The organism is Larkinella knui, from assembly GCF_003858645.1.
In the GTDB taxonomy this organism is placed as follows: domain Bacteria; phylum Bacteroidota; class Bacteroidia; order Cytophagales; family Spirosomataceae; genus Larkinella; species Larkinella knui.
This window is the reverse complement of record NZ_RQJP01000001.1, coordinates 1,995,844-2,053,514: the sequence shown is the minus strand read 5'-3', so window position 1 is coordinate 2,053,514 and position 57,671 is coordinate 1,995,844. Positions and strand designations below refer to the sequence as shown.

The 57,671-nt window shown below is 51.1% G+C and carries 50 protein-coding genes (2 of these 50 only partly in view); 26 read left to right on the top strand and 24 right to left on the bottom strand.

Features of this window, described 5'->3' with window-relative positions:
* Nucleotides 1-311: the beginning of a S8 family serine peptidase gene (locus EHT87_RS08305; RefSeq protein ID WP_124905675.1), read on the bottom strand. The gene continues 862 nt to the left of window position 1, outside the view; the window shows 311 of its 1,173 coding nt (coding positions 1-311); its start codon is at nucleotides 309-311; the stop codon falls past the left edge of the window.
* Nucleotides 312-508: 197 nt separating this feature from the next.
* On the opposite strand from EHT87_RS08305, the gene EHT87_RS08300 reads away from it, so the two are divergent.
* Nucleotides 509-1,579, top strand: a complete 1,071-nt coding sequence (locus EHT87_RS08300) for a plastocyanin/azurin family copper-binding protein (RefSeq protein WP_124905673.1) — start codon at nucleotides 509-511, stop codon at nucleotides 1,577-1,579.
* On the top strand, nucleotides 1,576-3,141 hold the full coding sequence (locus tag EHT87_RS08295) for a DUF7133 domain-containing protein (protein WP_229320895.1): 1,566 nt from the start codon (nucleotides 1,576-1,578) through the stop codon (nucleotides 3,139-3,141). The genes EHT87_RS08300 and EHT87_RS08295 overlap by 4 nt, the downstream gene beginning before the upstream one ends.
* Nucleotide 3,142: 1 nt before the next feature.
* Here the strand turns inward: EHT87_RS08295 and EHT87_RS08290 are convergent, their stop codons facing one another.
* Nucleotides 3,143-5,011, bottom strand: a complete 1,869-nt coding sequence (locus EHT87_RS08290; RefSeq protein ID WP_124905671.1) for a hypothetical protein — start codon at nucleotides 5,009-5,011, stop codon at nucleotides 3,143-3,145.
* Between the two features lie 153 nt (nucleotides 5,012-5,164).
* Between EHT87_RS08290 and EHT87_RS08285 the strand changes: the two genes are divergently transcribed.
* Genes EHT87_RS08285 through EHT87_RS08270 form a run of 4 tightly spaced genes read left to right on the top strand, consistent with a single transcriptional unit; the run spans nucleotide 5,165 to nucleotide 10,630 of the window.
* Nucleotides 5,165-8,173 (top strand): leucine--tRNA ligase, encoded by a 3,009-nt coding sequence (locus tag EHT87_RS08285; RefSeq protein WP_124905669.1) that lies wholly within the window; start codon nucleotides 5,165-5,167, stop codon nucleotides 8,171-8,173.
* Between the two features lie 26 nt (nucleotides 8,174-8,199).
* Nucleotides 8,200-9,003 carry an exodeoxyribonuclease III gene (locus EHT87_RS08280; RefSeq protein ID WP_124905667.1) on the top strand — a complete coding sequence of 268 codons (804 nt, stop codon included), beginning with the start codon at nucleotides 8,200-8,202 and terminating at the stop codon, nucleotides 9,001-9,003.
* Entirely contained in the window at nucleotides 9,000-9,668 is a 669-nt protein-coding gene (pnuC, locus tag EHT87_RS08275) for a nicotinamide riboside transporter PnuC (RefSeq protein ID WP_124905665.1), read from the top strand. Before EHT87_RS08280 ends, pnuC begins: the two co-directional genes overlap by 4 nt.
* The gene (locus EHT87_RS08270; protein ID WP_124905663.1) at nucleotides 9,665-10,630 is read left to right on the top strand and encodes an AAA family ATPase; all 966 of its coding nucleotides are present in this window, start codon (nucleotides 9,665-9,667) and stop codon (nucleotides 10,628-10,630) included. Before pnuC ends, EHT87_RS08270 begins: the two co-directional genes overlap by 4 nt.
* Here the strand turns inward: EHT87_RS08270 and EHT87_RS08265 are convergent.
* From EHT87_RS08265 to EHT87_RS08255, 3 genes are read right to left on the bottom strand one after another with little or no spacing between them, the layout of a single operon-like run.
* Entirely contained in the window at nucleotides 10,619-11,236 is a 618-nt protein-coding gene (locus EHT87_RS08265) for a 3'-5' exonuclease (protein ID WP_124905661.1), read from the bottom strand. The genes EHT87_RS08270 and EHT87_RS08265 overlap by 12 nt on opposite strands.
* A gap of 6 nt (nucleotides 11,237-11,242) precedes the next feature.
* Nucleotides 11,243-11,692, bottom strand: coding sequence for an RES family NAD+ phosphorylase (locus tag EHT87_RS08260; RefSeq protein ID WP_124905659.1), 450 nt, complete (start codon nucleotides 11,690-11,692; stop codon nucleotides 11,243-11,245).
* 15 nt (nucleotides 11,693-11,707) lie between these two features.
* Nucleotides 11,708-12,148: an Xre family toxin-antitoxin system antitoxin gene (locus EHT87_RS08255; protein WP_124905657.1), complete on the bottom strand. Its 441-nt coding sequence runs from the start codon at nucleotides 12,146-12,148 to the stop codon at nucleotides 11,708-11,710.
* 158 nt (nucleotides 12,149-12,306) lie between these two features.
* On the opposite strand from EHT87_RS08255, the gene fumC reads away from it, so the two are divergent.
* Nucleotides 12,307-13,710, top strand: coding sequence for a class II fumarate hydratase (fumC, locus tag EHT87_RS08250; RefSeq protein WP_124905655.1), 1,404 nt, complete (start codon nucleotides 12,307-12,309; stop codon nucleotides 13,708-13,710).
* A gap of 151 nt (nucleotides 13,711-13,861) precedes the next feature.
* On the opposite strand, the gene EHT87_RS08245 is transcribed toward fumC, so the two are convergent.
* From EHT87_RS08245 to EHT87_RS08230, 4 genes are all read right to left on the bottom strand, one after another.
* Nucleotides 13,862-15,457 carry a bifunctional GNAT family N-acetyltransferase/carbon-nitrogen hydrolase family protein gene (locus EHT87_RS08245; protein WP_124905653.1) on the bottom strand — a complete coding sequence of 532 codons (1,596 nt, stop codon included), beginning with the start codon at nucleotides 15,455-15,457 and terminating at the stop codon, nucleotides 13,862-13,864.
* A 104-nt stretch (nucleotides 15,458-15,561) separates the two neighbouring features.
* Entirely contained in the window at nucleotides 15,562-16,593 is a 1,032-nt protein-coding gene (locus tag EHT87_RS08240; protein WP_124905651.1) for a threonine aldolase family protein, read from the bottom strand.
* Nucleotides 16,594-16,721: 128 nt separating this feature from the next.
* Nucleotides 16,722-17,264, bottom strand: a complete 543-nt coding sequence (locus tag EHT87_RS08235) for an outer membrane beta-barrel protein (protein WP_124905649.1) — start codon at nucleotides 17,262-17,264, stop codon at nucleotides 16,722-16,724.
* A gap of 448 nt (nucleotides 17,265-17,712) precedes the next feature.
* Nucleotides 17,713-18,021 carry a GNAT family N-acetyltransferase gene (locus EHT87_RS08230; RefSeq protein ID WP_124905647.1) on the bottom strand — a complete coding sequence of 103 codons (309 nt, stop codon included), beginning with the start codon at nucleotides 18,019-18,021 and terminating at the stop codon, nucleotides 17,713-17,715.
* Nucleotides 18,022-18,436: 415 nt separating this feature from the next.
* Between EHT87_RS08230 and EHT87_RS08225 the strand changes: the two genes are divergently transcribed.
* Both EHT87_RS08225 and EHT87_RS08220 read left to right on the top strand, forming a co-directional pair.
* The gene (locus EHT87_RS08225; RefSeq protein WP_124905645.1) at nucleotides 18,437-19,153 is read left to right on the top strand and encodes a membrane or secreted protein; all 717 of its coding nucleotides are present in this window, start codon (nucleotides 18,437-18,439) and stop codon (nucleotides 19,151-19,153) included.
* 55 nt (nucleotides 19,154-19,208) lie between these two features.
* Complete coding sequence (locus EHT87_RS08220) at nucleotides 19,209-20,297, top strand: dipeptidase (RefSeq protein ID WP_124905643.1); 1,089 nt, start codon at nucleotides 19,209-19,211, stop codon at nucleotides 20,295-20,297.
* A gap of 2 nt (nucleotides 20,298-20,299) precedes the next feature.
* Here EHT87_RS08220 and EHT87_RS08215 read toward each other — a convergent pair whose 3' ends face one another.
* Complete coding sequence (locus EHT87_RS08215; protein WP_124905641.1) at nucleotides 20,300-20,869, bottom strand: DUF4126 domain-containing protein; 570 nt, start codon at nucleotides 20,867-20,869, stop codon at nucleotides 20,300-20,302.
* A gap of 290 nt (nucleotides 20,870-21,159) precedes the next feature.
* On the opposite strand from EHT87_RS08215, the gene EHT87_RS08210 reads away from it, so the two are divergent.
* A complete protein-coding gene (locus tag EHT87_RS08210) occupies nucleotides 21,160-22,095 on the top strand; it encodes a sugar phosphate isomerase/epimerase family protein (RefSeq protein ID WP_124905639.1) in 936 nt (311 codons plus the stop codon).
* 109 nt (nucleotides 22,096-22,204) lie between these two features.
* Here EHT87_RS08210 and EHT87_RS08205 read toward each other — a convergent pair whose 3' ends face one another.
* The gene (locus tag EHT87_RS08205) at nucleotides 22,205-23,911 is read right to left on the bottom strand and encodes an IlvD/Edd family dehydratase (protein ID WP_124905637.1); all 1,707 of its coding nucleotides are present in this window, start codon (nucleotides 23,909-23,911) and stop codon (nucleotides 22,205-22,207) included.
* A 172-nt stretch (nucleotides 23,912-24,083) separates the two neighbouring features.
* Between EHT87_RS08205 and EHT87_RS08200 the strand changes: the two genes are divergently transcribed.
* Nucleotides 24,084-24,485 (top strand): response regulator, encoded by a 402-nt coding sequence (locus EHT87_RS08200; protein ID WP_124905635.1) that lies wholly within the window; start codon nucleotides 24,084-24,086, stop codon nucleotides 24,483-24,485.
* Between the two features lie 11 nt (nucleotides 24,486-24,496).
* Nucleotides 24,497-26,917 carry a PAS domain-containing sensor histidine kinase gene (locus EHT87_RS08195; protein ID WP_124905633.1) on the top strand — a complete coding sequence of 807 codons (2,421 nt, stop codon included), beginning with the start codon at nucleotides 24,497-24,499 and terminating at the stop codon, nucleotides 26,915-26,917.
* Between the two features lie 11 nt (nucleotides 26,918-26,928).
* Here the strand turns inward: EHT87_RS08195 and EHT87_RS08190 are convergent, their stop codons facing one another.
* Nucleotides 26,929-28,074: a TlpA disulfide reductase family protein gene (locus tag EHT87_RS08190; protein WP_124905631.1), complete on the bottom strand. Its 1,146-nt coding sequence runs from the start codon at nucleotides 28,072-28,074 to the stop codon at nucleotides 26,929-26,931.
* Nucleotides 28,075-28,597: 523 nt separating this feature from the next.
* Here EHT87_RS08190 and EHT87_RS08185 point away from each other — a divergent pair.
* Together EHT87_RS08185 and namA are read left to right on the top strand one after the other, a co-directional pair.
* Nucleotides 28,598-28,933, top strand: a complete 336-nt coding sequence (locus EHT87_RS08185; RefSeq protein ID WP_185716161.1) for a hypothetical protein — start codon at nucleotides 28,598-28,600, stop codon at nucleotides 28,931-28,933.
* An 87-nt stretch (nucleotides 28,934-29,020) separates the two neighbouring features.
* Nucleotides 29,021-30,085, top strand: coding sequence for an NADPH dehydrogenase NamA (gene namA / locus EHT87_RS08180; RefSeq protein ID WP_124905629.1), 1,065 nt, complete (start codon nucleotides 29,021-29,023; stop codon nucleotides 30,083-30,085).
* A gap of 136 nt (nucleotides 30,086-30,221) precedes the next feature.
* On the opposite strand, the gene EHT87_RS08175 is transcribed toward namA, so the two are convergent.
* Nucleotides 30,222-30,707: a VOC family protein gene (locus tag EHT87_RS08175; protein WP_124905627.1), complete on the bottom strand. Its 486-nt coding sequence runs from the start codon at nucleotides 30,705-30,707 to the stop codon at nucleotides 30,222-30,224.
* Nucleotides 30,708-30,754: 47 nt separating this feature from the next.
* Nucleotides 30,755-31,282, bottom strand: coding sequence for a DinB family protein (locus EHT87_RS08170; protein ID WP_124905625.1), 528 nt, complete (start codon nucleotides 31,280-31,282; stop codon nucleotides 30,755-30,757).
* A gap of 436 nt (nucleotides 31,283-31,718) precedes the next feature.
* Between EHT87_RS08170 and EHT87_RS08165 the strand changes: the two genes are divergently transcribed.
* The 6 genes from EHT87_RS08165 (at nucleotide 31,719) to EHT87_RS08140 (ending at nucleotide 39,601) form a co-directional block, all read left to right on the top strand.
* On the top strand, nucleotides 31,719-32,969 hold the full coding sequence (locus tag EHT87_RS08165; RefSeq protein ID WP_124905623.1) for a DEAD/DEAH box helicase: 1,251 nt from the start codon (nucleotides 31,719-31,721) through the stop codon (nucleotides 32,967-32,969).
* A gap of 276 nt (nucleotides 32,970-33,245) precedes the next feature.
* A complete protein-coding gene (gene araA, locus EHT87_RS08160) occupies nucleotides 33,246-34,745 on the top strand; it encodes an L-arabinose isomerase (protein WP_124905621.1) in 1,500 nt (499 codons plus the stop codon).
* A gap of 74 nt (nucleotides 34,746-34,819) precedes the next feature.
* Nucleotides 34,820-36,463: a ribulokinase gene (locus EHT87_RS08155; RefSeq protein WP_124905619.1), complete on the top strand. Its 1,644-nt coding sequence runs from the start codon at nucleotides 34,820-34,822 to the stop codon at nucleotides 36,461-36,463.
* A gap of 13 nt (nucleotides 36,464-36,476) precedes the next feature.
* Nucleotides 36,477-37,181: an L-ribulose-5-phosphate 4-epimerase gene (locus EHT87_RS08150; protein ID WP_124905617.1), complete on the top strand. Its 705-nt coding sequence runs from the start codon at nucleotides 36,477-36,479 to the stop codon at nucleotides 37,179-37,181.
* Nucleotides 37,182-37,218: 37 nt separating this feature from the next.
* On the top strand, nucleotides 37,219-38,874 hold the full coding sequence (locus EHT87_RS08145) for a sodium/sugar symporter (RefSeq protein WP_124905615.1): 1,656 nt from the start codon (nucleotides 37,219-37,221) through the stop codon (nucleotides 38,872-38,874).
* A gap of 34 nt (nucleotides 38,875-38,908) precedes the next feature.
* Nucleotides 38,909-39,601, top strand: a complete 693-nt coding sequence (locus EHT87_RS08140; RefSeq protein ID WP_124905613.1) for an NUDIX hydrolase — start codon at nucleotides 38,909-38,911, stop codon at nucleotides 39,599-39,601.
* A gap of 153 nt (nucleotides 39,602-39,754) precedes the next feature.
* Here the strand turns inward: EHT87_RS08140 and EHT87_RS08135 are convergent, their stop codons facing one another.
* From EHT87_RS08135 to EHT87_RS08120, 4 genes are all read right to left on the bottom strand, one after another.
* Nucleotides 39,755-41,458, bottom strand: coding sequence for a GMC oxidoreductase (locus EHT87_RS08135; protein ID WP_124905611.1), 1,704 nt, complete (start codon nucleotides 41,456-41,458; stop codon nucleotides 39,755-39,757).
* Nucleotides 41,459-41,490: 32 nt separating this feature from the next.
* Nucleotides 41,491-42,033 (bottom strand): gluconate 2-dehydrogenase subunit 3 family protein, encoded by a 543-nt coding sequence (locus EHT87_RS08130; RefSeq protein ID WP_229320893.1) that lies wholly within the window; start codon nucleotides 42,031-42,033, stop codon nucleotides 41,491-41,493.
* Nucleotides 42,034-42,235: 202 nt separating this feature from the next.
* On the bottom strand, nucleotides 42,236-43,306 hold the full coding sequence (locus tag EHT87_RS08125) for a sensor histidine kinase (protein ID WP_124905609.1): 1,071 nt from the start codon (nucleotides 43,304-43,306) through the stop codon (nucleotides 42,236-42,238).
* Nucleotides 43,307-43,422: 116 nt separating this feature from the next.
* On the bottom strand, nucleotides 43,423-44,502 hold the full coding sequence (locus tag EHT87_RS08120) for a sensor histidine kinase (protein WP_229320891.1): 1,080 nt from the start codon (nucleotides 44,500-44,502) through the stop codon (nucleotides 43,423-43,425).
* Between the two features lie 789 nt (nucleotides 44,503-45,291).
* Between EHT87_RS08120 and EHT87_RS08115 the strand changes: the two genes are divergently transcribed.
* The 3 genes from EHT87_RS08115 (at nucleotide 45,292) to EHT87_RS08105 (ending at nucleotide 50,500) form a co-directional block, all read left to right on the top strand.
* Nucleotides 45,292-47,787, top strand: a complete 2,496-nt coding sequence (locus tag EHT87_RS08115; RefSeq protein ID WP_124905607.1) for a YbcC family protein — start codon at nucleotides 45,292-45,294, stop codon at nucleotides 47,785-47,787.
* 8 nt (nucleotides 47,788-47,795) lie between these two features.
* Nucleotides 47,796-49,664 carry a proton-conducting transporter transmembrane domain-containing protein gene (locus tag EHT87_RS08110; RefSeq protein ID WP_124905605.1) on the top strand — a complete coding sequence of 623 codons (1,869 nt, stop codon included), beginning with the start codon at nucleotides 47,796-47,798 and terminating at the stop codon, nucleotides 49,662-49,664.
* Between the two features lie 77 nt (nucleotides 49,665-49,741).
* Nucleotides 49,742-50,500, top strand: a complete 759-nt coding sequence (locus EHT87_RS08105; RefSeq protein WP_124905603.1) for an SDR family NAD(P)-dependent oxidoreductase — start codon at nucleotides 49,742-49,744, stop codon at nucleotides 50,498-50,500.
* 10 nt (nucleotides 50,501-50,510) lie between these two features.
* Here the strand turns inward: EHT87_RS08105 and EHT87_RS08100 are convergent, their stop codons facing one another.
* The 5 genes from EHT87_RS08100 to EHT87_RS08080 all read right to left on the bottom strand — a co-directional run bounded on the left by EHT87_RS08100 (nucleotide 50,511) and on the right by EHT87_RS08080 (nucleotide 53,238).
* Nucleotides 50,511-51,425: an EamA family transporter gene (locus EHT87_RS08100; RefSeq protein WP_124905601.1), complete on the bottom strand. Its 915-nt coding sequence runs from the start codon at nucleotides 51,423-51,425 to the stop codon at nucleotides 50,511-50,513.
* Between the two features lie 123 nt (nucleotides 51,426-51,548).
* A complete protein-coding gene (locus EHT87_RS08095; protein WP_124905599.1) occupies nucleotides 51,549-51,734 on the bottom strand; it encodes a hypothetical protein in 186 nt (61 codons plus the stop codon).
* Nucleotides 51,735-51,772: 38 nt separating this feature from the next.
* Nucleotides 51,773-52,159 (bottom strand): hypothetical protein, encoded by a 387-nt coding sequence (locus EHT87_RS08090; protein ID WP_124905597.1) that lies wholly within the window; start codon nucleotides 52,157-52,159, stop codon nucleotides 51,773-51,775.
* Nucleotides 52,160-52,466: 307 nt separating this feature from the next.
* Complete coding sequence (locus tag EHT87_RS08085) at nucleotides 52,467-52,652, bottom strand: CsbD family protein (protein ID WP_124905595.1); 186 nt, start codon at nucleotides 52,650-52,652, stop codon at nucleotides 52,467-52,469.
* A gap of 136 nt (nucleotides 52,653-52,788) precedes the next feature.
* Entirely contained in the window at nucleotides 52,789-53,238 is a 450-nt protein-coding gene (locus tag EHT87_RS08080; RefSeq protein WP_124905593.1) for a DUF2147 domain-containing protein, read from the bottom strand.
* 196 nt (nucleotides 53,239-53,434) lie between these two features.
* Here EHT87_RS08080 and EHT87_RS08075 point away from each other — a divergent pair, with 196 nt between their 5' ends.
* Entirely contained in the window at nucleotides 53,435-53,968 is a 534-nt protein-coding gene (locus tag EHT87_RS08075; RefSeq protein ID WP_124905591.1) for an acyl-CoA thioesterase, read from the top strand.
* A gap of 45 nt (nucleotides 53,969-54,013) precedes the next feature.
* Here EHT87_RS08075 and EHT87_RS08070 read toward each other — a convergent pair whose 3' ends face one another.
* Nucleotides 54,014-55,477 (bottom strand): leucine-rich repeat domain-containing protein, encoded by a 1,464-nt coding sequence (locus EHT87_RS08070; protein WP_124905589.1) that lies wholly within the window; start codon nucleotides 55,475-55,477, stop codon nucleotides 54,014-54,016.
* A gap of 248 nt (nucleotides 55,478-55,725) precedes the next feature.
* Between EHT87_RS08070 and EHT87_RS08065 the strand changes: the two genes are divergently transcribed.
* Nucleotides 55,726-56,097, top strand: a complete 372-nt coding sequence (locus EHT87_RS08065) for a BlaI/MecI/CopY family transcriptional regulator (protein WP_124905587.1) — start codon at nucleotides 55,726-55,728, stop codon at nucleotides 56,095-56,097.
* A gap of 4 nt (nucleotides 56,098-56,101) precedes the next feature.
* Nucleotides 56,102-57,671: the 5' portion of a M56 family metallopeptidase gene (locus EHT87_RS08060; RefSeq protein WP_124905585.1), read on the top strand. It continues 494 nt past the right edge of the window; 1,570 of the gene's 2,064 nt are visible here — the first part of the coding sequence; the start codon lies at nucleotides 56,102-56,104; its stop codon lies beyond the right edge, outside the window.

Below are 57,671 nucleotides of genomic sequence, written 5' to 3'. Positions count from 1 at the left end.
CTGGCGTTGATGTGCGCCAGAAAGCCGGTTGATTCGCCGGAAAACAGCACCTGCGCATTTGGATCGGTCAAACCGTGACCCGTCAGAAGCTGCTGGACGGCCGCACCGACCCGCGCATTGGGCGCAACCGGCAAACCCTCCGTTGGCTTGTAGGTAACGATATAAGCACCCGCAATCGCCTGCCCGTTGTTGACCGACGATTTGACCAGACAGTCGCCCGCCGGACCAATGTCCTGGTCGGATTGACAGCCGATGAGCAGAGAAAAAAGAGCGACATTGAACGTCAAGGCCGCGAAGGATGACCACCGCATGAAAAGAAATGGTAAGAAAGCAGAAAATGAAAACGTAGCGGTAGGTCGATAGTAAAGTCAGTCAATTTGAACCTATACTAAAACGAATGCGAAAAACGAAAATTGTTCAGATTTTCTGACGACTTCGATTTTGTAAGAAATAACCCGGAATAGTAGAAAAAGCCGTTAATTTGCTTTTCAGCGTATAATTTGTCCTCATGAAAAATCGACTAGCCGTTGGGATTATTGTTGTCCTTTTCGGTCTGAACCTACCGGCATTTGCCCAGGATACAACCTTAACCGTTCGAGCCATCGAAGGCCTGAAATATGATGTCCCGCGCTTCGTGGTCAGGCCCGGAACCCGGGTCAATCTGACGCTGGATAATTACGATGATATGGCTCACAATCTGGTAGTTACGCTGCCAAACTCGCGGTTGCGGGTCGTCAATACCTCGTTGACACTGGGCGATCAGGCCGTGAAACTGAATTATGTTCCGCGCACCCCGGATGTGGTGGCCCATACGGTGGTTGTTGAACCCGGCAAGTCCGACAAAATCAGTTTTTTACTCACGCAGGAAGGGATTTATGCGTATGTCTGTACCCTTCCCGGCCACGGTTTTGTCATGTACGGGGCTATTTACGTGACTAAAAAACCGGCTTCCGTTCCGACGCTGGACAAAGATCCGAACGTGGCCGCCAACCGCAAAGATGATGCGGCCGGTCATGCGGGTCACCAGCCCGATCATCCGTATGTGTTGACCTACCCGGCCATTTACCGCACCTTCATGCCGGACTCCGGTCCCGCGTCCATCGCCGTCGGATTGACGCCCAGGCAGGCCTATTGCTGGGATGCGGGCGCGTGTCGGTTGCGGTATGCCTGGACGGGTGGCTTCATCGACCAAACCGATCACTGGGATGGCAACGGCAAGAAACCGACGCACGTCATCGGCGATGTTTATTTCCGGGATCAGGGCGGTTTTCCGATCCGGTTTGGTACCGCCGACCGCTTGCCCGAGGTTCATTTCAAAGGCTACAAACTGATCAATCGCTACCCGGAATTCCGGTATACGGTGAACGGCATCGAAGTTCGGGAGATGATCAAACCGCTGCCGACGGGCCGGGGCCTGATCCGGCAGTTTACGCTGGGTTCGGTGGCAGGACCGGTTTATTTCCGGTGCAAATCCGGCGATGGGGTGAAATACCGCCCGTCGGTGGGCAAAATGCAGGACGGCATGGTGCGCCTGCCGGTGGGAACCAGAACATTTACAATAACGATGACCGCGGAATGAAAACGATACCTACGATAGTGATGGGAACAGGGATACAACGGATTAAGCGGATTTTAACGGGATTTTTTTATCTGTTTTTATCCGTTCAATCCGCCCAAGCGAGCGTCGCCCCGGCCGCGTTCCCATCCAGAAGCTTCCCTGCCGATACGATCACGGATTATTACGAAGTGGAAACCATCCGGATGCCCAAAGGGCTGACGGCGGAAACCGATGGTCTGGCGATCATGCCCGACGGCCGGATTGTCGCCGGGTTTCACCGGGGGGAGATCATGCTGTACAATCCCAAAACGAAAACCTGGAAGCTTTTTGCCGAAGGAATTCATGATCCGTTGGGAATTCTGGCGATCAGCAACAGCGAGATTCTGGTCATGCAACGGCCCGAACTGACCCGCATCAAAGATACCAACGGCGATGGCGTGGCGGATGAATACCTGACGGTGACGGATGACTTTGGCCTGTCGGGCAATTACCACGAATTTGCTTTTGGTCCCATTAAAGATAAAAAAGGAAATCTTTACATCGCGCTGAATTGCGCGTCGAACGGGGCCGGTATTTTTCCGGAAGTTCGCGGCAAACTGGACACGCTTGGCCGACCGGGGCGCATGTATTCGGCGGTTCCGTACCGCGGCTGGATCATGAAATTGACGCCCGACGGCAAGCTGCACCCGTACGCCAGCGGTTTTCGGTCGCCCAACAGCATCGGTTTTGACGCCAATGGCAATATGTATGCCGCTGATAATCAGGGCGACTGGTTAGGGACGAGCAAGTTGTACCATGTTGAGGAAGGCAAGCACTATGGTCATCCGGCGAGTTTGTTGTGGAAAGACGGTTTTCCGCACGTAACGCCGTCAAAATTGCCGGTGAAAATGCTGGACAGCATCAGAACCGTCGAAAGTGTCGCGTTTCCCCACAGCCGGATTGCGGATTCTCCAACGCAGCCGGTGCTGGACAATACCGGTGGAAAATTCGGTCCGTTTGCGGGAAAAATGCTGGTCGGCGAGATGAACCATCCGTACCTGGTGCGGCTGATGCTCGAAACCGTCGATGGGCAGATTCAGGGGGCCTGTGCGCCGTTTCTGGTCGGAAGCGGTTTGCACAAAGGCAATAACCGGCTGGCTTTTGCGTCCGACGGAAGCCTGTGGATCGGTCAAACGGACCACGGCTGGGCGGGCGACCGCGGCATTCAGCACGTTCGCTGGAAGGGAAAAGTGCCGCTCGATCTGGCCGATATGAAACTGACGCCAACCGGTTTTGCGCTGACCTTTACGCAACCGCTCAGTGCGGATCAGGTGAAGCAACTCACTAATTTTCAGTTCAAACGGTATTATTACGAATACCACGAAGCGTATGGTTCGAAGCAGTTTGATGTGCAACCGGTGGCGGTTACAAACGCCGTTCTCTCGCCCGATGGCCGAACGGTGACGCTCAAACTGGCGGAATTGAAAGCCGGATACATCTACGAACTCGAACTGGGTAATCTGCGCTCCACGACCCAACAGCACCTGATGAACCACCTGGTTTGCTACACGCTCAACCGGCTGATCAAAGACCGGAAAATGTAGGTTATCGTTTCCGGGGAATGAACTGTACCCGACCCGCCTTTGGCACCTGTGTTTCGGCAATGGGCTGGCCAAAACGCGCATATACTTCCTGAACGCAGGCTGGCTCCAGAAGATCAGGATACAGGTTGATCCCGGCAAAGTCGTAGCGACGGTAAAGCTTGGTCAAGTACGCCCAATCGACGCTTTGACAGTTGCACAAACCGGTGCCGGCCGCGTTTTCACAGTTGCCGGGCAGAACCCGGGCCCAGTCAGCGACTAGAAAAGACTGTATCTGATCAATATGAAGCCTGCCGCCGTAATAATGCCCAACGGTTTTTTTGCCATGATAGCGTCGGTAGGTCGAAACGGATGCTGTTTTGGAATAATACGGGCATAATCCCTGGTTTTGCCCCGTGCCATTTCCGCCGACAATGCAAAAAGGCCAGTCGAGGACGGCCTCACCGGGTTGCTGCCTGACCAGATCCATGTAGTTATAAAAGGTATCGTCGACTTTAAAAGACAAAACCGTACTGTCCGATCGGATCCGGTAGGCGGTGAAGGCTTCCATACCGGCCAGGAGGGCTAGCACGGCCAGGAGGGAGGAATGAAGGCCCGAACGGAACGGCGACGGAATGTGCAGGGCCATCAGGCCGAAAATAACCGGGTAAATCATGGTTGAGCGTTCCCCGTTGCGGTGATAGATAAACCACGGAAACAGCTTCAGGGTTGGAATGTGAGTTGGATGGTAAAACAAACATAACGTAAACAAAACCAGCAACGGAACGAAAATTGTGTATTGCTTGCGGGCGTACCAGAACCCCGTTATTCCTGCCAGCAGAATAAACCAGCCCGGACTTCCCCCACTATACGTTTCATACAGGTTTCTAATCCAGGGCGAAAAGGGGAAATCAAACGTATTGAAACCGGGGAAGTGCGGAATCAGCAACCGCAGGGGATGCGACCAGATTTCCTGCTGAGGAGGCATGGTTTTGAAATTGTATTTTGTTGCCGTCAGAAAGATTTCGACCGACAGGGGGACGTATAGATAAGCGAAAAGCAGTAGTAGCCCCAGCAGTATCGCTACACTGCCGGGGGTGGCCCGGTAATTTGTTGAAAGCCAATCTGCTATCTTGTTTTTTAGCTGAGGATATTCTCCCCCATATCCCCGGTAAGCGGCAACCGATCCTACATACATGATCGACAAAAAAGCCGATGCCAGGGAATAACCGGTGGTGTAGGCGGGTTCTTGCCCCAGAGCCAGCATATGAATCAGCATCCAGAACAGCAGAAAGCGAAGGGAAAGGGGTTTGTAAAGCACAAACCGTTTAACCAGCAGAAAATCGACGATTAGCGATAGGGTCGTATACTGAACGGTGGCATACCCTAAATGAACCGGGTATTTGAAAATAGCGTAAAAATTAAAGAACGTAACCATGATGGCCCCTGCGAAGGAGCGCGACGGACTGTAGCTGCGATGCAGGAGTAAAAATGAGCCGACGGCGCTGATAATCAGGCTGATTACGTAGTAGATTTGAAGTAAGGGCGCATGGTCGAAAAAGCCGTGAAAAAGGGCGTAAAAATAATCCCGTTCCCACGACCAGGGAATAAAAGCGTGATCGGTGCCGTATGGATACAGAACGTCCGTGTTGTTCAGGTCGAGTTGCGGGAGCGGAGTAAAATGCAGATTGCGATAGAAAAAATCCCCGACAAATTCGTATTGATCAACGTCTTCGCCACCGATCATCGGCCCGGAAAAATTCTGGGCCAGATAAGTCCCCAAAATGGCCGCAAGCAGAAAAAGAAAGACCAGGTAAAACGTAAAACTCAACCGAAAACGAAAACTGGAAAAAAACAAAAAGGCACGGTGAGGCAAGGTAGAAGATTCATCCATAATTAAGTTCGGTAGGCACGTTTCGAAAAATAAAGGTTAAACGGATTCCAATGATTTCCAAACCCTGCGCGAAAATGCTAATTTCGTGCCGGTATTGGTATGCCGCGGATTTTCAGCCGTTACCGATCCTTTATGTGTTTAAATTACCATCCAATGTCTGAGTACAACCACAAGAAAATTGAAGAAAACTGGCGGGCGTTCTGGGAGAAAAACCAAACCTTTCGCACTGAAAACAACACGTCAAAACCCAAATACTATATTCTCGACATGTTTCCGTACCCGTCGGGGGCCGGTTTGCATGTCGGGCACCCCCTGGGCTACATTGCTTCCGATATCGTTACCCGCTACAAACGGCTGAAAGGCTTCAACGTGCTGCACCCGATGGGTTTCGACTCGTTCGGACTGCCCGCCGAGCAATACGCCATTCAAACCGGTCAGCACCCGGCCATTACGACCGAACAGAACATTGCCCGCTACATCGAGCAATTAAAAAATATTGGCTTCAGCTTCGACTGGAGCCGCGAAGTCCGCACGTCCGATCCTAAATTCTACAAATGGACGCAGTGGATTTTTATGGAACTCTTCCGCAGTTGGTATAACAAGGAAACCGACCAGGCGGAGCCCATCGAAACCCTGATCGCTAAATTTGAAACCAACGGAACAAGCGGTATTCAGGCGGTTTCCGACGAAGATACACCCCGTTTTACCGCCGACGAGTGGAAGGCGAAACCGGAACGCGAGCAATACGAAATTACGCTTAAATACCGCCTGACCTATGTCGCCGATGCGGTCGTTAACTGGTGTGCGGCCCTGGGGACGGTGTTGGCCAACGACGAAGTAAAAGACGGCGTTTCGGAGCGGGGCGGTTATCCGGTGGAGCAGAAATTGATGCGCCAGTGGATGATGCGCATTACCGCCTACGCCGATCGTTTGTTACGCGGTCTGGATACCGTCGACTGGTCGGAGTCGCTGAAGGAACAGCAACGCAACTGGATCGGAAAATCGACGGGGGCCGAGGTGAGTTTCCAGATCGAGCAACGCGTCGAACACATCAAAGTGTTCACGACCCGGCTGGATACGATCTTTGGCGTGTCGTTTATGGTGCTGGCACCGGAACACGAACTGGTTGCCGAACTGACCACGCTGGCGCAAAAACCGGATGTCGATGCCTACGTCACAGCCGCCAAAATGCGTTCCGAGCGCGACCGGATGGCCGATGCCAAAACCGTTTCCGGCGTGTTTACGGGCAGCTACTGCATTAATCCGTTCAATGGCGAACGCGTTCCGATCTTTCTGGCCGATTACGTGCTGGCGGGCTACGGAACCGGGGCCGTGATGGCTGTTCCCTCGGGCGACCAGCGCGACTGGGCCTTCGCCAAACACTTCGATTTGCCGATCATTCCCATTCTGGATGGTCAGAAAGATATTGATAAACAGGCGGATAACACCAAAGAGGGGCGGTATATCAACTCCGGAATCATCGACGGACTGACGTATCAGGAAGCCCTGCCGGTGCTGGTCCGGTTTCTGGAAGAGCAAGGCATCGGGAAAGCCAAGATCAATTACCGGATGCGCGACGCGGTTTTCAGTCGCCAGCGGTATTGGGGCGAACCCGTCCCGGTTTATTTCAAAGATGGTCTACCATACTTGCTGGATGAACAGGATTTGCCGCTGCAATTACCGCCGGTCGATAAATACCTGCCGACCGAAACCGGTGAGCCGCCGTTGGCGCGCGCCGAAGGCTGGAAATACAAAGGAGAATTTGAGTACGAATTAAGCACCATGCCCGGCTGGGCGGGGTCGAGCTGGTACTGGTACCGGTATATGGACCCGCAGAACGATCAGGAGTTTGCCGATCAAAAAGCCATTGCCTACTGGCGCGATGTGGATTTGTACGTGGGCGGTTCCGAACATGCAACGGGTCACTTGCTGTACAGCCGGTTCTGGAACAAGTTCATGAAAGACCGGGGCTTTGTGCCGGAAGAAGAGCCGTTTAAGAAACTGGTGAATCAGGGCATGATTCTGGGCCGGTCGAATTTTGTGTACCGGCTGAATTTGACGGTAGGTGGAACGGTAAAAGCTGATTCTGGCCTTCAACCTACTTCAAAAATTCCACCTGTAGTATTTGTGTCGAAAACAATTAAAGAAATCGTAGAAAAGTCAAGTGGACCCCAAAGCTTCACCGGTTCTGCTGATTCTGATCGGGTACAACAGTACTTAGACTTTTTTGAAAATCGATTAAGTGAAATTAAGCGTGATTTCGTGGAAAAGACTCCAGGTACGCTGAATAATCTTTATACTTCTAGCTCTGCTTTTACTTCTGCCATACACGTTGATGTTAATATTGTTGACAACGATGTGCTGGATATTCAAGCATTTAAAAAATCACGCTCTGACTTAGAGAATGTCGAATTTATAACAGAACCAGATGGCAGTTACATCTGCGGGGTTGAAATCGAGAAGATGTCGAAATCGAAATTCAACGTCGTTAACCCCGATACCATTGTAGAACGCTACGGCGCTGATACTTTGCGGCTTTATGAGATGTTCCTCGGCCCACTGACCGACGCCAAACCGTGGAATACGAACGGCATCGACGGCGTGTACCGGTTTTTGAAAAAGTTCTGGCGGTTGTTTTACGAAGAACCGACCGAAACCCGCCCCGGCCGCTGGCTGGTGACCGACGAAAAACCGACACCCGCCGAGTTGAAGGTGTTGCACAAAACCATTCGGAAAGTGGCGGAGGATATCGAGCACTTGTCGTTCAATACGTCGGTGAGTGCCTTTATGGTGTGTGTCAATGAGTTGTCGGCATTGAAGTGCAATAAAAAGGCGGTTTTGCAGGATCTGGTGGTCATTCTGGCTCCGTTTGCGCCCCACATCACGGAAGAACTCTGGGCGGCTTTGGGCAACGAACCCGGCACGCTGAGCTACGCCGAATTCCCGGTTTTCAATCCGGCTTATCTGGTGGAAGATACCATCGAATATCCGGTGCAAATCAACGGAAAGGTCCGCACGACGCTGGTGTTTTCGGTCGATACCGTCGCGTCCGATATTGAAAAAGAAGTCCTGGCGAATGAGGTGGTTTTGAAGTGGCTGGAAGGAAAAACGCCGAAGAAAATTGTGGTGGTGCCGAAGCGGATTGTGAACGTGGTGATTTAAGGGGTAAAAGCGAAAACGTTTCCGATATGACAACGCTCGACGCATCGACAGAAACCGGCGAAACCGTTAAAATTCTGACCTACAACCTCAACGGCATCCGGTCGGCCCTCAGCAAAGGGCTGATCGAATGGCTGTCGCAAAATCCGTTCGACATCCTGTGTTTTCAGGAAGTGAAAGCCACGCACGACGTGGTGGATTTGCTGCCGTTCGAGGCCCTGGGCTACCGGTATCACTGGCATGCCGCCGAGAAAAAAGGCTACAGCGGGGTGGCGACGTTTTCGAAACTACCACCGGATCAGGTCATTATGGGGTGCGGAATCCCTGCCTACGACTGCGAAGGCCGGATTCTCCGCACCGACTTCGGCGATCTGACGTTGCTGAATTGCTATTTTCCGTCGGGCACCACCGGCGAAATCCGGCAAACCGTCAAGATGCAGTTTCTGGATGATTTTTTCGCGTATGTTCAGGAACTTCGGAAAACCCGGCCGAATGTGATCGTCGTCGGCGACTACAACATCGCGCACACGGCCATCGATATTCACGATCCGGTTCGGAACAAAACCTCCTCGGGTTTTTTGCCCGAAGAACGGGCGTGGCTGACCAGGTGGTTCGACAGCGGTTTTATCGACTCGTATCGCTACAAAAATCCCGACAAAATCGAATACAGCTGGTGGAGTTACCGCGCCGGTGCCCGCACCAGTAACAAAGGCTGGCGGATCGACTACATTTCCGTCAGCGACTGCTGCCAGGACCGCATTGTGGCCGCCGGACACCTTCCCAACGCCGTCCATTCCGACCACGGACCGGTTTGGCTGGAATTTGCACGATGAAAGAAATCTTCGACATTAATTCGATTTTCTTTACGGTACTCGGGTATCCGATGAGTTACCTCGAGTTTTTCGGAACGGTTACCGGGGCGGTGGCAACGGTGCTGTCGGCCCGGGCGCACCTCTGGAGCTGGCCGGTGGGTATGGTGAGCGTAATCATCTTTCTCTTTCTTTTTTACCAGATTCAACTGTATCCCGACATGTTTTTGCAGGTGTTCTTTTTCATCACCAACGCAATCGGGTGGTGGGAGTGGACGCACCCCAAAACCGGAGAAGAAGATCGCCGGAATGAGCTGAGAATTACGCCCTTATCGTCCAAAAGTTTCGCCTTTTTACTCGGAGCCGGGGTGTTGGCGACGGCGGTTCTGGGCACCATTGCCCGGAATCTGCACGAATGGTTTCCGGTGATGTTCAGCCTGCCGAGTGCCTACCCGTACCTCGATTCGTTTACGACCGTCATGAGCATCGTGGCAACGTTTCTGTTAATCCGGAAGAAGCTGGAATGCTGGTACGTCTGGCTGCTGGTCGATCTGATCAGTACCTACATGTACTTCACAAAAGGCGTAAAAGTGCTGGGCATCGAATACGGTTTTTATTGCCTGATTGCGTTTGTCGGGGCCTGGCACTGGACCCGCGAGTACCGGAGCTATACGACCACCACCGCATGAAAAAAGGATTGATTTTCGGGAAATTCATGCCGGTTCACCGGGGCCACATCGCGCTGATCGAGTTTGCTGCGGGCCAGTGCGACCACCTGATTGTTTCCATGAACTGCACGCCCGCCGATCCGATTGCCCCCGCGCTTCGGATGGAATGGCTGCGGGCGTTATTTGGCCATCGGAAGACCATTGAACTGGTGGCGGTTGTGGATGATTTTTCGGACGACAGCCTGCCGTTGTGGGAAGCTACCCGCTTGTGGAGCGATTTTATCAGACAGCGGTTTCCGGACATCGACGGTTTTTTCTGTTCCGAACCGTATGGCGAGCCGTTATCGCAGCACCTCGGATTGCCCTGCATCTGGTTTGATCCGGAGCGGCAACGGGTTCCGGTTTCGGCTACGCAAATCCGGCAGCATCCGGCCCGGTATTGGCAGTATATTCCCGAGGTGGTCAGGCCGTATTTCGTAAAAAAGATTTGCCTGTACGGTTCCGAAAGTGTCGGGAAAACCACCCTGGCGAAGCAACTGGCCGCGCATTACGAGACGGTTTTTGTTCAGGAGGTGGCCCGCGATCTGATTACGTCCAATGACCTGACGCCCGACGATTACGTGACGATCGGACACGCCCAGACGCAGGCGGTTCTGGATGCGACCAAAGTAGCCAACAAACTACTGATTTGCGATACCGATCTGATTACGACTGAGTTGTACGCGGATCACTATTTACAGGAAGTGCCTCCGGTTTTGTACGAGCTCGAAAAACAGATTACCTACGACCGGTATTTTCTGTTGAACATCGACGTTCCCTGGGTGGCCGACGGGTTGCGCGATCTGGGCCATCGCCGGGAAGAGATGTATACCCGCTTCAAAACCGCCCTGGCACAGCGAAACATTGATTACGTCGATGTGTCGGGCGATTGGGCCACCCGCTGGGCGATCGTGACGGGGGAAATTGACCGGTTACTCGCCTAACTTCAACCGGTCCGCCAGCTTAAAAACTTCTTTCAAACACTTCGCCGTCAATACCGCATCTTCGAGGGCGTTGTGAATGTCGGATTCGCGTTCGAAGCCGAAATGCCCGGCAATGTCCTTCAGGCTCAGCCGCTGCGGAACCGGTTTGCTGTTCTTTTTCAGAATCCGGAAGGCGAAATAACTCAGCGTGTGCAAATCGATTAAAGTTCGCGAATACGGCCATTTGAGTTTTTCCAGCCGATAGGCTTCTTTCAGAAAATTGATGTCGTTGATGACGCTCTGACCGCAGATAATGACATCCCGCAAATACGGATTGTTGTCCGTTGTCTTCTGGGTTTTCTGGATGCCCAACTGCTTGATAATCCACTCTTCCAGCTCGGGAAGCACATCATAAATCATCGGCGCATCTTCCAGATCGGCCAGCGACAGGTTGTGGATTTTCTCGGACGAACTCGAAAACGCTTCTTCGTTTTCGGGGTAGACGTTGGTCAGATACTGGCCTTTCTCAATCCAGTTGTCGTCAAAAAGAACGGCACCCACCTGAATAATTTCGTTCCAATCCGGCTCCGGGCCGGTCATTTCAAGGTCAAGGACTAAAAAAGGCATATGGTTTTATTTTAATCGGGGGTCGAATTGAATGGGTTCTAGGCTGACAATGTACAGCTTCTTATGTTCCGGGTGAAGCGGGTTGATCAGGTAATTGGATTCGGTAGGAGCGTGGATTGACGGGACGCGCATGAGCCAATACTGCCGTTTTTTGATCCACTCCTCCGTAATTTCAGCCAGGCTGAATGGTGCGGGGGTTAAATTCCAGTCATTGGGTAGTGAGTTGCGTTCTACAGCAAAAACGGAGGCCGAATTGGGGATTTCAAGCGTCACCAGTGAAATATCTTCGGGGAGACTTGTCCAGTTGGCCAAGGTTTCCAGCATAGTTAAGGATACATGCTCTGACGTATAAATGATGCGGGTTCCCACGTTATGCCAGCGACCGGAACGGTAGAGTCCGCCGGTTCCAGTTAAATCATCAGCATAAACCGTCGGAGCGATTCGGTATAAAAGCATACAATCGAGCCTGCGTTAGGAATAAATCCCGTATTTCATGCGTCCCAGAATTTCCAGAATTTGTGCTCTCCCAAATGCTGAGTCCAGCAAGTCCATGGGTTTTTCACCACCTAATGCGTAATTTTTGCTTTCCAGCCAAAATCGGAAATCTTCCGGTTTTTTGAATAGTTCTTTGCCGGTTTCAAAAACTTCAGAAAGCGAAATCGCTTTTTCCGTTTCATCTTGCGACAGCTTAGTGCCCGAGCGAATCCGGCGTTGGTAAGTGCTTTCCGAAATGGCGAGAATATGGCTCATCGTTTTATTCGTAAAACCCATATTTTTCTGAAGATGAGCAATGGATTCCATGGGTAATCCTTCCCGGACCATCTCCAGCAAATCAAGTTCGTGCCGAATCGAACGCTTCATAAGCTGTTCTCCTCCCAAAGCCGTCACAATTTGTTTTACCGATACCTGCATGGTTATTTGATTATCCTGATCCTGTCATTTGACAACATCCTGACAAATATATAAATTCCATTCGTATCTATTGGCTTGTGTTCTACCTTTGCCACCGGAAGCGCCGGGCAAAACCCTCCGGCATCTTTAGTCTCAAGTCTAACGTCTATTGTCTCAAAATGGAATACCGGATTGAAAAAGACACGATGGGCCAGGTTCAGGTACCGGCCGATGTGTATTGGGGCGCACAAACCCAGCGTTCGATTGACAACTTTAAAATTGCTCAAGACATCAATAAAATGCCCCGCGAGATCATCCGGGCGTTTGCGTATCTGAAAAAAGCCGCAGCTCTCACCAACCTCGATGCGGGCGTATTGTCGCAGGAGAAATCGGACCTGATCGGGCGGGCCTGCGACGAAATTCTGGAAGGAAAACTGGACAGCCAGTTTCCGCTGGTGGTCTGGCAAACCGGCTCCGGCACGCAGTCGAATATGAACGTCAACGAGGTGGTGGCCTACCGCGCCCACGTGTTGCAGGGCGGCCAGCTAACCGACGAAAAGAAAGCGCTGCATCCGAACGACGACGTCAACAAGTCGCAATCGTCGAACGATACGTTTCCGACGGCGATGCACATTGCGGCCTACAAAATCCTGATCGAAGTCACGATTCCGGGCATTGAAAAACTGCGCGATACGCTGGATGCGAAGGCGAAAGAGTTCAAAAACGTCGTAAAAATCGGCCGCACGCACTTTATGGATGCCACGCCCTTGACGGTCGGACAGGAATTTTCGGGTTACGTTTCGCAATTGACCCACGGTTTACGGGCCATTAAAAACACGCTGGCGCACCTGAGCGAACTCGCCCTGGGCGGAACCGCCGTCGGTACGGGCATCAACACGCCCCCGAATTATTCCGAAAATGTCGCTAAACACATCGCGGCTCTGACCGGTTTGCCGTTCATCACGGCTGAGAATAAATTCGAAGCCCTGGCGGCCCACGACGCCATTGTGGAAGCCCACGGTGCGCTAAAAACCGTAGCGGCCAGTCTGATGAAAATCGGAAACGACATTCGGATGTTGTCTTCGGGACCGCGCGCGGGTATTGGCGAAATCTTCATTCCCGACAACGAACCCGGTTCGTCCATTATGCCGGGCAAAGTGAATCCGACGCAGTGTGAAGCCATGACGATGGTGGCGGCTCAGGTGTTTGGCAACGACGTCGCGATCAACATCGGCGGCTCGATGGGCCATTTTGAACTGAACGTTTTCAAACCGGTCATGATTTATAACTTCCTGCATTCGGCGCGGCTGATCGGCGATGTTTGTGTGTCATTCAACGACAAATGCGCCGTTGGCATCCGTCCGATTGAAGGAAATATCCGCAAACACGTCAACAACTCGCTGATGCTGGTGACGGCTTTGAACACCAAAATCGGCTATTACAAAGCCGCCGAAATTGCCCAAACGGCTCACCGTGAAGGAAGTACACTAAAAGAAACCGCCATCAAACTGGGCTACCTCACCGAAGACGAATTCAACGAGTGGGTGAAACCGGAAGATATGGTGGGTGACATAAACGTATAAGCAGTCAACACACCTGTCAGGTTTTAAAACCTGACAGGTATTTGCACACACTGTGTTCCGGCGGGCGGCTTAGGGGGAGTGCGATATTGACCTGACCCTATACAAACACCGTCTGAAGTTGCAGACGGTGTTTGTATAAAATGCTACGCGGTTATTCCACCACAATGACGGGTGGCAGGGTCCGCAATTCTTCTTCGTTTGATAGCTCCTTCTTCTTCTCCGTTTTAGCTCTCGGTTGCCGTTTCATCGTAATGTCGTATAAATCCGTCCGGCGGTCTTTCAGAATCTGAACCGAACCTTGCTCGTGAAGTTCGGTCAGCAACGATAAATCGACATCCGTAATGAGCACCATTTCGGTGTTCGGCGTCGACTCGGCCTTGATGGCGTTGTTGGGGAACTGGAAGTCGGAGGGTGTAAATACGGCCGACTGGGCATAATGAATATCCATATTGGCCACGCGGGGCAGGTTGCCAACGCAGCCCGAAATAGCCACGTAGCACTCGTTTTCAATGGCCCGCGCCATGGCACAATTCCGCACGCGGGTGTAACCGTTTTGCGTGTCGGTCAGGAACGGCACAAACAAAATCTGCATACCCTGATCGGCCAGAATTCGACTCAGTTCCGGGAATTCGACGTCGTAACAAATCAACAGGCCAATCTTTCCGCAGTCGGTATCGAACGTCCGGATTTCGTTGCCACCAATCATCCCGTAGTGACGTACTTCATTGGGCGTAATGTGAATTTTCCGATATTCCTCAAATGATCCATCCCGCCGGTACAGGTAAGCGACGTTGTATAACTTTCCTTCCTCAACGAGTGGCATACTCCCGCCAACAATGTTGACATTGTACGAAATAGCCAGTTCTGACAGCCTTTGCCGTACTTCGTGGGTGACATCGGCCAGCTTGCGAATGGCAACCGGTGTGGGCAGATCGTTGAAATCCGCCATCAGTGGTGTATTGAAGAATTCCGGGAGAACCAAAAAGTCTGCTTTATAGTCACTAACGGCATCCGCAAAATATTCTACCTGTTCGAGCAGGGCCTGCATGTTGGGAAAAAGCCGCATCTGCCACTGCACGACACCCAGCCGGATGATGGAATCCGTATGCGGTTTTTTCTTCTTTTCATCGACGTAATAGATGTTGTTCCACTCCAGCAAGGTCGCATATTCCAGCGATTCACTGTCGCCGGGTAAATAACCGCGCAGAACTTTCTTGACGTGGAAATCATTCGAAAGCTGAAACGTCAGGGTCGGATCGTAAATTTCCTTTTGTTTCACCTTGGCGATGTATTCCCGGGGTGACATTTCGCCGGCATATTTGACGTAATTCGGGATGCGCCCGCCCGCCATGATGCCTTTCAGGTTTAGCGATTCGCAAAGTTCCTTGCGGGCGTCGTACAACCGCCGACCCAGCCGCAAATCCCGGTATTCCGGATGGACGAACAATTCGATGCCATACAACCAGTTTCCTTTCGGATTGTGCGTATCGAACGTGTAATTACCGGTTATTTCTTCATACGTGTGATTGTCGCCAAAATCGCTGTATTTCACACGAATCGCCAGCGAACAAGCCACGACTTTGCCGTTGACCTCCACACAGAACTGCCCTTCCGGGAAAATTTTCAGCAATTTATCAATGAGATTTTTTTCCCAATAATCCCCGCCAATCCCGCTGTAGACCTCAATCATGGCCTCTTTCAGGTCGGCGTAATCGGATTTCTGTAATGTTCTGGTTTGAATATGCATAGCGAGGTTGTATTGTATAGGTGTTTCGCGGAGTTGAGCGGAGAAACGGAGAGTTGAGCGGATTTTTTTCTTACTTTTCTCTGCTAAACTCCCCATTTCTCCGCTCAACTCCGCGAAACAACCCCTTCTTTTAATTTGAGTTCAAGATTTTCTAAATGCTCGTCCGTAAAGTCCAGGTGCGTTACGAAGCGGACCAGATGCCGGCCGAATGGAACCGCCAGAATCCCTTTCCGGGCCAATTGGTCAACGTAATCAGCGGCTAAGATGTTCTGATTCAGTCGAAAAATAACAATATTGGTATCAATGGGATAAATTTCCTCGACTTCCGGTAAGTGCTCTAGCATCTGGCCGATCTTCCGGGCGCGGGCGTGGTCGAGTTTCAGGCGGTTGACGTGGTGATCGAGGGCATAGATGCCCGCAGCGGCCAAATAACCAGCCTGCCGCCACCCGCCACCCATCAGTTTGCGGTAGCGCCGGGCCTGCTTGATAAAATCCGCTTTTCCCAGCAGCAGCGACCCAACCGGACAGCCCAGCCCTTTGGACAGACAGATGCTGATGGAATCAAACAACGTTCCGTAGGCTTCCGGGCTTTCGCCGGTTTCGATCAGCGCATTGAACAGCCGCGCACCGTCCAGATGCAGCCTCAAACCGTGGTCGTCGCACACCTGCCGGATGGCGGCAATTTCCGGAATCGTGTAATAAGAGCCACCCCCTTTGTTGACGGTATTTTCCAGACACACCAGCCGCGAGATGGGCTTGTGCAGATCGTCGGGCTGAATATGGTCGAGGACGAGATCCGCCGTCAGTTTGCCGCGTTCGCCGTGCACCAGATTCACCGACGCCAGGGCGTTGACGGCAATTCCCCCACCTTCGTAGAGGTAAACGTGCGAAAGCTGATCGCAGATCACATCGTCGCCGGGACGGGTATGGGTCCGAATGGCCAGCTGGTTCGTCATGGTACCGGACGTACAGAACAGAGCCGCTTCCATGCCGAACAGGCGGGCGGCTTTTTCTTCCAGGGCCAGCACCGTGGGGTCGTCGCCTAAAACATCGTCGCCCACTTCGGCCGTAAACATGGCTTCCAGCATCGCCGGAGTGGGTTTCGTAACGGTATCGCTTCGTAAGTCAATTGACATAGCCAGTACTTCACGTTAGATTGACACAAAGGTCGCAAAGAAAACAAAAAAGCCGTCCCCTAAAAAGGAGACGGCTTTCCAAACAGTAACAACAAATACTACTCTACTCTCACTTATGGTTAATTACCTTAAAAGTTTTTCGAGATGCCAAACCCGGCACCACTACCGAAATTAAAATTGACATCCGTCGTACTTTTCGAGGCTCCTTTTACTTTTTGTGATGCAAAACTCAACCCGCCGAAGCTGAAGTTCAATGCAAATCCATTTTTCATATTAACACCAATTGCGGGGAATAAAGTGCCTCCGAACCCGCTCATTTTAAGGTCGCCCGCTTTCCCGGATAAATAATCCGCGTTAAATTGCCCATATACGGCAAAAATATCGGAAAGTGGCATGGCGTAACGAACGAATGGCCCAACACCAAATGTCGATGTTTTAACACCTGAAAAATCTTTCCCGGTTTTGGTTGCCAGTGTCAAACCCGTGGTCCAATGGTCATTGAATTGATACCCCACCGCGGGCGAGAAATTGAAAGTGGAAGTTTTTGTGCCGGATGAAAGCTTTTGCGATTCGGCATTGATTGATCCATAGACTAAAACGGTATTTTTCTGGGCATAAACGCTGGCCATGCTCAGGGCTGAAACCAGCAAACTCATCACTACTTTTTTCATTTTCTTGTGTCTGGTTGTAAAGTGATCTCCATTTTTTGGAGGGTTTACGTTGAGACGTAGAAAAATTTAAAAGTTACACCTTTTGCAGAAAAACGGGTCAGAAGGCTTGAAAACGATATATACGGATCGTTGCAAGGCTGAGTGTAAGTCTGTTTGCCGGGCCACTAAACCAGCCCGGGAGTTAGTTGCATGATTCTGGAAATTCTTCTAAATCATGGATGATACAAAGCGTAGTACAATAAAAAAGAATACCGTGCGCAGTCTGTCGATGGGAATCGGTAACGTCAGGGCTGGAGTAACGACGGTTCCCGCAAAACCACCCGACAATTGCGCGCGGAAGCTTCGGATTTCAAAACGCCAGGGAAAGATGATAAAATTTAGTAAAAAGAAGTAGAAAATGGGGTCATAATCGGTGGATGGAGAATGACTTTTTCGGTCGATGCTATTTTTAATATTTCTTGCGGTAGTCCGGGCTGACCAGGCGATTGTATTCGGGATGGCTTTTGATATAATTGGCTACGAATGAGCACGATGGAATCATTTTTAGATTATACTTCTCGATGTATTCAAACGTACCTTTTACCAACCGCGATCCAATTCCGTTGCCTTCCTGTTTCGTCGGAACTTCCGTGTGCGTCAACACCAGCGTCTGGTCATCTTTGGGCGTATAGGCAATGAACGAGAGCCTGCCATTGATTTCGAGTTCAAAGCGGTTTTCAGCCCGATTGATGGAAACCGCCATTTCCTTAGTTTTCATGATGAGGGTTGTTAGGTTTTGTACGTAGGTAACCATCGAAGAATAGATATGTTAAAATTCAACGGTATTTTATGAGAAAAATAATGCCATTTATCGAATTATGCCACCAGCACTTCCGAATCGCTTGTCAAAATCAACGGTTTTCCTGAAATTAACGCCCCTGAAGCCAGTTTCCGCTGGCTTCAGGGGCGTTAACAATCAACGAAAAAAGCAAACGATCGGTGCCGATCCGCAAATGCCATTACCTGGGGCCATTCGCAAGGTGACTGGTCTGAATGGCACCAAATGCGTAGGGGCATTGCCCAGGGTGGGGCTGGCACGGTTCATCCGGTGGCTTCTGGAAGCGGATACTTCTGCCGCATTCATTGTTTGAAAAAGTCGTTATACCTTAAGCAGTTTCAAAACGAGTTCGATTATGCGATTCAAAACCATACTTCCTCTGGTAGTTATTTTGTGGGTGGCAACAGCTTCCCGTCGAACGGTTCCTTCGCTGGCGGGGTCCTGGCGGCTGGTGGATAGTGGGGGTGCTTCGGTGGCGTTTGTGCTTTCGGATGGGTATATGATGGGTGCTTATCACGAAGACGGCCGGTTTCTTGGCGCGCAGGGTGGCCCTTACCAAACCGATGGGAAACAACTCAAAATCACCTACGAATTCAATACGGAAGACAGTACGCAGGTGGGAACAACCCAGACGCTGACCATTGAATCGTTCAGGGATAACCGCCTGGTTTTGAACACAGATGGCGAAACTGATACCTACGAGCGTACGGACACGCCCACGGCCCAAACGCCTTTAGCCGGTTTGTGGCGGATTACGGGCAATATCGATGAGAACGGGCAGGTGAAAACCCGGCAGCGAACCGCCCGGAAAACCCTGAAACTCCTGACCGGAAACCGCTTTCAGTGGGCCGCTATCAACCCGGAAACGAAGCAATTTTCGGGAACAGCCGGAGGAACGTATACCTTCGCTGATGGGAAATACACCGAAAAACTGGAATTCTTTTCCCGCGACAACAACCGCGTGGGTCGAACACTGCAATTTGACGGCGAACTGAAAGGAAACGACTGGTATCACCGCGGCCAAAGTTCGACGGGCGGGAAGGTGAGTGAAGTTTGGAGCCGGGAAAAATAAGCTTACCTTGGTCCGGAATGCCATTTCGTTCCGTATTTACTGAAAATTACCTGCTATGTTTTTGATTGATGCCCACCTGGATATTTCCCTGAATGCCATTGAATGGAACCGCGATTACCGGCTGCCGGCCCACGAAATTCGGGAACTGGAAGCCGGGATGACCGATAAAATCGACCGCGCAAAAGGCACGGTTTCGCTCCCTGACCTCCGGCGCGGTGCCATTGGCCTGGTGGTTGCCACGCAGATTGCCCGCTTTAATCAGAGCAACGGAAATCTGCCCGGTGCAGGCTGGAATTCGCCCCACCAGGCCTGGGCCATGACGCAGGCTCAACGCGCTTGGTATGAAGCCATGCAGGATGCGGGCGAGATGATCCAGATTCGCGATCTGGCCGGTTTGGACCAACACGTTGCGCTGTGGCTCGATGATTCGATTCCGAATGAACAAAAACCGGTCGGTTACATCCTGAGTCTGGAAGGAGCGGATTCGCTGGTGAATTTAACGTATCTGGAAAAAGCGTACGCGTATGGGCTGCGGGCCCTGGGACCGGCGCATTACAGTACGGGGCGGTATGCACCCGGAACCGGTTTGAGCGGCCCCTTGACGCCCCTGGGCCGGGAACTGGTGCTGGAAATGGATCGGCTGGGGATTATTCTGGACGCGACTCACCTGACCGATGAAGGGTTTTCGGAAGCGCTTGCGCTTTACAAAGGTCCGGTTTGGGCCAGTCACCACAATTGCCGGACGCTCGTGCCGCACCAGCGTCAGCTTTCCGACGATCAGATCCGGCAACTGGCCGAGCGCGGTGGCGTCATCGGCGGATGCTTCGACGCCTGGATGATGAAACCCGGTTTTACGCAACGAACCAGCAATCCGGCGGATTTTGACATCACCATCGAAACCATCATCGACCATTACGATCACATTTGCCAGCTAACGGGTAGCAGCGAGCACATCGCCATTGGGAGTGATCTGGATGGTACCTACGGAACCGAACAGTCACCCACCGACCTGGACACCATTGCCGATTTGCAGAAATTGACGGGTTTATTGGCCGCCAGAGGATATTCACCCGGCGACATCGAAAATATTTTCTATAAAAACTGGCTGCGGTTTCTGCGGAAAGCGTGGAGTCGCCCCCGGTAACATCAGGCTCCCTGCCGGGGTTGTCGCCCTCGGGTCACCATCAGCCGGATGAAGAATATGATGACCACCAAAACCAGAAAAGCGGCAATCAGCGGGAGAAATACGGCGACGAGCGACAGTCCGAATGATGCGACATTTTCGGCACTGGCAATAACCGGGTTGCCTAAACCGCCCGTGGTGGCCGTAGAGCCGATGCGCAGCAGGCTGGTTCCGGCCTGAATTAAACCGGCCGTGCCACCGCCCGCGATCAGGCCAAGTCCCCATTTTAACATGGGAACATCGATGTCGACAAAAGACGTCGTCAGAATGGTTCCGGCAACGAAAGCAATGGGCGTGGCTACGGTGTCCAGCGCATTGTCGAGCCACGGAATGTAATAAGCGCCAATCTCGATGATGGTGGCCGTTGCCAGTAAAAAAACGGCCGTCCAGCTACTCATCCATTCAAAACCGGGTGTTACGGCAATCCAACCCACCTTGATCGCTAAACTGGCTACCAGCAGGGGGACAAAAATTCGAAAGCCGCAGCAGGCACTCAAGGCAATTCCGAGACAAAGACTAAGTAACCATTCCATAAAGAAGCATAAATCAATTCGAGCATGAAAGATAGGTGACGAGCGACAATAGACAAGCCTAAACCGGAAAATCTATTTAAATCACCGTGAATCGAAACCGGGTAGTGATTGTAAACGGGTACGCAGATCAGACCGATTGCCTGAATTTATTCGGCTGAAGAATCCATTGTGATCGGTTCAAGCCGCTTCATGAAGGTTCCCGTCCCGTTGGAAAGTTTAAACCGCTTAAGCGTATAATCTCAGGAATTCCGTATTTTTCGAACGAAAATGTTCTTATTCCCAAACCTTTCATGAACCGTCGTCAGACCCTTGCTGCCATAGCCGCCACGACTGGTGGAGCCGCTATGTCGCCCTCAACGCTGTTAGCAACTACACCGGTAAGCCTGGTAAAAGATCCCCCACCATTTACATTCGCCCTGAATGTGAGCACCATACGCGGGCAGAACCTCGGTTTTGTAAAGGAATTGGAAGTGGCTTCCAAAGCCGGATTTCGTTCCGTCGAAATCTGGATGAACTCCTTTCAGGAATACCTGAAAACGCATACCGTTGCCGATGTTCGTAACTTGCTGGGTGATCTGGGCTTGAAAGTGGAGAATGCCATCGGGTTTGCGCAGTGGATTGTGGATGACGAAACCACCCGCACGAAGGGGGTCGAACAACTCCGGCAGGAAATGGAATTGCTGGCCCAAATTGGCTGTAAGCGCACCGCTGCCCCGCCGATGGGTGCCACTCAGCAACCCGGTCTGGATTTGAATAAAGCCGCCGAACGGTACCGCACCATCCTCGAACTGGGCGACAAAACCGGCGTTGTTCCGCAACTTGAATTGTGGGGCGGTTCTAAAAACCTGAACAAACTGAGCGAGGTGATGTACGTCGCCATTCAGAGCGGTCATCCGTCGGCGCGGGTTTTACTGGATATTTATCACCTCTACAAAGGAGGAACCAGCCCGGCCAGTCTACCGCTGGTGGGCAAACCCGGTATCGAGGTTTTTCACCTGAACGATTACCCGACCAATCCGCCCCGCGAAACCATCGTCGATGCCGACCGCATTTATCCCGGCGACGGAGTTGGGCCGGTTCACGAAACGCTCAGGCAGTTGAAAACACCCGGCAAAACCATTGTGTTGTCGCTGGAATTGTTCAACAAAACCTACTACGCGCAGGACGCACTGGCGGTGGCGAAAACCGGCCTGGAAAAAATGAAAAAAGTAGCCGAAGGAGTTTAAAAGTTGTTTCGCGGAGGTACGCGGAGAAAATGGAGTTGAGCGGAGACTTTCTTAAAAAACTCCGCTCAACTCCATTTTCTCCGCGTACCTCCGCGAAACAGCCCGTCCGTCAATGCGAGTCCCGTTTCACAACCGGTCCGGAGCTGCCTTGCAGGAAATCAAAATCGGCGCCTTCGTGGGCTTGTAAAACGTGGTGAATGTACATGCGCGTATACCCACGTTCGTACCCCAGGTCGATGGGTTGAAAATGCGTCAGCCGTTCGGCCAGTTCTTCTTTTTCAACGTGCAGATGCAGCAGGCGTTGTTCGACGTCGAGCGTAATCAGATCGCCATCGCGGACAAGCGCCAGATTACCGCCGATGGCGGCTTCCGGAGAAACGTGTAAGACCACCGTGCCGAAGCCGGTACCGCTCATGCGTCCGTCCGAAATCCGCACCATATCGTGAACGCCCAACGCCAGAATTTTGGCCGGAAGTTGCATATTGCCTACTTCGGGCATACCGGGATAGCCCTTTGGTCCGACGTTTTTCAGCACCAGCACACACGACGGATCAACGTCCAGGTCCGGGTCATCGATGCGCTTTTTGTAGTCGTCGATGTTCTCGAAAACCACCGCCCGACCGGTGTGCTGCATGAGTTCGGGGGAGGCTGCCGACGGTTTTAAAACCGCCCCGTTGGGGCACAGATTTCCCTTCAGAATGGCAACCCCCGACTCCGGTTTGAAGGGCTCGGCCACCGAGGCAATGACATCCCGGTTGTAACATTCGGCGTTTAAACTATTTTCGCCCAGCGTACGGCCATTGATGGTCATGGCATCATTGTGTAAAAATTGTTGCAGCTCTTTGATAATCGCGGGCAAGCCCCCGGCATAGAACAGGTCCTCCACAAAATGCTCACCCGACGGTTGCAAATTGGCTAATAACGGGATTTTCGCCGATAGGTTATCAAAGTCATCGATCGACAGCGGTACGCCCATCCGCCCCGCAATGGCCGTCAGGTGAATGATGAAGTTAGTCGAACCTCCCAATGCGGCATTGACCATGATGGCATTTTCGAACGCCTGACGCGTCAGAATCTTCGAGGGCCGGATGTCCTGCCTCACCAGTTCGACGGCCTGCATGCCTGCCATGTGGGCCAGCACTTTCCGGCGCGAATCGGCGGCCGGAATCGTGGCATTATCGGGTAAGGCCAGCCCCAGCGACTCGACCATGGCGGCCATCGTGGAAGCCGTTCCCATTACGGCGCAGTGGCCCTGGCTACGGGCCATACAGGCTTCGGCGGCTACAAATTCTTCCTGCGACATTTCTCCCTTTTTGTTCGCTTCGGCAAACCGCCAGAGGTCGGATGTGCCAATGTTGCGGCCCTTGTATTTTCCGGCCAGCATGGGCCCGCCCGATACGACGAGCGTTGGTATATCGACACTACAGGCACCCATAACGAGCGAAGGGGTGGTTTTATCGCAGCCGCACAGCAGCACGACGGCATCCATTGAGTTGCCCCGAATCGATTCTTCCACGTCCATGCTGGCGAGGTTTCGGAACAGCATGGTGGTTGGCTTCATCTGGCATTCCCCGAGCGACATCACCGGGAATTCGAGCGGAAAACCGCCCGCTTCCCACACGCCCCGCTTGACGGCTTCGGCCAGGTCGCGGAAGTGCGCATTGCAGGGCGTTAGTTCCGAAAAGGTATTGCAAATGCCAATAACCGGCTTACTTTCAAACAAATGGTGTGGAAAACCCTGGTTTTTCATCCAGGCACGGTAGATAAAACCGTCTTTGCCCGTGCGGCCAAACCATTCTTGAGAACGAAGATACATGTTGAGATTCGTAGTTAGTGAGTAAAGGAATTTGTGGCTTTTGGGAATTAAATATAGGGTCGTTTGCCCGTTTTGGGCAGTAAGTTAGAAAGTTTTTGGTAAATGAATGCCTCCGCTCATTTCATCGATAATGTTTAATATCTTCGCAAAGCAGACTCAATCGTTTTATGGCATGAACTCACCCGTCACTTGCTTTCTGATCGACGACGACGAAGACGATCAGGAATTGTTTACACTGGCATTGAAAAAAGTAGATCCGAGATTGACCTGTGTGGTGGCCGATGACTGCGGTGAGGCCCTGCAAAAGCTTCGACAGGAGGATGCTTTTATGCCCGAATATATTTTTCTGGATTTGAATATGCCCCGGATGCACGGGAAACAGTGCCTGATGGAGTTGAAAAAAATAGCCCGTATCGAGCACATTCCCATTATTATTTATTCGACCTCCTCAGAACAGAAGGATATTCTGGAAACCAAAGCGTTGGGTGCCACTGATTTTTTGACCAAACCCCCGCTTATTTCAACCCTTACCAACCGACTTGCCAAACTGATTCTCGACAGACCGATGGCCTGAGTGTAACTTTCATGGAAACCATACCCCTTCAAAAAACGTATCAATTCCTCGCGGGTGCGGGCGAAATGGGACAGTTGATCCGCTCGCGTGACTGGTCGAAAAGTCGGTTGGGGTCTATCGAAAACTGGCCGCAAAGCCTGCGGACCACCCTGAGCATCCTGTTGCACTCCAAATTCCCCATGTTTCTGTTTTGGGGACCGGACCTGATTAGTTTTTATAACGACGCCTACCGCCCCAGCCTGGGCGTCGACGGCAAACATCCCGACGCGTTGGGCGAAAAAGGAGAAACGATCTGGCCCGAAATCTGGTCCGACATAAAACCGCTCATCGATCAGGTGATGGCGGGTGGTGAGGCCTCCTGGAGTGAGGATCAACTGCTTCCGATCTACCGCAATGGCAAGATTGAAGATGTGTACTGGACGTTCAGTTACAGTCCGGTGCACGATGAGTCGGGACATGTGGGTGGCGTGTTCGTTACCTGTTCCGAAACGACCGGAAAAGTAGTTAACCTGCGGAAAATCGAGGAAAGTAAAGACCAGTTGCAGTTTGCCATCGATGCGGCTGATTTAGGAACCTGGGATCTGGATCCGGCCACAAACCGCTTTACCGGCAACGACCGGCTAAAAACCTGGTTCGGGTTGTCTCTTCTGGGCGAAATTGATTTAACGATGGCGATCAACGCCCTTGTCGAAAAAGACCGGCAACGCGTAACGGAAGCAATTCAAACCGCGCTGCAGATTGAGTCCGGGGGGAATTATGACATCGAATTTACCATCGATCAACGGCCGGATCAGCGGGAAAGGGTTGTTCATGCGAAGGGGAAGGCGTTTTTTAATGAAACCGGAAAGGCTTACCGCTTCAATGGTACTTTGCAGGACATAACCGATGAAGTTCGCGCCCGCGAAGAACAGCAAAAATTGCTGACACTGGTTGAAAACAGCGTCGATCTGATGTCTATTCTGCGGTTAGACGGTAAAAATTCGTACATCAACAAAGCCGGTAAAGAATTGCTCGGCATCGAAGAGGAGCAGGAAGTTTCGCTGATTCCGATCTCGGAGTTGCACACGCCGGAGCAGTTTGAATTTGTGCGTACCGAAATTATTCCATCGGTTATGGAAAAAGGCCGGTGGTCAGGCTCGTTTGCCGCCCGGAACATAAAGACCGGCGAAACCATTCCGCTCTACAACAACTGCCTCCGGATCGACGACCAGAGCACGGGTTTGCCCATGGCGATCGGGGCTGTCATGCGGGATTTGCGGCCCGAAATGGCGGTGCAGAAAGCCCTGGAAGAAAGCAAGGAGCGGTTTCGGTTGCTGGCCGATTTCATGCCCCAGTTTGTGTGGGCCTCCGACCCTTCCGGAACGCTGAATTATTTTAACCGGGCGGTTTATGACTATGCGGGCTTGTCGACTGAGGAGGTTGAGAATAATGACTGGATCAAAATTGTGCATCCGGACGACCGCCTGGCGAATGTCGACGCCTGGCTGAAAAGCGTGGAAACAGGCGTGGATTTTGTTTTTCAGCACCGGTTTCGCCGGCACGATGGGGTATACCGCTGGCAACTCAGTCGCGCCGTACCGATGAAAGACAGCGAGGGCACCATTCAATGGTGGATTGGTACGAGTACGGATATCGACGACCAGAAAAAAATGTCGGATGAACTGGAACGCATGGTGCAGCAACGAACCCGGGAACTGCACAACAGCAATCAGGAATTGATCAAAACCAACCACGAACTCGAACAATTTGCCTACATCGCCAGCCACGACCTTCAGGAACCTCTGCGCAAAATTCAGTCTTTTTCGGAGCTGCTGCAACTCAGTTTGAACGATGAAGCCGTGGCCGGTCAGTATCTGGAAAAAATCAGTACATCGGCGCAGCGAATGGCAGATTTGATCAAATCGGTGCTCAATTATTCGCGGTTATCCAATACCGCCGACCGGTTTGTGGAGACAGATCTCAATCAAATTCTGGAGAATGTTGAATCTGATTTTGAACTGTTGATTGAACAGAAACAGGCAACCATCCGGCGCAGCCCATTGCCGGTTATCGAAGGTATCCCGATGCATTTAAGCCAGCTTTTTTCGAATTTAATCGGAAATGCACTCAAATTTTCGGTAAAAAATCCAATCGTCGACATTTCTTCGCAGCTTCTTTTGCCCGAAGAAGTTGCTCCGTTACGCGTCCTGAATCCGGATTTTACGTACGTTTATATTCAATTTAAAGACAATGGTATTGGCTTCGAGCCGGAATATTCCGAGCGGGTATTTACCATCTTTCAGCGATTGAACCACCGGAAATCCTACAGCGGAACCGGTATCGGACTGGCGCTCTGCCGTAAAATTGTGGAGAGCCACGGCGGTATGATCCGAGCCGAAAGCGAACTAAATAAAGGAGCCACATTCCATATTTATTTACCGGTAAAGCGGTAATTAAATAACGGCTATTGAATCAGTTCCTTGATTTTAGCCGTCAGATCTTCCCCGCGTAAATTCCGGGCAACAATTTTTCCGTTGGGATCAATCAATAAATTGGCGGGCACGCTGTTGATGCCATATTGCTGCGCCACTTCGTTTTTCCAGCCTTTCAAATCACTCACGTGCGACCAGGTTAATTGATCTTTCCGGATGGCATTGAGCCAGTTCTGGCGGTTGTTATCGAGCGAAACGGAAAATATGGTGAAGTTTTTATCTTTAAACGTTTTGAAGGTTTCGACCAGATTCGGATTTTCTTCCCGGCAGGGACCGCACCAACTGGCCCAGAAGTCCACCAGAACGTATTTTCCTTTAAATGACGAGAGTTTTACCAGGTGTCCCAGCGTATCGGTCTGGGCAAATTCCGGTGCCGTTTTTCCAATATTCAGGCGGCTCATCGCGTCGATCTGCTGCCGGAAGTAGGTAGCCTGTAAGGTCTTTCCGATGTCGGTCTTCTCCATGAGCGTCAACAGACTATCGGCTCCCGCAACATCGCCCAGGCTAATGAGCACGCTTAAAACATTGACACCAACGGCGGAAGCAGCATACGTTGCGATGATTTTCTTTACCCGCAAGCGTTCCTGCGCTATTGCTAGTTCCCGGTCTTTAATGGCGGCCTGCATCGCTTTCCCATCGTTGATCGCACGCGCATTCGTATAATTTAGTTCGGCCCTTTTATAGCGATTGGCAATGGACGTATCCATCATCATTTGCTGGATTTTCTGCCGGATCGTTTCTTCTTTCGAACCGGTTATTTTAACGGCCCAAAGCGAATCAGCGTTGCCCGTAATGGTAATTGGGGAGTTCTCCAAAAAGAAATAGTGCGGACTGGTTTTACCCGCTACCCGAAGGCTGAAAAAAGTAGCTTCATCTAGTTTTCCTCTGAAATTAAATTGCCCTTTGGCGTTGGCCGTCGTGGTATCCGATTGCTGCCGGGATTTGTAAAAAGAGTTTTCCGTTAAAATAATTTTCCGGTTGGCGGCATTTTTTAAATAACCGGAAATTGTATATCCCCCCGGAACCGCTTGCGGTGTTGTTTTCTTGGCGGGTTTTGATTGCGAAAAACCGGTCAAAACCAGGAAGAATAGACTAAAACTCGCGAACAGGAATTTCATAATCTGTAGATTTTAGTGAGATCCGGTCGTTCGACATCAGGTGATGAAATCCAGCCGATAAACCTGGATTCGTCACCTCCGGGATCAATTGCTGACATAAAGATAGCTGATTCTGGCAGTAGTTCATCCACTTTTCACATTCCCGTCCAGCGGGTCAAATCAAAACCGCTTCAAGTTTTACGCCCAGGCAGGAGCCGGAATCGATAGAATGACGCACTAAAAAATAGCGGAAAAGTTATAGTAAGGCTAGTGAAATTTTTAGCCTTATTACTATGAATTTTCCAAGAAGTGCTTGTTTGTCTGCTGTTTAGTTGATAGATTTACAATACGAACTACACCGGCACCGAGGCTGCCATATTCTATTTATCCAAAAATTGCCTCCCGTCAGTATCGCCGAAGAAATAGCGGCTGACCCCAAAATCCAAAAACAAACAAATTCATTTCAGCAGTTGGTCGGGGCGTCATTCGCCTTGTCCGGCATTCGGGTTTGGCCGACGCTGCAACACCTTTTAAATCTCTTGCCATGCATCGCTTTTCCGTTATATATCAATTCAAAAAACAGTACTACCACATTTTTTGTGAAACTCATTCGGAAGCCGATACGGTTTTGCGCAAACTATTCACGAAGAAAAAGAAAATTCCCGTTGGTATTTACGACGCCAAAACGGAGCTGTTTTTTTGGGAGCCCATCCGGCAGCAAAAGTTCGACCGATTGACGCTCGAAGAACAGGGGCGGGTTGGCAACGAAATCATCACCATTGCGCAGACCTTGCGCAGCAACGACGACCATTGGAAACCCACTGAAGCGGAGCTTTTGCCCGACATTCTTCAACGGCCCGTTTTTATGATGCATGATTGATGGGCCGCAGGTCTGGCTCGAAAAGTCGATCTGATTTCGAACTCCTTTGGGGGTCCGTTGGTTAAAAATCACAAAACCCAAGTTGTCATGCAAAATCTGTTTAGCCCACTAACCATCCGCAGTGTCCAGTTTAAGAATCGGATTGCCGTTTCGCCCATGTGTCAGTATTCGAGTGAAGACGGTTTTGCCAACGACTGGCATCTGGTTCATTTGGGCAGCCGCGCCGTTGGCGGAGCCGGTTTGGTCATAACGGAAGCAACGGCGGTTTCGCCGGAAGGCCGGATTTCGCCCGACGATCTGGGCATCTGGAAAGATGAGCATCTGGTTAATCTGAAGCGCATTGCCGCCTTTATTGAAGCACACGGTGCCGTTCCCGGTATGCAACTGGCACATGCCGGTCGGAAGGCGAGCCACAACCGGCCGTGGGATGGCGGCAAGTTTATTGCGCCGGATGCCGAGCGCGGCTGGCAAACCGTGGCTCCCAGCCCGGTTCCGTTTATCCCTGCCGAGCCCGTTCCGCGGGAGTTGACAGCCGAAGAAATCGAAAAAGTGATTGGCGATTTTGTTGCGGCAAGCCGCCGGGCGGCCGAAGCCGGGTTTAAAGTGATTGAACTTCATGCGGCCCACGGGTATCTGATCCACGAATTTCTGTCGCCACTGAGTAATCGGCGGACCGATCACTACGGCGGTTCTTTCGAAAACCGCATCCGGTTTTTGCTCGAAATCCTTGAACGTGTACAGACCGTCTGGCCCGCAGACTATCCACTATTGGTTCGTATTTCGGCCACCGACTGGAGCGAGGGCGGCTGGACAGCGGACGATGCCGTGGCGCTTTCGGCCATCTTAAAAGATAAAGGCGTTGACCTGATCGACTGTTCGACGGGTGGCAATGTGGCTGGTGCCCGCATTCCGCTCGGACCCGGTTATCAGGTGCAGTTTGCCGAAAAAGTTAAGAAAGAAACCGGGATTTTGACCGGAGCCGTTGGTTTGATCACCACGCCGGAACAGGCCAACGAAATCATCGTCAGTGGGCAGGCGGATCTGGTGTTGCTGGCCCGCGAATTTTTGCGCGATCCGTATTTTCCGTTTCATGCCGCCCAAAAACTGGGGGCTGAAGTTGAATGGCCGGCTCAGTATGTCCGGGCGAAGTAAGGAAGATTTAGGGTAAAAAAATACCGCCTGTCCGTTGAAGAATCGGGAAATACGTTTCCAATCAGCCAACGACAGGCAGTATTTTTTTGTCTATTAAGCGTTGACGACCGTTTAACTGCTGACAGGTCAACGGTTGTTACAGCGATTCCCGCAACAGAGCCTCCAGATCCAGCGGTCGCGTATACATTTCCAGTGAACCGTCGGGTTTCTGCGGCCATGCCTGACGCGGCCGGTCCCAGTACAGTTCGACGCCGTTCTGGTCGGGGTCATTCAGGTAAATAGCTTCCGAAACCCCGTGATCGGAAGCGCCCGTAATGGCATATTTTGCCTCGACCAAACGCCGGAAAGCGACGGACAAATCCCGGCGAGTCGGATACAGAATGGCGGTATGAAACAACCCGGCACTGCGAACGGGTGCCGGTGGCGCATCTTTGCTATACCAGGTGTTGAGGCCAATGTGGTGGTGATAGCCGCCCGCGGAAATGAAAGCCGCGTCTTTGCCGTAGGTGGTGATGAGCGTAAAACCCAACAAATCGCAGTAAAAACCCAGCGCCCGCTCGAGGTTGGCTACTTTCAAATGTATGTGCCCGATGCGGGTGTTGTCAGGGATTGTGTAGGCCATAGACGTACGTGGTTGGAATACGAAAGAAATGAGTGGGCCGTAACCGTCTATTGACTGGGTTGCGGATACGTGAGTAACACCTGAACGGTTACAAAAAGTTGGCCTACATGCCGCTGGGTATGTTCGGCCGCGTGAAAAAGGAGCCCGAGCACCGTCGATGGCAGTTGCGCGCGGCCCACACCCCGAAAATCAGTCAGGGTTTGTTCATCGGTCGTAGCCAATTGATCGAGGGCCTGATCCACCTGGTTGTCAAACCGGTTCAGCAACGTCTGAACAGCATTTTCTGTATCAAACGATTTGCCTTCGGCCGCCAGCCAGTCGCGCTGGTTTTGCGACAACGCTTCCCCTTTGGCGTAGGTAAACAAACGATCCAGCACGCCCGTCAGGTGCTGTAAGTGAAAGCCAACGGAAGCCACGCCCGCCGGTTTTTGCCAGAGGTAGCGGCTTGGAAAATTAGTCATCAACGCATTAACTTCTTCGCGGGCCTGTAACAGCGCATGGGCGACGGGTTGCAGCAGGGGAGGAATACCGGCAACGGGTCCGCGCTGCCACACTTCAGGTTTAGAATTTGACATACTTCAGGAGTTGTTGAGTGGATCGTGGTAAGCAATTGGATTCGTTTATAGCGGCCAAAATCCCGCCCAATGCTGGTTCCAATCGGAACCACCGGCATTTAGAAATGAAAACAATTCTTGAGAATTTCGGCAATTTAAGCGAATCAGCGGAAAAGAAGAAGGGCCATGAAAAAGGAAATTGCCCGGTTTTCAGGTAAAATCTGACGGACCGGTTGCTGTTTTTCATCGGCGGTATTGCACGATCTGACGCCTTGTTTTCCCGGACGAAAACCGGCTGACGATCCTGAATCTTCACCAACGTGACGTTGCCCCCGGGCCCGCTGCTTTTTCGTATCCCTGATGCGCCGACAACGATCTTCCTCTATAGAATTTGCTTTAATGCCTACAAAAGTGTTATATTGACCAAAATCTTCTACTTAACCTACCGTTTTTTAGCTTGAAATTCTCAGACTTTGGCTTCGATGATCGCTTGATGGAAGGCATCGATGCCATGAATTACGATACACCAACTCTTGTACAGGAACAAGTCATTCCACTTATACTGGCTGGTAAAGACCTGATCGTTTCGGCACAAACCGGTACCGGAAAAACGGCATCGTACCTGCTGCCCATTCTTCACAAGATCACCTCTGCCGGTTCCGACGATAACATCAAGGCACTGGTGATTGTACCTACCCGTGAACTGGCGATTCAGATTGCCCAGAACCTCGAAGGCTTTTCCTATTTTACCTCCGTCAGCTCCATTGCGGTGTATGGCGGGGGCGATGGCGCTTCATACAGCACCGAACGGCAGGCGCTGTCGGGCGGAGCCGACATTGTGATCTGCACGCCCGGTCGGATGATCAGTCACCTGAACATGGGGTATGCCAAAATCGATAAGCTCCAGTACCTGATTCTGGATGAAGCCGACCGCATGCTGGACATGGGTTTTTACGGCGACATTGTAAAAATTATTTCGTATCTGCCCGCCAAACGGCAGAGTTTACTGCTGTCGGCCACCATGCCGCCCAAGATTCGGGAACTGGCGCGCAAGATTCTGCACGACCCGGAAGAAATTACACTGGCGTTGTCGAAACCACCGGCCAAAATTGTTCAGGAAGCATTTGTGGTTTACCAGAAACAAAAAATCGCGCTGGTCAAGTACTTGCTGAAGGAGCACAATTTCCCGTCCGTATTGATTTTCTGTTCCCGGAAAGAAAACGTCAAGCAACTTGCCCGGGAACTGAAACAGGCCGGTTTTGCCGCGGAAGCGATTCACTCCGACCTGGAGCAGAATGAACGCGAGCAGGTTTTATTGGCTTTCAGAAGTCGCAAATTAAAGATTCTGGTAGCCACCGATATTCTTTCGCGCGGTATTGACATCGACAACATCGATCTGGTGATCAATTACGATGTTCCTCACGATGGTGAAGATTACGTCCACCGGATTGGCCGGACGGCCCGTGCCGAAACCACCGGTATTGCCTACACGTTTATCAGCGAAACCGAGCAGCGGAAATTTGCCGCGATCGAGCGGCTGTTGGGCACGCCGGTAACTAAAGTTCCGCTTCCGGCCCATCTGGGTGAAACGATGGAATACAACCCGGCGAAAAGTGCCGCTTTCCCGCAGCGCAAAAGACGCCCCGGCCCCCGGAAAGGACCGTCGAACCGCCCAAAAGGCAGCGGAAGAGCCGATCGACCAGCCTGACGTCGTACGCACGGACTTTAGTCCGTGTTCTCAGAACATTGAACTTGTTACAGGAAACACGGGCTAAAGTCCGTGGGAACTTACGGAAACAGGAAGGTATTCCTGTTTTTTTATGCCCGTAAAAAATGGAAACCCGTTGCCCTTTCATTCAGTACTGGATTATTTCCAGTAAAAATTTTATCTTTTCATAAACGTAGAAAATACATTTATTATCTATATTTGCCCACCAAAGCCTGCTCGTTCGTAGAAAGGCTCATCCATCACAAGCATTCTCAAATGATTTCTTTTGACCACTTGGAAGTCTGGTTTGTCACCGGCAGTCAGCATTTATACGGCGAGGAAACCCTTAAACAAGTCGCGGAGCATTCCCGGACCATCGTCAACGCGCTTAATCAATCGACCGCAATACCGGTAAAGATCGTTTTCAAAACCGTCCTGACGGGTCCCCATGAAATCTATTCGCTGTGTCTGGAAGCGAATAGCGCACCCAACTGCATCGGTTTGGTGACCTGGATGCATACCTTTTCGCCCGCCAAAATGTGGATCAACGGCTTGAAGATTTTGCATAAACCGCTCCTTCACCTGCATACCCAATTCAACCGCGACATTCCCTGGGAAGACATCGACATGGACTTCATGAACCTCAACCAATCGGCGCACGGCGACCGGGAGTTTGGGTTCATCAACGCCCGGATGCGGCTGGAACGGAAGGTTGTTGTCGGACATTGGGAAGATCCCGAAGTACACGAACGAATCAACGTCTGGGCGCGGGTGGCTGCGGGTTGGCAGGATTTGCAGGGAGCCCGGTTTGCCCGGTTTGGTGACAACATGCGGGAGGTGGCCGTCACGGAAGGCGATAAAGTGGAGGCCCAGATCAAGTTCGGCTATTCGGTTCACGGATACGGTGTTGGGGATCTGGTGGCGTATATCAATCAGGTTACGGATCAGGAAATCAATGCGTTAGTGACGGAGTATGCCCAACGTTATCAGGTTGTAGCCGATTTGCAAAAAGCCGGATTGCGCCACGAATCCTTGCGGGATGCGGCAAAAATCGAAATTGGCTTACGGGGTTTTCTGGACGATCATAAAATCAAAGGATTCACCGATACATTCGAAGATCTGCACGGCCTGAATCAATTGCCCGGAATTGCCGTACAGAGACTGATGGCCGATGGCTACAGTTTCGGGGGCGAAGGTGACTGGAAAACGGCGGCTTTGGGCCGGGCCATCAAAGTGATGGGAGCGGGGCTTCCGGGCGGCAGTTCGTTCATGGAAGATTACACCTACCACCTGTCGCCGAACGGCCAGCGGGTTTTAGGGGCGCACATGTTGGAAATCGACGAGTCAATTGCCGATGGAAAACCGTCCTGCGAAATTCATCCGCTGTCGATTGGCGGCAAATCCGATCCCGTCCGGCTGGTCTTCAACGTAGCCCCCGGAGCCGCCATCAACGCGTCGGTGGTGGACATGGGGAATCGGTTCCGCCTGTTGGTCAATAATGTAGAGGTGGTTCCGACGGAACAGCCGTTGCCCAGGCTCCCCGTAGCCCGCGTATTATGGGATGCCAAACCGAATCTGAAAACGGCGGCAGCTGCCTGGATTCTGGCTGGCGGTGCCCACCACACCGTTTTTAGCAAGGCCATCACGTCCGAATACATGGAAGATTTCGCCGAAATCGCCGGTATCGAATACGTTCTAATCAACGAAGAAACCAAAATCCACGCCTTCAAACAGGAGCTGCGCTGGAACGAAGTATACTACCACCTGAAGAGTTAAGAGTGATAAGTTAAGAGTGTATGCGTCAGCCAACTCTTAACTTATCACTCTTAAACCTTAATTCTTAACTCCTTATGGCTTTTGTGATTGGAGTAGATTTTGGCACCGACTCGGTTCGGGCGGTGCTGGTCGATGCCCAAACCGGTGACGAACTGGCTTCCGGCGTTCATGAATACGCCCGCTGGAAAACCGGTGCTTTTTGTGACCCCGCCCGCTCGCAATTCCGGCAACATCCGCTCGACTACCTCGAAGGGCTGGAGCAGTCGGTCCAAAGCGCGCTCCATTCCGTTTCGGCGGAAGTGATTTCGGGCATCAAAGGAATTTCGGTCGATACGACGGGTTCGACGCCCGGCCCGGTTGATCGAAACGGGACCCCTTTGGCCTTGCTGCCTGAGTTTGCCGATAACCCGAATGGGATGTTCATTCTCTGGAAAGATCACACGGCCAATCAGGAAGCGGAAGAAATCAATCAGCTGGCGCATCGCTGGGACACGGATTTTACCAAATACGTCGGCGGTATTTATTCGTCCGAGTGGTTTTGGGCTAAAATTCTGCGGACCCTGCGGGTGGATGAATCCATTCGCCCGGCGGCTTTTTCGTGGATCGAGCATTGCGACTGGATTTCGGCGGTTCTGACCGGAAATACCAATCCGCTGACCTTGAAACGCAGCCGGACGGCAGCCGGCCACAAGGCGCTCTGGCACGAAGAATTTCAAGGGCTGCCTTCGGAAGAATTTCTGACGACGCTCGATCCGCTATTGGCGGGTTTGCGGGATCGGCTTTTCCGGCATACGTACACGTCTGACGAACCAATGGGTACGATTTCGGCGGAATGGGCACAAAAACTGGGCGTTCCGAACGATGTCGTCATTGGCGTGGGCGGTTTTGATGCGCACATGGGAGCCGTCGGGGCCAATATTGAATCGTATGCGCTGGTGAAAGTGATCGGCACATCCACCTGTGACATGCTCATGGCACCCTCCGAAGACGTCGGCCATCTGCTGATTCGCGGGATTTGCGGTCAGGTCGACGGCTCCATCGTGCCGGGCATGCTGGGCATGGAAGCCGGACAATCGGCCTTTGGGGACCTCTACGCCTGGTTCGCCCGGCTGATTCTGGAACCGGTCGCCGGATTGTTGACCCAACAGGGACAGGCGAATCTGGTTCCGTCGTTGCAATCCGCGCTGATTCCGTATTTGGCCGAACAGGCCAGCCAATTGCCCGTCAATGAAACCGATCTTGTATCCATCGACTGGCTCAATGGCCGCCGGACGCCCGATGCCAACCACACCCTGAAAGGCGCTATTTCCGGTTTGAATCTGGGCAGCAGTGCCCCCCACGTTTTCAAATCGCTGGTTGAAGCAACGGCGTATGGTGCCCGCCGGATTGCCGAACGGTTTGTGGAAGAAGGCGTTCCGATTCATCAGGTCATCGCCATCGGCGGGGTGGCCCGGAAGTCGGCTTTTGTGATGCAAACGCTGGCGGATGTCATGAACGTACCAATCAAAGTGGCCGAATCCGACCAGTGCTGCGCCCGGGGAGCCGCCGTTTGTGCCGCCGTAGCAGCGGGTATTTACCCGACATTTGCCGAAGCGCAAAAAGCGATGGCGTCGGCTTTCGACGCCGTGTATACGCCCCGCCCCGAACGGGCTGCCACGTATGATGTGCTCTATCAGCGGTATTTGAGTTTGGGCGGTTTTATCGAGAAGAAAAGCTAATCGTCAGTTTCTTATGAATAATTATCAGTCACTGAAAGAAGAGGTTTACGAGGCTAACCTGGAAATTCCCCGGCAAAAACTGGCGATTTATACCTTCGGAAATGTCAGCGGCATCGACCGTCAGAAGGGCGTCGTCGGAATTAAACCGAGCGGTATTCCGTACGATGAATTGACGCCCGGCGATATCGTCATCGTGGACCTGGACAATCAACTGGTTGAAGGGAAAATGCGCCCGTCGTCCGATACCAAAACGCACACCTTGCTTTATCGCCATTTTGAAACCATTGGCGGTATTTGCCACACCCATTCGACGTATGCCGTTGCGTGGGCGCAGGCCATGCGCGAGATTCCGAACCTGGGTACGACCCACGCCGATCATCTGGTGGCTTCCATCCCGGTAACGGAGGTAATGTCGGACGCCATGATTCAGGGTGATTATGAACACGAAACCGGCAACCAGATCCTGAATGTTTTTCGGGACCAGAACCTTTCGGCCAGTGAAGTCGAAATGGTGCTGGTGGCCTGCCACGGTCCATTTGCCTGGGGGAAAAGCCCGGCTAAGGCGGTGTACAATGCGACTGTTCTGGAGGAACTGGCCAAAATGGCGTACCTCACGCTGACGATCAATCCCACGACTCCGCGCATCAAACAGAGCCTGATCGACAAGCATTACTTCCGGAAACACGGCAAAGACGCGTATTACGGACAGGATTATTGAACCGTATTCATCCATTTCAATCCCCTTCCCAAAAACCATGACGCTCGGACTCGAATCAGTTGACTATTTCATCTTTCTCATCTACTTCGTCATCGTCGCCGTTTACGGGTACTGGGTATACACGCACAAAGGCAAGCAAACCGCCGACTCGAAAGACTTTTTCCTGGCCGAAGGCTCGCTGACGTGGTGGGCCATCGGAGCGTCGATTATTGCCTCCAATATTTCGGCAGAGCAGTTTATTGGCATGAGCGGGCAGGCGTTTCAGCTGGGGCTGGCCATTTCGGTGTATGAATTGGTGGGCGGTTTTTCGCTCATCATCATCGCGGTTTATTTCCTGCCGATGTACATTAAAAACAAGATTTACACCATGCCCCAGTTTCTGCAAAACCGCTACGACGGGCGGCTGGCGACGATCATGGCGGTTTTCTGGCTGTTTCTGTACATCCTCGTCAACCTGACGTCCATCATTTACCTGGGCGCGTTGAGTCTGGAAAAAATGACCGGTTTTGACTTCATGGCCTGCGCCGTTTTCCTGACGGTTTTTGCGGTTTTTATTACGCTGGGCGGTATGAAAGTCATTGGCTACACGGACGTTATTCAGGTGGTCTGTCTGGTGGTGGGCGGATTGGCCACTACGTATTTAGCCCTCGATCTGCTTTCCGACCGGGTCGGGACAGGCGCGGGTGTTTTTGAAGGATTGAGCCTGATTCGCGAAAAAGCCGACAGCCATCTGCACATGATTTTTAGCAAGGGACAATACCAGGTTCACGACGGAAAAGGCGGTTTTACGGATGCCTACAGCCAGCTGCCCGGTTTGATGATGTTCGTCGTGGGCGGCCAGTGGATTGTCAATTTTAACTATTTCGGGTGCAACCAGTACATCACCCAACGTGCGCTGGGGGCCGACCTGACTACGGCCCGAAACGGCCTGCTGTTTGCGTCGTTCCTCAAAATTCTGATGCCATTCATTGTGGTGTTGCCGGGCCTGGCGGCTTACGTGATCTTTCAGGAGAATGCCGAACCGGCTATTGTTCAGGGGATTACGGAAGGCGGTATTGTGAAACCCGATAATTCGTACCCGGTTTTGCTCAATCTGCTGCCGGTTGGCCTGAAAGGACTGGCATTTGCCGCGCTGACGGCCGCCATTGTGGCCTCGCTGGCGGGGAAAGCCAATAGCATCGCGACGATTTACATGCTCGACATTCACCAGAAGTTTTTCAATAAAAACCTGACCGAAAAGCAAACCGTGTGGCGGGGGCGGGTGGCCATTGTCGTTTCCTTCGTTGTGGCCCTGGTGATCAGCCCGTTTCTGAAGAATCTGGGGCAGGGGTTTGAATACATTCAGGAATACACCGGTTTTATTTCACCCGGTATTCTGGCGATTTTTCTGCTTGGTTTTTTCTGGAAAAAAGCGACTTCCAACGGCGCGCTGGCGGCTGCTTTGCTGAGCATTCCGTTGTCGGCCTACCTGAAATTTAATGCGCCGGGTATTCCGTTTTTGAACCGGATGGGGCTGGTTTTCTGGGCGTGTGTCGCGGTGCAGGTGGTGATCAGTCTGGCGGAATCAAAAGGGAAAGATTCGCCGAAAGCCTTCGCCGTGGAAGCCAGTTGGTTCAAGGTTTCAAAACCGTTCCTGATTGGTGCCGCCGTTATTACCGGACTGGTTCTGGTGGTATTTGCGGTGTTTTATTAACGTACCCACGGTCGGGCGGCCGCAGTTACATTCAATGGAAATCGTATATAATCAGCACGAAAAACACTTCGTAGCTTTAGACTGCATTATTTTCGGATTTGATCAGCAGGGACTCCAGCTGTTGCTGATCAAACGCGGATTTGAACCCGAAAAAGGCAAATGGTCGCTCATGGGCGGTTTTTTGCGAAGCGACGAAAGTGTGGATGAAGGGGCCGAGCGGATTCTGGAGACGCTGACGGGCCTGACCGGCGTGTATATGGAGCAATTATATGCCTACGGGGACGTCCGGCGCGACCCGGTGGCCCGCACCCTGTCGATTGCCTATTACGCCCTGATTCGTACCGATCAATACGACAAAAAACTGGCGGATTCCCACAATGCCCAATGGTTTCCGGTATCCCGAAAGCCGGATTTGATTTTCGACCACAATGCGATGGTCGAAAAAGCACTGGCCCGACTTCGGCGTCGGGCGCGTACGCAACCCATTGGTTTTGAGCTTTTACCCGAAAAATTTACCATTCCCCAGCTCCGAAGTCTCTACGAAGCCATCAATAACCAGCCGCTCGATCACCGTAACTTTAGCAAACGTCTCAATTCGATGGAATGGCTGGTGAAGCTGAACGAAAAAGACAAGGCTTCGTCCCGCAAAGGTGCTTTTTACTACCAGTTTGACCCGAATTTATACCAGAAACTAGTGCAGGAAGGCAGCAGTTTTGACCTGAAGTGAGGCTGTCCCGCCGAACATTAGTCTTTGCTATACGGCTGTAAAACACGGACTAAAGTCCGGGGACGGAACGGCAAACCAGATTGTATCTTTCCTTCTTGACCCTAATGCAAACGATACCGGTCAGGGATGTCAAACCTGACCGGTATTGCTTGTTCAAATCCGCAAAGCTTTCAATTCCCGCACCGCAAAATCGGCTGCGCGGGCAGACAGGGCCATATACGTCAGCGACGGGTTGACGCAAGCCGATGAGGTCATGCAGGCTCCGTCGGTAACAAATACGTTTTTGACCGCATGAATCTGGTTGTTGCCGTTGAGCACCGACGTTTTGGGGTCGCGTCCCATGCGGGCGGTTCCCATTTCGTGTATGGCCTGGCCCACAACCGAGCCCTGGTCGTAGGTTTTGACGTTGATTAACCCCGCCATTTCGAGCATTTCCTGGGCGTCGTTGATCATGTCAACCCGCATTTTTCGCTCGTTTTCGCCGATTTCGGCGTCGAAGACCACCGTGGGCATACCCCATTTATCCAACTGGTTTTTATCCAGATACATCCGGTTTTTGTATTCGGGAAGTTGTTCGCCAAACCCGATCAGGCCCATCGTCCACAGCCCCGGTTTGGTCAGTTCCTCTTTCAGTGACGCTCCAAAGGCCAGTTCAGCCACCTGATGCTGCCAGCCCTGCCGACCACCGCCCCCCTGGTAACCGAAACCGCGCAGGTAGTCGCGCTTATCCGATCCGATGTTTCGATACCGGGGAATGTAAATACCGTTGGCCCTCCGACCGAAATAATACCGATCCTGCCCGCCTTCCCACTGCCCATTGGCGCCAATCCGAAAGTGGTGATCCATCAGATTATGGCCCAACTGGCCCGAATCATTGCCTAGGCCGTTCGGAAAGCGATCGGATACCGAGTTCATGAGCAGCGCCGTAGAAGCCATCGCGCTGGCACAGACAAAGATAATTTTTGCAACGTATTCCTGACTTTCGAGGGTCAGCGCGTCGGTCACCCGAACGCCCGACGCCCGTTGTTTCTGGGCGTCGTAAAGCACCTCCGTTACCACCGAATTGGGGCGGAGGGTGAGCCGCCCCGTTTTGACCGCGGGCGGGAGCGTGCAGGATTGGGTACTGAAATACGCGCCGTACGGACAACCCCGAACGCATTGGTTGCGGTATTGGCAGGGCGACCGGCCGTTGTCGACCTGTACTTTTTGTGCTTCCGACAGGTTGGCGGTTCGGCCAATGGTCATGATGCGGCCCGGAAAGTTTTTCTCAATACTTTTCCTGACCTCTTTTTCGACCAGATACATGTCCATCGGAGGCAGAAATTCACTGTCGGGAAGTTGGGGCAATCCCAGCTTTTCACCCGAAATACCCGCAAATTTCTCCACGTAGGAATACCAGGGAGCCAGGTCTTTGTAGCGGATGGGCCAGTCAATCCCGATGCCTTCTTTGGCATTGGCTTCGAAATCAATATCGCTGAACCGGTACGACTGGCGGCCCCACAAAATGGATTTTCCGCCCACGATGTTCGGCCGCAGCCACCGGAACGGTTTCTCCTGGCGGTAGGAGGTGTCGCCACCGGGCATCAGATACGTCGGGACGGTTTTTGCCGGATCCGGCAATGCCTGCGGGTATTTCAGAGCCAGTTCACCCAGTCGGGTCGTTTCCGGCATTTCCCAGGGCGCTTTCAGGGCTTCGGTGTAACCCGTTACGTGTTCCAGCGGTCGTCCCCGCTCCAGCATCAGCACCCGCAACCCTTTCTCCGTCAGTTCTTTGGCGGCCCACCCGCCACTCACGCCCGACCCGATTACAATGGCGTCGTAGGTCAGGGCCTTTACCGCATCGATGTTGAGATTCATAGTTTTCTACTGTTCAGGAAGCGAGAATTCGTTTAAATGGCCCACACCTTTTGACCCGGTTTTAACGGAATGTCGCCCTGAAACCGACCGGGAACGGGAAGGTACGCCAGCGTTTGGGTGGCCCCGGCTTCCGACGTAAAGTAGCCGACGATGGTTAGCTCGCGGAGGGTTAGAAAAAAGGCCTTTTCGCGTTGGGTAAGCTGACGGACCACCTCGGCCCGTTGCGGGTTGTCGAGATCCGAAAAGGGCTTTCCAAAGGCGGTTTTACTGAGAGCATCCGTTTGCTGCAATCCTTTCTGAAACGTTTCCTGCTGGGCGGGTGCCGTGCAGTTTCCAATAACATGCCCGATAAACCGGGGAACCCCCGCATCTTTCGCACCGGGCGTATCGGTGGCCGGAATGATCACTTCCGCGAGGTCTGCGATGAGTTTTTGCTGGGGTGCCGTGAAAATCAGCGGAACCTCGGCCGTGGTTTCACCCCGGAGAGCCGCCTGCACGGGCAGCGATAGGGTAGCACCTACCAGTAGGGCCAGCCGTTGTAAAGCCTCCCGGCGAGGAATCAGATGAATTGCCATTGATTGGATCGGTTTTAGAAACAATAGGCGAAAATCAAGATAAAGAATCTGACTGGTTAAAGCACCTGAAGCCGCTTGTTTACTCATTAGCCAGTAGCCAACCCTACGGAAAGGGTTGTCAATAAGCCAGTTCAGGGTAAATAAAGGGGTGATAAATTTCGTATCTAACCGACCCAAAGCAGGCTGGAGGATAAGAACACGTTTATACCGGATTGGGCGCCATGAGCGGCAGAGCAACCGTAAAAAAGGAGTTGTCGGCGGTAACGATGGGGTCATTTTGAGCCAGCAGGCGGTATTTAGCCATAATATTGGACAAACCAACCTGATTGGAAATTACCTTCCCGGTTTTGCGCTGGAGGTTGTTGCGAACGATCAACCGACCAACCTGGCTCGTTTTGATCTCAATCAGCAGCGGTTTATTGGCGTGAATGACGTTGTGTTTTACGGCATTTTCAACCAGCATTTGCAAGGTCAACGGCGGTAATTGGTACGTTCGGAAGGGTTCTGCAATCACCACTTCCAGCTGAATACCAGCCCCATACCGGGTTTTGAGTAAGTGGAAATACGACTGGATGAACCTCAGTTCGGCTTCCAGCGTGGTCAGTTCGCCTTCGTTGGTCTGGAGCAAATACCGGTATACTTTTGACATTTCATCGACAAACTCCTCCGCCCGGTGGGGTTCGTCGGCAATCAGTGACGAGAGGGAATTGAGGCTGTTGAACAGAAAATGGGGATTGACCTGGCTCTTCAAACTTTCGTACTGACTCTGAAGATTAATTTTCTTCAACTGTTCTTTTTCCAGCGTATTCTCGCGCCAGCGGTTGAGGGAGTAGACGCTTTCGTCGATCCCGACCGATACCAGATTGGCCGCCAGATTGAGTAGCAGAATCTGCCCGGTCGAAGATGGATTGTGTTGATAGCCAAATAGATGAAAATAGTCGTACACGGCTATGCCGCCCAGAATGAAGAAAGGGGTGACGAGCAGAAACACCAGCAGGAGCCGCCAGACCCGTTGCCAGGTCTGGCCCAGATTCGGATACCGACGGACAACCCACTGGGTCAACTGATCGAGGGTAAATAAACAGACACTGGCGATGACCAGATTCAGGAGTGTAGCCGACAGAAAAGTTCCGACATGGGAGAGGTAGCGGTCGCCAACCACCCAGTAGGAGATGAGCGGAATGAACCACGGAAAGAGCAGCAAAAAGTGCCACTGGCTCTGTTTGCGAAGGCGCGGTAAACGACGCAATAGGCTGAGAATAACTGACTTCATAAATCAATCGCATTCGCTTAATTTACCGATAGAGAAGGCTTGGAACACGAACTTAGTACATTAAATGCGGGAATTACCGCCTGAATTGTACAATAAGCGACCTGAATTGGGATCGTTTAGCTGGGTTTGCCGGGAGCGGTGGTGCTGTTGAGCAAAGGCAATGACACTTCAAAATGCGTCTCCGTCTCCCGCACCTGCCCTTCATCACCGCTTAGCAACCGGTATTTCGCCAGCAGATTCGCCAGTTTGGCCTGCGAAACCTTCATCAAAACCGTTTTGCGCTGTAGCGTATTCCGAACCAGCAGACGCCCATTCCGAGTGGTCGATATATCAATCGAGAGTGGATTGTCCGGACTCATGGTATTGTGTTTGATGGCATTGTCGATCAAAATCTGGATGGTCAGGGGAGGCAGTGCATACTCCAGAAAAGTGATAGCGGTAGTCTGGTTGATCCGCAGACTCGGGCCGTAGCGGGTGTGTAACAAATCGGCGTAATTGGCCACAAACTCCAGTTCCGTTTGCAAACTGACCAGGTCACGGGTGTTGGCCTGCAGCAGATACCGGTAGACTTTCGAAAGCTGGTCGACAAACGTTTCAGCCAGCTGCTGATCTTCGCCGATCAGCGACGAAAGCGAGTTCAGGCTATTGAACAGAAAATGTGGATTGATTTTCATCTTCAGGGAATCGAGTTGGTGCTGAAGAGTAGCCTGCCGGAGCTGTTCGTTTTCCGTCTGGTCGCGGTGCCACTGGTTGTAGGTATAAAAAGCAGTGAGCGCAACGCAAAAACAGAGGTCAAAAATGAGGCCGAGTACCAGAATGGGTCGCACCACTTTCCAGGAAAATGACACTTCCAGACTCGGGAAGAGACTGTAAGCAAACACATCCAGCGTGGCTAAACCGACGGTCAGTACGCCCACGACGATCAGCATCACCAGCGTTCGGCGCGTGGCCCGCTGAGCGTCGGGGTAGTGGCGAATAACCCAGCGAACTGCCAGCGTCAGGGTGATTACCGAAAACCAGTACAGCCCGAAAATTACCGTGTTTCCCACCAAAAAAAGCCGCCAGTCATTAAAATACCGGGGGCCGACGAAATAATAGTTGCCGATTGGAAACAAAACCGGCATCATCAGAAGGTGGTACCAAAGCTCCCAGGGGGAGAAAAAAGAGGTCAATCGTCGGTAAGGCGTTTGATTCATTCGCAAAGTCCGTCGGAGGTTGCTAATTTTTCAAAAATCTCTTAAAATTACGCTTTTTAAATGATGATTTAATCCTGTATCTACAAGAAGAGGGAAGATGGTAAAAAAGCAGCGCCAGCGATAGGGTTTTAAAAAATCCTTATCGAATGGAATAGATGATTTAATGCCTTTTTAAACTGAGTTTAATTGAATTTTAATTATAATCCAGCACTTTTGATCTCATTGATCTTTGCGGCCTGCCCATTTTTTTCTCCAACACTATCCCTTCATCAAATGTAATTTTTCGAATACAGACTGATTAAGATGAGTAAAAGTAAAGGATAGAACAGGTATATTTCCGGAGCATTATGAAAAAGAAGAGCTACATGCGTTCATTGATGAGCCTGGTAGTGGTTTTGTTTTTATATAATGCTACCCCCGGTTTATCGTCCTCCCTATCCAGGCTTAACTCGACAGGTCAAAAGAACCGGAGGTCCTCCAAACCACCGGAGCCATATCAAGGTAATGATACGGAAACCCGGCGCAAAGAAAACCCAGAAACAACAACCTCTGATCATTACGGCATCAACATTCCTGCCGTAGCTTCAAAATGGGCAAATACCGGAGCCCGGCTTCCTGATAATTCAGACTATACATCCCGTTTCGGAATCTTATCCTTTTTGTCTTTGTATGTCACACAGGAGTCCTTTGTGATCGAATGTTTTGTTAGCCCATACTGGTGTTTTGTGCACTGATTTTCTGATTTTATTCATGTATAGTTTTTTAATAAAATAGTGTAAAACCTGTTGAATGGAACCCCACAACTCCTCTTTCGATGAACATAAAGTACTTCATGATTTGAAGCACTATTTACCGGCCCAGTCACCGTTAAAAGATTTTATCCATCATAATACGCTCCACGCATTTCAGAATTTAAAATTTCATGATGCCCTGCGTACAGCGTCTGAATTATTCGGCTATAAAGTTTCTTTATCCTTGGAAGAATACCGATCCCTGTTCAAATCAGGACGGATTCACGAAGATGTCCTGGATAAAATTATTACGGATAAAATAGGGGATAAAGAGCTGAAAAGCTGGAAAGAAAAAATGATTTCGAAGGTGTATAACACCGCAACTATTCCACGGATTGGCATGCTGCGTTCCAATTGGAAGAAGGTGTATCATACCGACCTGGATTCAATGGTCCATCCGATTCTTTTCCGGATTCTCTGTAGTTATCTCGATCAGGGGATTGCAATCTGGAAATTTCCAGGTAGCGAAAAGAGCTTTCTGAACGCCTTAAAGGAAATGGAGAGCAACAGCTTTAGTAGTTTGTTTCGGGGTAAACGGGCTCGGAATCTGTTTTTAAACAGTACTTGTGAAATAAACGATTTGTTGAAAATTCTTGTCGGAGACGAATCCCTCTATGCACAATACCTCTACGATCAACAGTTTGCGCATCAGGGTTGGTCCGGCATGGTTTCGGCCATCGAAGATCAGCCACAAACTTTGCTGGATAAACGCGATATATCGACGCACGACCTGATTGTCTTTGAACTTCTATTGGAAATAGATGCCCTTGATTTTCAATTTGGCGCGAACTGGTCGCCCTTGTGTAAGGGCCTGACCCAAAAACCAATCGAGTTATTTGCCGAGGTTCCAAAGACGGAGCACAGCCAGGTGATGGCCATCTGGCAGGAAGCGTTTGAATGGAGTTATTACGACCGGGTGCTGGCCGGTATTCAGATCGAAAAAAAGAGTACTGTTGCCCCTCAAAAGAAAAGTTTTCAGGCGATGTTCTGTATCGATGATCGGGAGTGTTCATTCCGCCGTTACCTGGAACAGTTTGACCCCGCCTGCGAAACATTTGGCACGCCCGGATTCTTCGGGGTTGAATTTTTTTATCAGCCACTCGACGGGAAATTCTACACCAAAGTATGCCCCGCCCCGGTTACGCCAAAGTATTTGATTAAAGAATTTGGTTCGAAAACCAAACGTCAAAAGGATATTCATTTTTCGAAACATTCCCATTCGTTTTACAGTGGCTGGTTAATTGCCCAGACGCTGGGTTTTTGGGCGGCTGTTCGGCTATTCTTCAATGTTTTCAAGCCATCGGTTACGCCGGCAATGGCTTCGTCGTTTAAACATATGGATAAGTTCTCGAAGCTTACCATTGAAAACAAAAATACCGATCACAAAGAGAACGGTTTGCAGATTGGATTCACGATCGAAGAAATGGCGATACGGGTCGAAAATCTGCTGAAAAGTATTGGGATGGTAACCGATTTTGCCCCAATTGTTTACGTGGTCGGACATGGTTCGAGCAGCGTGAACAATCCGCATTATGCCGCCTACGATTGTGGCGCCTGTTCGGGTAGAGCGGGTTCCGTTAATTCACGGGTTATCTGTTTTATGGCTAACCATCCGGATGTGCGCGAAGTTCTTCGGACAAAGGGCATTATGATCCCGGAAGAAACGCAGTTTGTCGGTGCGTTACACGACACTACCCGCGACGAAATACAATTTTATGATGAAGATTCGCTGACCCCATTAAACCGTAAATACCATCAGAAAAATGAGTTGGTTTTTGATAGTGCGCTGGATTTTAATGCCAAGGAAAGGTCCAGACGATTTGAGTCGATCGACACGCACCTGAGCCCGGCTAAAATTCACGAGGCCATACGGATTCGCTCGGTTTCGCTGTTCGAGCCACGCCCTGAACTGAACCACGCGACCAATGCCCTGTGTATTGTGGGCCGCCGGGAGTTATCAAAAGGCTTGTTTCTGGATCGTCGGTCCTTCATGAATTCATTCGATTACCAGGTGGATCCGGAAGGGAAATACTTGTTGAACATTCTGAATGCTGCGGCTCCGGTATGTGGTGGGATCAATCTTGAATACTATTTTTCGCGGGTCGACAACCAGAAGCTGGGTGCCGGCACCAAATTGCCCCACAATGTGATGGGTCTTTTTGGGGTAGCCAACGGAATCGATGGCGATTTAAGACCGGGATTGCCGAGTCAGATGATTGAAGTTCACGATCCGGTTCGCCTGTTAATTATTGTTGAACACGAGCCAAATGTCGTACTGAATACGATTCAAAAAAATCTTGCGACCTACGAATGGTTTGTCAATGAATGGGTAAATCTAGTCGTTGTACATCCGGTAACACACCGGCTTTTTGTGTTTAGAGAGGGTGATTTTGTTCCTTACGAACCGTTGATCTACCCGGTTACCCAGGTTAATGACTTAGCGACCTTATTAGAATCCAATCAGGAAAACATTCCGGTTTACGCACTTACTTAGCACATTTCATGACATCCATTCTCCACTATTTTATTCTCCTGCCACTGGCTGGATTTCTGATTAGTTTACTGATTCCGGAAAAAAAAGAATCACTTATTTCGTGGACGGCTTTCTCTGTCGTTGGGCTGCACATGGTCTGTGCTTTCATCTTTCTGGTATACTGGCTTCTGCACGGGCATTCGATCCTGAATCAGAAAGATTTTGTTGTTTTTCAAACGAACGGCTACGAATTTTTTATTGATTTTTATTTTGATAAAATCACGGCATCGTATCTTTTTGTTGGCTCATTCCTTACTTTTTTAGTAACGGTTTATAGCCGGTATTATCTTCACCGAGAAGAAGGGTATAAGCGGTTTTTTAATGCCATACTTTTTTTTTATTTGGGGTATATAATCACCATATTTTCCGGGAATCTGGAAACCTTGTTTATTGGGTGGGAAGTGCTCGGTATTTCGTCATTTCTCTTAATTGCGTTTTATCGGGATCGGTATTTACCGGTAAAAAATGCAGTGAAAGTATTTTCGATTTATCGCATCGGTGATATCGGGCTGATTATCGCCATGTGGCTGAGCCACCACCTCTGGCACGAAAACATTACCTTCCTGCGATTAAGCAACTATGAGTTTGTTCACGAACACATTCAGTCGCACAGTTTTATCGGAGCTTTTTTGTCGCTGATGATCCTGATTTCGGCATCGGCTAAATCGGCCCAACTCCCCTTTTCGTCGTGGCTACCGAGGGCCATGGAAGGTCCTACACCGTCAAGCGCTATTTTTTATGGCTCTCTTTCCGTCCATTTGGGCGTTTTTATCCTGCTGAGAACCTATCTTTTCTGGGAACATCAAACATCGATCCGGATTCTGATCGCGGTTCTTGGATTGACTACGGCCATTATTACCACCGGTATTGCACGGGTTCAATCGTCCGTAAAAAGCCAGATTGCCTATGCATCTATCGCCCAGATTGGGTTGATTTTTATTGAAGTTGCGGCCGGTTTTGGAAATCTGGCGCTCTTCCATTTTGCCGGTAATGCTTTTTTAAGAACCTATCAGTTGCTGGTGTCGCCCTCGGTCGTTAGTTACCTGATTCGGGAACAGTTCTATAATTTTACACCCCATGAGCATACCGTTGAGGATTCATTTCCGGCCAAACTAAAAAATACGCTCTATATTCTGTGCATCAAGGAATGGAACCTGGACTCGATAATGTACCGATTTCTGTGGAATCCTTTGAAATGGGCCGGGAAGAAAATGGATTTTCTGACGGTACAACGCGTTGTCATTTTCTTCATCCCGACGTATTTAATTGGCCTCTATTGCCTTTATAATGAAGATACCGTTCCGGCTCGTGTGCTCGCGACTTTGCCAATCCTTTTTTCACTCATTGGCTTAGTTATGGTTCTGAAATCATTTGCAGAAAGAAAGCGAGCGGTGATGAGCTGGATTTTAATTATTATGAATCACTTTTGGATTGCGCTGGCGGTTTCGTTTAATGAACATTTTAAAAGTACCCAGACCTTTATTTATTTAAGCGGTATTGTCGTTTCCGGATTTGTTGGTTATGTGTGTTTAAGGCGCATTAAGTCGCTCGAAAATAGCATTGATCTTGACCGTTTTCATGGACACTCGTACGAGTATCCAAAAATCACTTTTATCTTTCTGCTGGCCTGTTTGGGGTTGTCCGGTTTTCCGATCACACCAACGTTTGTGGGCGAAGATCTAATCTTTACTCATATCCACGAAGATCAATTTATGCTGGCTTTTTTCACGGCTTTAAGTTTCATCATCGACGGGCTGGCCGTGATCCGGATTTTTGCCCGCGTGTTCCTGGGTCCGCACGTGAAGACGTATCATGAAATTGCGTACAGATCATCCTGATGTAGACAGTATTCGATCGGAAAGTTGACTTTTTTTTCAAATTTGGGGCATCTTTGCAGCAACCTTTTGTAACCCCCATGACTTTCCAAACTCAGACTGCCATCGTAACGGGCGCGGGCATTGGCATCGGTTTCGCCATTGCCCGCCAGCTGGCCCGCCAGGGTGCTTCCGTATTACTCAATGACCTGGATCAACGAGCCGCCCAACAAGCGGCCGACCTGATTCAGAACGAAGGAGGCCGCTGTTTGGCGTATCCGGGGGATGTTTCCGATGTGGCGTTTATTCAGGAAATGGTGGATAAAGCCGTTGCCGAGTTTGGCAAACTGACCCTGGTGGTGGCCAACGCAGGCATCACAATTTTTGGTGATTTCTTCGAATACCAACCCGCGGCTTTTCAGAAAGTAGTCGACCTGAACCTGCGGGGCAGCTTTTTCCTGACTCAACTTGCCGCCCGCCAGATGAGGGACCAGAACGAAGGGGGCAGCATTTTGCTGATGTCATCCGTAACGGGTCACCAGGCCCATCCGGGGCTGGCCGCCTACAGCATGACCAAAGCCGCCCTTGAAATGATGGCCAGAAATCTTGTGCTGGATTTGTCGCCCTACGGCATTACCATCAATGCCGTGGCTCCGGGTGCAACCCAAACCGAGCGAACGCTGGATGATCCGACGTATGTGCCCATCTGGTCGCGGATTACACCGATGGGACGCCCGGCTACGGTCGACGATATTGCCAATGCCGCCTTGTTTCTGCTTGCCCCGCAATCACGCCACATCACCGGCCAGAGCCTGGTTGTGGATGGCGGGTGGACGTCGGTAAGTCCTCCGCCGGTTTAACCGGAAAGCCTCATTTTCGGCCTAAAGTAATCAGAACCACACCCGATAGAATGACCAGTGCCGCTAAAATCGAAGCGCTGGTCAGGGTCTCGCCAGCGAACGCCCAGCCGAGTAGCATGGCAACAACCGGGTTGATGTAGGCATAGGTCGAAACCAGTTGGGGCGATGCGTTGCGGGCTAGCCAGGCAAAAGACGAAAAACCAATGATGGAGCCAAAAATGATCAGATACACCAACGATCCAATGGCTTCCACCGGGGCGTGACCAATGCTCGTCAAGTTGACGTTTTCCGTGAGCAGGCTGATGAGTAACAGGACCAGACCGCCCACCAGCATCTGGATTGCACTGGAAATCAGTTGCGGAGGGAGCGTTAGCCGGGAGGAAAGCAAGGTGCCAACTGCCCACGAAACGTTGGCAATCATGATCAGTCCAACGCCTAGCCAGAGGGTATTCGTTGGGGAAACGCCCATACCGGTGGGCTGAACCAGCAAGGAAACGCCCATCAACCCCAGAACCAGACCCGCCAGTGATAAGTTGGTGGGCCGGATGTGACCGAAACTCACCCAGTTGAGCAGAATGATGAACAGGGGAACCAGCGCGGCCAGAAGTGCGGCTATGCTCGACGGAATATATTGAAGTGCCAACGACATGCATCCGTTGGCAATGGTAAGCAGTAACACCCCGATAATGCCCGCTGAAATCCACTGTTTCGGAGCCGGAACGGGGGTTCCGGTGATGCGGGCGTAAAGAAATAAAAGCAGGCCGGCCGTGCTCAACCGTAAGGATGCCATGTAAAGGGGTGGCATCTTTTCGGTCATAAAATGAATGAATAAGTAGGTAGATCCCCACAACGTGTAGACGGAACCTAGCGCCAGCCAGAGCGTTAACCGGGGTGACTGGACTTTTTTAACATATACCGTGTTCATCGCGCCTGAATTCTTTGTTGTTTAACAACACCAAAGAAATAGAAATATTTCCAGAGATGAACTGCGATAATTTTTAATGGAAGTGATTAATTTTAATAATAGTCAGAACAAGACTCCTGCGGTCTAATTATAATGGCCGGGATTGCCCAGGGTAAAGGGCGTTTTCTCAACCACGGTAAATGTAACCGTATTGCTGAGGACTTGACGATACCGGTGGATGTATACCAAAAATAAGGCATCGAACAGCGAAGGATCGTCGGTCGTTTTTAGTCTTTGGAGGATTTCAGTTACGTAAACAGTGTCGTTCATAGGGTAAAGGATCGTTGTGACGTCAATCAAGGGAACTGCTACTCGTCAAGTGTGGATTCGAACCAGCTATTTAATGGTGGATGCTGTTGTAAAAGATCTTCAAAAATAGTGTCTGTCTGTAAATTGACGGTTTTGAGCGTGTGGATATGGGCGTTAAACCGGCTCATGGATTCCGCGTTTTCGTTGGACAGGCGGTGGGTAGACGGCGGTAGGTCCTGAATCAGGCGGGCGAGGGTACTGACCAGCATTTTTTTTAAATTGACCAGTTGATTCCGGGCCTGCTGCGGAATGAGCAGGACATCGCTCTGCCGAAGGGCCAGATCCAGAAAGTGGTAGTTTTGATAGATTTCGTCCGCTGCCTGCCCCCATTCAGGCAGTAGATTACTAAATTGGGTAATCGGATCAGGGCTTTGGTAATTACTCATTCAGTGAATGGCGTTTGAGTGAAAAAATGAAGCGACTTACTTCACCCATTTAGATGCCATAACCCCCGAAAAGTAACACCCGTTTTCAAACCTTCTCTAAATAAAATCGTATTCTGTTTTTTCTCTGACAGGTAGTTTACTTATTGTCTGTTAATTAAAGCGTCAAATCACGGCGGTAATACCGCAAGGAGTCGATGGCTGGCAGTTTTCAGAATCCGGCCGGGTCGGAATTTCGCCAGTCCGGACAAAACAAAACCGCCGGAAGCCATCAGCTTCCGGCGGTTTTGTACCGTTTGTATGTTTTTGGTTACAGATCGGCAACAGCTTTATGGATTTCGTCTTTCGTCTTACCCGTTTTCTGTTGAAGCTTGCCCCACATTTCGTCTTCCTGTCCTTCCGCGTACGTCAGATCGTCGTCGGTCAGATCACCGTAGGCTTGTTTAATTTTGCCTTTCAATTCATTCCAGCCGCCTTTAAGGGTTGTCTCGTTCATGATTGATTATCGTTTACAACGTTAGTAATAAGGACGCGATTCCGAAGAATCTTGCTACTATAACAAGCCGTCGTGGAAAATGTTTTGGGAATCGAATACAGACCCGGACAGGAACCCCGTCCTACGGTTTGACCCGTCAGTTTACCCGGGTCCAGGTCTGGGTTTTGCCGAGCAGCGAAATACCGACATAACCGCGAACATCGAGCGTGTTGGGATTTTTCAGGGTCATTTTGCAATTGTATTCCTTGCCATCTTCGGGATTATAAATGTGACCATCCTCCCAGACTTTGCCGCCGTCAAAAACAAATCCCTGCATGACGTCCATTCCCAGCAGGGGGCGGGAACGCAGGGCGGACTGGTTGTTTTTCAAGTCGGTTTTGGGTTTTCCGGTCGAAGGGTCGGTCGGTTCTCTGAGCCAGACCAGTTTACCAAAATAGTGTTCGCCTTTTTTGTAAATCTGGATGTGGCCCCGCTTCGTTCCGTTCAGCCAGGTACCTACAACGGCGTCCGGATTATATTGCGGAGTAAAGGACATTAACGTACTGACGCACAGGAGAAAAAAGGCACTTAAACGAAACGACTTCATTTGCTTTAAACGATGTTGATGGAAACCCGGTTGATTTACTGAATTAAACGTAAAAATAATTAAAAATGTGTGCGCCCGAATTACACGGATTTGCGGAATAAGGCTGATTTTTGCAGGAAATTCCTGCCAAGGCAGCCGTTTGTACAAGAAATTGGTCCCAGTACCGCCCATGTAGTCCGAAACGGACGATTCTGATATGATAAAACTAGATCCCACCAAAACCTATCCGCACGAAACGGAGTCGCGTACCATTATCCGTTTTCAGGACTGCGATCCGTTGCAACACCTCAACAACGCCAAATACCTCGACTACTATTTCAACGCGCGTGAGGATCAGGTCGCTACGCAATATAACTTCAGCCCGGCCCAGTTGTTTCGCGAATACAAGACAAGCTGGGTGGTTTATCAACACCAGATTGCCTACGTGCGCCCGGCCGTCGTCAGCGAGTGGATCCGGATTGTATCACGGATTATCTATTATAATGAAGATACGATGGTCACCGAATATTACATGACCGATGATAGCGGGAAGCAGTTGAAGAACGTTTTGTGGATGACTTCCAAATACGTCAGTGTCGTAACCGGTCGGCGCATTCCGCACGATCCCGACGTGATGGCTTTTCTGGCCGCCATCTGTGTACGTGATGTCGATTTCCATAACCTGAATTTTAACGACCGAATCCGGCAGATCAAGGATCAGTTGCTGGAGGAAAGGTTCGAGGGCGATTAGGAAACCGGTGCCGGTACTGTCCGGGCTTCTTTTCCATCACCCAGGCTAATAAAATACTTCCGTTTTATTGCCCTCCAGTTCTTTAATCAGGCTGGTCGAAACCGTTTTGGTTTCACTGACGGGATTTCCGCGCACATACAATTTTTTGAGGGTTTGAATTTGGGTCAGCTCCGTGGGTAAGGTGATCAGGCGGTTATGACTCAGATCAAGTTCTTCCAGATTGGGCAGCGTTGAAACCTGATCGGGAACCCTGCTGAAAACGTTGTGACTAATATCCAGAATTCGTAAATAATAGAGTTTCTGGACACTGGCGGGCAAACTACCGAGAAAATTGTGGTGGGTGTACAGGACCTGAAGTTGCCGCAGCCGCCCCAGTTTTTGCGGTAACTCATTGAGTTTGTTGTTGGAAATGGCCAGTTGTTGCAACCGGCGTAACCGGCACAGGCGCTCCGGAAGTACGCGTAAGTTGTTGTAATACAGGTCCAGAACTTCCAGCCGCTTCAACCGACTGATCGATCCGGGCAACTCCTCGAGTTTGGCCCGGTATAAATTGAGATCTTTCAGGCGTCGCAGCCGTCGCAGGGGCGTGGTGGTGATGCCCCCCGAAAAATCATTCAGCCCAAGCCACAAACTTTCCAGCCGCCGGTTGCGGCTTATCGCTTTCGGAATCGTGGTAATTTTCGTCGACTGGATGTTCAGCACTTTCAGGTGTTTGTTCCGAACCACGTGAAGACCTTCATTCCCCAGCGGATTACCGGAAATGTTAAGTTGTTTCAAGGTCCGGATCGTAAAGACCTTGCCGGGAATTTCGCGGAGGGAATTGGTGCTCAGATCGAGTATTTCCAGATTCGGGAACCGGTAGATGACTTCCGGTATAGCGCTTAATTCCAGCGTATTAAAAACCAGGTTTTTGACAGTATCCGGGCGCGTTGTTTTTTCGGCTTCTTCCAGGGTGGCCATAATGCCGGGTCCCCGGCGCAGTTTTCGTTTGGAAGGAATTTTGCCAATGGCCAGACTGGACGTATACCGGTACGGTTGATCACCGGTTACCGGAAAGTGGTAGGTGGAAAACCACTGACACAAAACCGGTCCAATCCGGTCTTTCAACCGGATCGTAGCCAGGCTATCCGAACGCATTCGGGTGAAGTCGCGCCCAAATTCATAATGCACCTGTCTGACGGAGCCGTCGGCGTTGGCATAGAGATGCACGATCAGGTAACAGGTCGTGTCCTGCAACAGGTTAGCCTGCTTCAACATCCGGTTGATTTCTTTGCCAAACTGTTCGTTCAGTTCAAACCGCTTCTTTTCGCCGGGATCCATTTCGTCTATCGTTCGAAAACCGGGCTGGCGGGTTCGAAAACCGGGGTCGATAATCGTTTCGACCGGTATATAGTTTTTCGCCAACGTTTTGGAAACCGCGTCGTGTTCCGATTTGGTTAAACAAACCGTTTGCGCGGTAACGTTTCCGAAGATCAGGATACCCAGAAGCAACAGAAAGGATTTAGTCATGACTACTAGTCTTTAACGTATTATATAGGTGAATAACGGTAAATATAGTTCAAATTCAAAATCCGATGGCTTGACTTTACTTTTTTGGCCAAAAAAAGCCCATTTAACATTTATTACGAAAAGTTTCGTAGCAAAAACTTGACAACTACGAAACGATTCGTATATCTTTGTTACGAACTATTTCGTAGATCAATTTCCGAACGAGTATTGTCAGCCAATTTACCGATTCGAACAGTAAACAAAAAACCATGAAACCAACAGAATCTGAACTGGAAATTTTGCAGGTATTATGGGCCAAAGGGCCCAGTACCGTGCGTCAGGTGAACGAACAATTGAGTCAGGGCCGGGAAGTGGGCTATACCACCACGCTGAAACTGATGCAGATTATGCACGAAAAAGGCTTGCTCAGCCGCACCGAAGAAGGCCGGTATCACATTTATCAGGCCCTGATTGGCGAAGAGGAAACGCAGCAACATCTGCTCGACCGGTTTGTCGATACCGCATTTCGGGGTTCGGCTATGAAACTGGTCATGCAGGCATTGGGCACCAGCAAGGCAACTCCCCAGGAACTGGCGGAATTACAACGGCTTATTCATAATCTGAACCCGGAAAACAACTAATCCGATGACGGCATTCAACTTATTTTCAGAACCGTTCACGAACGCACTTGGCTGGGCTTTGGTGCACACACTCTGGCAGGGAACCATTCTTGTGGCTGCCGCAGCCCTGGCGCTGCGCCTGACTCAAAAACAGCCGGCGTCGGTGCGCTATGGCATCGGAATCGGTGCTCTCGCGTTGCAGTTACTGATTTTTATGGCAACGCTATGGATTTGCTACGAACCGGTTCGGTCGGCCGTTTCAATCAGTGGCGATCCGCAACTTACCGGACCACAAACCACCATCGTCCGCAATTTATCCCTAAGCAGCGATTGGGGGGGCACACTGAGCTTCTGGCTAAACCGGCATTTGCCGCTGTTGGTAACGGCCTGGCTCTGTGGCGCGGTTTTGCTTCTGGTGCGGTTATTTGGAGGCTGGTTGTTCGTTCAGCGGTTAACCCGGAGGAACATCCGTTCGGCTCCGGAAGCCTGGCAGCGCTACCTGCACCAGACAGCCCGTCAACTTGGAATCACCAAAGCCGTGCGGCTGGTCGAATCGGCCGAAATTGCCGTTCCGATGACGATCGGCTGGTTGAAACCGATCATCCTGTTGCCCATCGGTTTGCTGGCCGGGTTGTCGCCACAGCAGGTCGAAGCGGTTCTCGCCCACGAACTGGCGCACATTCGGCGGTATGATTACCTCGTCAATCTCGTGCAGTCGGCGGTCGAGATCGTTTTATTTTTTCACCCGGCCATCTGGTGGCTATCGGCTCGGGTTCGGGAAGAGCGCGAACATTGCTGCGACGATGTGGCTATCCAACTGCGTGGCGAACGGGCGAGTCTGGCTCAGGCCCTGGTTCACATTGAAGAACGTCGCCAAGCTGTTTCAACGACCCCAGCCTTAGCCATGGCATTCGGCGCCCGCAAACAGTCATTCATGCAACGTGTAAAGCGGGTGATTGGCGTCAGCGAGCAGCAGTCTGCCAAACCGAACGGTTTGCTGGTCGCGGGTTGTCTGGTCATGCTGGCCGGTCTGGTAACCGGTCAGCACGTTTACCGGCCAGCGACCATGAGCCAAAAGCAGGGCAATGCCGTGGCCCGTATTGGGTGGAAGAAGGACACTGCCATTCAGCCGTCGATCCCGGAAGGCAGAAAGGTGGGTAGCCTTGCGAAATTGGAGCCGGTTTTGAATGATACGATTGATCCCGCTACCCGAATCAGGCTGGAAAAAGAACTCGAACACCACAATCGGCAGGTAGAGCGTCTGGAACTGGAAATGGAAAAAATACAGTTGCCACTAAATGGTCTCGAAAAGCAACTGGAAATGCAGGATCAGGTGATGCGGCTTTCCGACAAAGAGCTGGAAAAGGTGACTCAGCAGCTGGAGAAAATGCAAATTGAGCTGGAACGCAACATCGGCAAGGCGACCGAGCTGGAACTAAAAAAGTCCCGGTTGAACGGAAAACTGAATCAATCGGAACGGTTACTGCTGGAGCAGGCGCAGTTGAATAGCACGAAATACCAGAAACAGATGGAACTGCTCAATGACAATGTCATCGCCAGAACCCACGAAAAAATGCAGGCACTGGTCGACGGGC

Bases quoted from the DNA above. Each gene is read 5' to 3' on its own strand.
- EHT87_RS08300 (WP_124905673.1), top strand. From the start codon at position 509: ATGAAAAATCGACTAGCCGTTGGGATTATTGTTGTCCTTTTCGGTCTG.
- EHT87_RS08295 (WP_229320895.1), top strand. From the start codon at position 1,576: ATGAAAACGATACCTACGATAGTGATGGGAACAGGGATACAACGGATT.
- EHT87_RS08290 (WP_124905671.1), bottom strand. From the start codon at position 5,011: ATGGATGAATCTTCTACCTTGCCTCACCGTGCCTTTTTGTTTTTTTCC.
- EHT87_RS08285 (WP_124905669.1), top strand. From the start codon at position 5,165: ATGTCTGAGTACAACCACAAGAAAATTGAAGAAAACTGGCGGGCGTTC.
- EHT87_RS08280 (WP_124905667.1), top strand. From the start codon at position 8,200: ATGACAACGCTCGACGCATCGACAGAAACCGGCGAAACCGTTAAAATT.
- pnuC (WP_124905665.1), top strand. From the start codon at position 9,000: ATGAAAGAAATCTTCGACATTAATTCGATTTTCTTTACGGTACTCGGG.
- EHT87_RS08270 (WP_124905663.1), top strand. From the start codon at position 9,665: ATGAAAAAAGGATTGATTTTCGGGAAATTCATGCCGGTTCACCGGGGC.
- EHT87_RS08265 (WP_124905661.1), bottom strand. From the start codon at position 11,236: ATGCCTTTTTTAGTCCTTGACCTTGAAATGACCGGCCCGGAGCCGGAT.
- EHT87_RS08260 (WP_124905659.1), bottom strand. From the start codon at position 11,692: ATGCTTTTATACCGAATCGCTCCGACGGTTTATGCTGATGATTTAACT.
- EHT87_RS08255 (WP_124905657.1), bottom strand. From the start codon at position 12,148: ATGCAGGTATCGGTAAAACAAATTGTGACGGCTTTGGGAGGAGAACAG.
- fumC (WP_124905655.1), top strand. From the start codon at position 12,307: ATGGAATACCGGATTGAAAAAGACACGATGGGCCAGGTTCAGGTACCG.
- EHT87_RS08245 (WP_124905653.1), bottom strand. From the start codon at position 15,457: ATGCATATTCAAACCAGAACATTACAGAAATCCGATTACGCCGACCTG.
- EHT87_RS08240 (WP_124905651.1), bottom strand. From the start codon at position 16,593: ATGTCAATTGACTTACGAAGCGATACCGTTACGAAACCCACTCCGGCG.
- EHT87_RS08235 (WP_124905649.1), bottom strand. From the start codon at position 17,264: ATGAAAAAAGTAGTGATGAGTTTGCTGGTTTCAGCCCTGAGCATGGCC.
- EHT87_RS08230 (WP_124905647.1), bottom strand. From the start codon at position 18,021: ATGAAAACTAAGGAAATGGCGGTTTCCATCAATCGGGCTGAAAACCGC.
- EHT87_RS08225 (WP_124905645.1), top strand. From the start codon at position 18,437: ATGCGATTCAAAACCATACTTCCTCTGGTAGTTATTTTGTGGGTGGCA.
- EHT87_RS08220 (WP_124905643.1), top strand. From the start codon at position 19,209: ATGTTTTTGATTGATGCCCACCTGGATATTTCCCTGAATGCCATTGAA.
- EHT87_RS08215 (WP_124905641.1), bottom strand. From the start codon at position 20,869: ATGGAATGGTTACTTAGTCTTTGTCTCGGAATTGCCTTGAGTGCCTGC.
- EHT87_RS08210 (WP_124905639.1), top strand. From the start codon at position 21,160: ATGAACCGTCGTCAGACCCTTGCTGCCATAGCCGCCACGACTGGTGGA.
- EHT87_RS08205 (WP_124905637.1), bottom strand. From the start codon at position 23,911: ATGTATCTTCGTTCTCAAGAATGGTTTGGCCGCACGGGCAAAGACGGT.
- EHT87_RS08200 (WP_124905635.1), top strand. From the start codon at position 24,084: ATGAACTCACCCGTCACTTGCTTTCTGATCGACGACGACGAAGACGAT.
- EHT87_RS08195 (WP_124905633.1), top strand. From the start codon at position 24,497: ATGGAAACCATACCCCTTCAAAAAACGTATCAATTCCTCGCGGGTGCG.
- EHT87_RS08190 (WP_124905631.1), bottom strand. From the start codon at position 28,074: ATGAAATTCCTGTTCGCGAGTTTTAGTCTATTCTTCCTGGTTTTGACC.
- EHT87_RS08185 (WP_185716161.1), top strand. From the start codon at position 28,598: ATGCATCGCTTTTCCGTTATATATCAATTCAAAAAACAGTACTACCAC.
- namA (WP_124905629.1), top strand. From the start codon at position 29,021: ATGCAAAATCTGTTTAGCCCACTAACCATCCGCAGTGTCCAGTTTAAG.
- EHT87_RS08175 (WP_124905627.1), bottom strand. From the start codon at position 30,707: ATGGCCTACACAATCCCTGACAACACCCGCATCGGGCACATACATTTG.
- EHT87_RS08170 (WP_124905625.1), bottom strand. From the start codon at position 31,282: ATGTCAAATTCTAAACCTGAAGTGTGGCAGCGCGGACCCGTTGCCGGT.
- araA (WP_124905621.1), top strand. From the start codon at position 33,246: ATGATTTCTTTTGACCACTTGGAAGTCTGGTTTGTCACCGGCAGTCAG.
- EHT87_RS08155 (WP_124905619.1), top strand. From the start codon at position 34,820: ATGGCTTTTGTGATTGGAGTAGATTTTGGCACCGACTCGGTTCGGGCG.
- EHT87_RS08150 (WP_124905617.1), top strand. From the start codon at position 36,477: ATGAATAATTATCAGTCACTGAAAGAAGAGGTTTACGAGGCTAACCTG.
- EHT87_RS08145 (WP_124905615.1), top strand. From the start codon at position 37,219: ATGACGCTCGGACTCGAATCAGTTGACTATTTCATCTTTCTCATCTAC.
- EHT87_RS08140 (WP_124905613.1), top strand. From the start codon at position 38,909: ATGGAAATCGTATATAATCAGCACGAAAAACACTTCGTAGCTTTAGAC.
- EHT87_RS08135 (WP_124905611.1), bottom strand. From the start codon at position 41,458: ATGAATCTCAACATCGATGCGGTAAAGGCCCTGACCTACGACGCCATT.
- EHT87_RS08130 (WP_229320893.1), bottom strand. From the start codon at position 42,033: ATGGCAATTCATCTGATTCCTCGCCGGGAGGCTTTACAACGGCTGGCC.
- EHT87_RS08125 (WP_124905609.1), bottom strand. From the start codon at position 43,306: ATGAAGTCAGTTATTCTCAGCCTATTGCGTCGTTTACCGCGCCTTCGC.
- EHT87_RS08120 (WP_229320891.1), bottom strand. From the start codon at position 44,502: ATGAATCAAACGCCTTACCGACGATTGACCTCTTTTTTCTCCCCCTGG.
- EHT87_RS08115 (WP_124905607.1), top strand. From the start codon at position 45,292: ATGGAACCCCACAACTCCTCTTTCGATGAACATAAAGTACTTCATGAT.
- EHT87_RS08110 (WP_124905605.1), top strand. From the start codon at position 47,796: ATGACATCCATTCTCCACTATTTTATTCTCCTGCCACTGGCTGGATTT.
- EHT87_RS08105 (WP_124905603.1), top strand. From the start codon at position 49,742: ATGACTTTCCAAACTCAGACTGCCATCGTAACGGGCGCGGGCATTGGC.
- EHT87_RS08100 (WP_124905601.1), bottom strand. From the start codon at position 51,425: ATGAACACGGTATATGTTAAAAAAGTCCAGTCACCCCGGTTAACGCTC.
- EHT87_RS08095 (WP_124905599.1), bottom strand. From the start codon at position 51,734: ATGAACGACACTGTTTACGTAACTGAAATCCTCCAAAGACTAAAAACG.
- EHT87_RS08090 (WP_124905597.1), bottom strand. From the start codon at position 52,159: ATGAGTAATTACCAAAGCCCTGATCCGATTACCCAATTTAGTAATCTA.
- EHT87_RS08085 (WP_124905595.1), bottom strand. From the start codon at position 52,652: ATGAACGAGACAACCCTTAAAGGCGGCTGGAATGAATTGAAAGGCAAA.
- EHT87_RS08080 (WP_124905593.1), bottom strand. From the start codon at position 53,238: ATGAAGTCGTTTCGTTTAAGTGCCTTTTTTCTCCTGTGCGTCAGTACG.
- EHT87_RS08075 (WP_124905591.1), top strand. From the start codon at position 53,435: ATGATAAAACTAGATCCCACCAAAACCTATCCGCACGAAACGGAGTCG.
- EHT87_RS08070 (WP_124905589.1), bottom strand. From the start codon at position 55,477: ATGACTAAATCCTTTCTGTTGCTTCTGGGTATCCTGATCTTCGGAAAC.
- EHT87_RS08065 (WP_124905587.1), top strand. From the start codon at position 55,726: ATGAAACCAACAGAATCTGAACTGGAAATTTTGCAGGTATTATGGGCC.